This window comes from Streptomyces sp. NPDC044064, assembly GCF_056434245.1.
Genome location: NZ_JBWKFN010000007.1, coordinates 284,403 through 339,588, shown reverse-complemented (window position 1 = coordinate 339,588; position 55,186 = coordinate 284,403). Strand labels below are relative to the sequence as shown.

The 55,186-nt window shown below is 72.7% G+C and carries 54 protein-coding genes (2 of these 54 only partly in view); 28 read left to right on the top strand and 26 right to left on the bottom strand.

Annotation, left to right across the window (positions count from 1 at the left end; all coding sequences use genetic code 11):
- Positions 1-1,236, top strand: partial view of an NPCBM/NEW2 domain-containing protein gene (locus tag AC07DS_RS14670; RefSeq protein WP_479145259.1) — the 3' portion only. 789 nt of this gene lie to the left of the window's left edge; only the last 1,236 of its 2,025 coding nucleotides appear in the window; its start codon lies beyond the left edge, outside the window; the stop codon is at positions 1,234-1,236.
- A 324-nt stretch (positions 1,237-1,560) separates the two neighbouring features.
- On the opposite strand, the gene AC07DS_RS14665 is transcribed toward AC07DS_RS14670, so the two are convergent.
- Positions 1,561-2,514, bottom strand: coding sequence for an ROK family protein (locus AC07DS_RS14665; RefSeq protein WP_479145257.1), 954 nt, complete (start codon positions 2,512-2,514; stop codon positions 1,561-1,563).
- A 289-nt stretch (positions 2,515-2,803) separates the two neighbouring features.
- Here AC07DS_RS14665 and AC07DS_RS14660 point away from each other — a divergent pair, with 289 nt between their 5' ends.
- The gene (locus AC07DS_RS14660) at positions 2,804-3,790 is read left to right on the top strand and encodes a LacI family DNA-binding transcriptional regulator (protein WP_479145255.1); all 987 of its coding nucleotides are present in this window, start codon (positions 2,804-2,806) and stop codon (positions 3,788-3,790) included.
- Between the two features lie 6 nt (positions 3,791-3,796).
- On the top strand, positions 3,797-4,537 hold the full coding sequence (locus AC07DS_RS14655; protein ID WP_479145253.1) for a hypothetical protein: 741 nt from the start codon (positions 3,797-3,799) through the stop codon (positions 4,535-4,537).
- A 152-nt stretch (positions 4,538-4,689) separates the two neighbouring features.
- Here the strand turns inward: AC07DS_RS14655 and AC07DS_RS14650 are convergent, their stop codons facing one another.
- Positions 4,690-6,219 (bottom strand): InlB B-repeat-containing protein, encoded by a 1,530-nt coding sequence (locus AC07DS_RS14650; protein ID WP_479145251.1) that lies wholly within the window; start codon positions 6,217-6,219, stop codon positions 4,690-4,692.
- Positions 6,220-6,449: 230 nt separating this feature from the next.
- On the bottom strand, positions 6,450-7,748 hold the full coding sequence (locus AC07DS_RS14645; protein ID WP_479145250.1) for a DUF6986 family protein: 1,299 nt from the start codon (positions 7,746-7,748) through the stop codon (positions 6,450-6,452).
- Positions 7,749-7,942: 194 nt separating this feature from the next.
- Here AC07DS_RS14645 and AC07DS_RS14640 point away from each other — a divergent pair, with 194 nt between their 5' ends.
- Positions 7,943-8,848 carry an endonuclease/exonuclease/phosphatase family protein gene (locus tag AC07DS_RS14640; protein WP_479145248.1) on the top strand — a complete coding sequence of 302 codons (906 nt, stop codon included), beginning with the start codon at positions 7,943-7,945 and terminating at the stop codon, positions 8,846-8,848.
- Positions 8,849-8,905: 57 nt separating this feature from the next.
- On the opposite strand, the gene AC07DS_RS14635 is transcribed toward AC07DS_RS14640, so the two are convergent.
- The 4 genes from AC07DS_RS14635 to AC07DS_RS14620 all read right to left on the bottom strand — a co-directional run bounded on the left by AC07DS_RS14635 (position 8,906) and on the right by AC07DS_RS14620 (position 12,072).
- On the bottom strand, positions 8,906-9,868 hold the full coding sequence (locus AC07DS_RS14635; RefSeq protein WP_145880178.1) for an electron transfer flavoprotein subunit alpha/FixB family protein: 963 nt from the start codon (positions 9,866-9,868) through the stop codon (positions 8,906-8,908).
- A 56-nt stretch (positions 9,869-9,924) separates the two neighbouring features.
- Positions 9,925-10,713, bottom strand: a complete 789-nt coding sequence (locus AC07DS_RS14630; RefSeq protein WP_403961120.1) for an electron transfer flavoprotein subunit beta/FixA family protein — start codon at positions 10,711-10,713, stop codon at positions 9,925-9,927.
- A gap of 218 nt (positions 10,714-10,931) precedes the next feature.
- A complete protein-coding gene (locus AC07DS_RS14625; RefSeq protein WP_479145245.1) occupies positions 10,932-11,441 on the bottom strand; it encodes a flavin reductase family protein in 510 nt (169 codons plus the stop codon).
- Positions 11,442-11,637: 196 nt separating this feature from the next.
- The gene (locus AC07DS_RS14620; RefSeq protein ID WP_479145307.1) at positions 11,638-12,072 is read right to left on the bottom strand and encodes a TlpA family protein disulfide reductase; all 435 of its coding nucleotides are present in this window, start codon (positions 12,070-12,072) and stop codon (positions 11,638-11,640) included.
- 75 nt (positions 12,073-12,147) lie between these two features.
- Here AC07DS_RS14620 and AC07DS_RS14615 point away from each other — a divergent pair, with 75 nt between their 5' ends.
- Entirely contained in the window at positions 12,148-12,564 is a 417-nt protein-coding gene (locus AC07DS_RS14615; protein WP_479145242.1) for a DUF4395 domain-containing protein, read from the top strand.
- A gap of 189 nt (positions 12,565-12,753) precedes the next feature.
- The gene (locus AC07DS_RS14610; protein WP_479145240.1) at positions 12,754-13,482 is read left to right on the top strand and encodes a lysophospholipid acyltransferase family protein; all 729 of its coding nucleotides are present in this window, start codon (positions 12,754-12,756) and stop codon (positions 13,480-13,482) included.
- A 57-nt stretch (positions 13,483-13,539) separates the two neighbouring features.
- Here the strand turns inward: AC07DS_RS14610 and AC07DS_RS14605 are convergent, their stop codons facing one another.
- From AC07DS_RS14605 to AC07DS_RS14585, 5 genes are all read right to left on the bottom strand, one after another.
- Complete coding sequence (locus tag AC07DS_RS14605; RefSeq protein ID WP_145880167.1) at positions 13,540-14,250, bottom strand: B3/B4 domain-containing protein; 711 nt, start codon at positions 14,248-14,250, stop codon at positions 13,540-13,542.
- A gap of 10 nt (positions 14,251-14,260) precedes the next feature.
- Entirely contained in the window at positions 14,261-14,854 is a 594-nt protein-coding gene (locus tag AC07DS_RS14600; RefSeq protein WP_479145237.1) for a transglutaminase domain-containing protein, read from the bottom strand.
- A 78-nt stretch (positions 14,855-14,932) separates the two neighbouring features.
- Positions 14,933-16,003: a threonine aldolase family protein gene (locus tag AC07DS_RS14595; protein ID WP_479145235.1), complete on the bottom strand. Its 1,071-nt coding sequence runs from the start codon at positions 16,001-16,003 to the stop codon at positions 14,933-14,935.
- Entirely contained in the window at positions 16,000-16,791 is a 792-nt protein-coding gene (locus tag AC07DS_RS14590) for an SDR family NAD(P)-dependent oxidoreductase (protein ID WP_479145233.1), read from the bottom strand. Before AC07DS_RS14590 ends, AC07DS_RS14595 begins: the two co-directional genes overlap by 4 nt.
- A complete protein-coding gene (locus AC07DS_RS14585) occupies positions 16,788-18,185 on the bottom strand; it encodes a DUF6421 family protein (RefSeq protein ID WP_479145231.1) in 1,398 nt (465 codons plus the stop codon). The genes AC07DS_RS14590 and AC07DS_RS14585 overlap by 4 nt, the downstream gene beginning before the upstream one ends.
- Positions 18,186-18,590: 405 nt before the next feature.
- Here AC07DS_RS14585 and AC07DS_RS14580 point away from each other — a divergent pair, with 405 nt between their 5' ends.
- Positions 18,591-19,274 carry a glycerophosphodiester phosphodiesterase gene (locus tag AC07DS_RS14580; protein ID WP_479145229.1) on the top strand — a complete coding sequence of 228 codons (684 nt, stop codon included), beginning with the start codon at positions 18,591-18,593 and terminating at the stop codon, positions 19,272-19,274.
- A gap of 27 nt (positions 19,275-19,301) precedes the next feature.
- On the opposite strand, the gene AC07DS_RS14575 is transcribed toward AC07DS_RS14580, so the two are convergent.
- On the bottom strand, positions 19,302-19,841 hold the full coding sequence (locus AC07DS_RS14575; protein ID WP_479145305.1) for a GNAT family N-acetyltransferase: 540 nt from the start codon (positions 19,839-19,841) through the stop codon (positions 19,302-19,304).
- 89 nt (positions 19,842-19,930) lie between these two features.
- Between AC07DS_RS14575 and AC07DS_RS14570 the strand changes: the two genes are divergently transcribed.
- Both AC07DS_RS14570 and AC07DS_RS14565 read left to right on the top strand, forming a co-directional pair.
- Positions 19,931-20,323 (top strand): VOC family protein, encoded by a 393-nt coding sequence (locus AC07DS_RS14570; RefSeq protein WP_479145227.1) that lies wholly within the window; start codon positions 19,931-19,933, stop codon positions 20,321-20,323.
- Between the two features lie 198 nt (positions 20,324-20,521).
- Positions 20,522-20,665, top strand: a complete 144-nt coding sequence (locus AC07DS_RS14565; RefSeq protein WP_479145225.1) for a hypothetical protein — start codon at positions 20,522-20,524, stop codon at positions 20,663-20,665.
- Positions 20,666-20,690: 25 nt separating this feature from the next.
- Here AC07DS_RS14565 and AC07DS_RS14560 read toward each other — a convergent pair whose 3' ends face one another.
- Complete coding sequence (locus tag AC07DS_RS14560; protein ID WP_479145223.1) at positions 20,691-21,521, bottom strand: class I SAM-dependent methyltransferase; 831 nt, start codon at positions 21,519-21,521, stop codon at positions 20,691-20,693.
- Between the two features lie 187 nt (positions 21,522-21,708).
- Here AC07DS_RS14560 and AC07DS_RS14555 point away from each other — a divergent pair, with 187 nt between their 5' ends.
- Positions 21,709-22,473: a VOC family protein gene (locus AC07DS_RS14555; RefSeq protein WP_479145221.1), complete on the top strand. Its 765-nt coding sequence runs from the start codon at positions 21,709-21,711 to the stop codon at positions 22,471-22,473.
- A gap of 79 nt (positions 22,474-22,552) precedes the next feature.
- Here the strand turns inward: AC07DS_RS14555 and AC07DS_RS14550 are convergent, their stop codons facing one another.
- On the bottom strand, positions 22,553-23,212 hold the full coding sequence (locus AC07DS_RS14550; RefSeq protein ID WP_479145219.1) for a MarR family winged helix-turn-helix transcriptional regulator: 660 nt from the start codon (positions 23,210-23,212) through the stop codon (positions 22,553-22,555).
- Positions 23,209-24,873, bottom strand: a complete 1,665-nt coding sequence (locus tag AC07DS_RS14545) for an FUSC family protein (protein ID WP_479145217.1) — start codon at positions 24,871-24,873, stop codon at positions 23,209-23,211. The genes AC07DS_RS14550 and AC07DS_RS14545 overlap by 4 nt, the downstream gene beginning before the upstream one ends.
- 178 nt (positions 24,874-25,051) lie before the next feature.
- Between AC07DS_RS14545 and AC07DS_RS14540 the strand changes: the two genes are divergently transcribed.
- From AC07DS_RS14540 to AC07DS_RS14520, 5 genes are all read left to right on the top strand, one after another.
- Positions 25,052-25,612: a DUF5134 domain-containing protein gene (locus tag AC07DS_RS14540; RefSeq protein ID WP_479145216.1), complete on the top strand. Its 561-nt coding sequence runs from the start codon at positions 25,052-25,054 to the stop codon at positions 25,610-25,612.
- 100 nt (positions 25,613-25,712) lie between these two features.
- Positions 25,713-26,648, top strand: a complete 936-nt coding sequence (locus AC07DS_RS14535) for a M56 family metallopeptidase (protein ID WP_479145214.1) — start codon at positions 25,713-25,715, stop codon at positions 26,646-26,648.
- Between the two features lie 67 nt (positions 26,649-26,715).
- Positions 26,716-27,420 carry a phosphatase PAP2 family protein gene (locus AC07DS_RS14530; RefSeq protein ID WP_479145211.1) on the top strand — a complete coding sequence of 235 codons (705 nt, stop codon included), beginning with the start codon at positions 26,716-26,718 and terminating at the stop codon, positions 27,418-27,420.
- A 10-nt stretch (positions 27,421-27,430) separates the two neighbouring features.
- The gene (locus tag AC07DS_RS14525) at positions 27,431-28,165 is read left to right on the top strand and encodes an HAD family hydrolase (RefSeq protein WP_479145209.1); all 735 of its coding nucleotides are present in this window, start codon (positions 27,431-27,433) and stop codon (positions 28,163-28,165) included.
- A 114-nt stretch (positions 28,166-28,279) separates the two neighbouring features.
- Positions 28,280-28,945 (top strand): TetR/AcrR family transcriptional regulator, encoded by a 666-nt coding sequence (locus AC07DS_RS14520; RefSeq protein WP_479145208.1) that lies wholly within the window; start codon positions 28,280-28,282, stop codon positions 28,943-28,945.
- 36 nt (positions 28,946-28,981) lie between these two features.
- Here AC07DS_RS14520 and AC07DS_RS14515 read toward each other — a convergent pair whose 3' ends face one another.
- Positions 28,982-29,482: a DUF6214 family protein gene (locus tag AC07DS_RS14515; RefSeq protein ID WP_479145206.1), complete on the bottom strand. Its 501-nt coding sequence runs from the start codon at positions 29,480-29,482 to the stop codon at positions 28,982-28,984.
- A 195-nt stretch (positions 29,483-29,677) separates the two neighbouring features.
- On the opposite strand from AC07DS_RS14515, the gene AC07DS_RS14510 reads away from it, so the two are divergent.
- The 3 genes from AC07DS_RS14510 to AC07DS_RS14500 all read left to right on the top strand — a co-directional run bounded on the left by AC07DS_RS14510 (position 29,678) and on the right by AC07DS_RS14500 (position 33,014).
- The gene (locus AC07DS_RS14510; protein WP_479145204.1) at positions 29,678-31,018 is read left to right on the top strand and encodes an FAD-dependent oxidoreductase; all 1,341 of its coding nucleotides are present in this window, start codon (positions 29,678-29,680) and stop codon (positions 31,016-31,018) included.
- 135 nt (positions 31,019-31,153) lie between these two features.
- Positions 31,154-32,515: a nucleobase:cation symporter-2 family protein gene (locus AC07DS_RS14505; protein WP_479145202.1), complete on the top strand. Its 1,362-nt coding sequence runs from the start codon at positions 31,154-31,156 to the stop codon at positions 32,513-32,515.
- A 280-nt stretch (positions 32,516-32,795) separates the two neighbouring features.
- Positions 32,796-33,014, top strand: coding sequence for a hypothetical protein (locus AC07DS_RS14500; RefSeq protein WP_479145200.1), 219 nt, complete (start codon positions 32,796-32,798; stop codon positions 33,012-33,014).
- Between the two features lie 26 nt (positions 33,015-33,040).
- Here the strand turns inward: AC07DS_RS14500 and AC07DS_RS14495 are convergent, their stop codons facing one another.
- Positions 33,041-33,799, bottom strand: a complete 759-nt coding sequence (locus tag AC07DS_RS14495; protein ID WP_479145198.1) for a PaaX family transcriptional regulator C-terminal domain-containing protein — start codon at positions 33,797-33,799, stop codon at positions 33,041-33,043.
- A gap of 71 nt (positions 33,800-33,870) precedes the next feature.
- Here AC07DS_RS14495 and AC07DS_RS14490 point away from each other — a divergent pair, with 71 nt between their 5' ends.
- Together AC07DS_RS14490 and AC07DS_RS14485 are read left to right on the top strand one after the other, a co-directional pair.
- Entirely contained in the window at positions 33,871-35,535 is a 1,665-nt protein-coding gene (locus AC07DS_RS14490; protein ID WP_479145196.1) for an acyl-CoA dehydrogenase family protein, read from the top strand.
- 145 nt (positions 35,536-35,680) lie between these two features.
- On the top strand, positions 35,681-37,657 hold the full coding sequence (locus AC07DS_RS14485; RefSeq protein ID WP_479145194.1) for a HEAT repeat domain-containing protein: 1,977 nt from the start codon (positions 35,681-35,683) through the stop codon (positions 37,655-37,657).
- Positions 37,658-37,756: 99 nt separating this feature from the next.
- Here AC07DS_RS14485 and AC07DS_RS14480 read toward each other — a convergent pair whose 3' ends face one another.
- Positions 37,757-38,344: an Rv1733c family protein gene (locus AC07DS_RS14480; protein WP_479145192.1), complete on the bottom strand. Its 588-nt coding sequence runs from the start codon at positions 38,342-38,344 to the stop codon at positions 37,757-37,759.
- Positions 38,345-38,616: 272 nt separating this feature from the next.
- On the opposite strand from AC07DS_RS14480, the gene AC07DS_RS14475 reads away from it, so the two are divergent.
- The 4 genes from AC07DS_RS14475 (at position 38,617) to AC07DS_RS14460 (ending at position 42,556) form a co-directional block, all read left to right on the top strand.
- Positions 38,617-39,702, top strand: coding sequence for a WD40/YVTN/BNR-like repeat-containing protein (locus tag AC07DS_RS14475; RefSeq protein ID WP_479145190.1), 1,086 nt, complete (start codon positions 38,617-38,619; stop codon positions 39,700-39,702).
- Between the two features lie 139 nt (positions 39,703-39,841).
- Positions 39,842-40,519, top strand: a complete 678-nt coding sequence (locus AC07DS_RS14470) for a uracil-DNA glycosylase (protein ID WP_145880130.1) — start codon at positions 39,842-39,844, stop codon at positions 40,517-40,519.
- The gene (locus tag AC07DS_RS14465) at positions 40,516-41,490 is read left to right on the top strand and encodes an N-acetylglucosamine kinase (RefSeq protein ID WP_479145188.1); all 975 of its coding nucleotides are present in this window, start codon (positions 40,516-40,518) and stop codon (positions 41,488-41,490) included. Before AC07DS_RS14470 ends, AC07DS_RS14465 begins: the two co-directional genes overlap by 4 nt.
- A 142-nt stretch (positions 41,491-41,632) precedes the next feature.
- Complete coding sequence (locus AC07DS_RS14460; RefSeq protein ID WP_479145186.1) at positions 41,633-42,556, top strand: sirohydrochlorin chelatase; 924 nt, start codon at positions 41,633-41,635, stop codon at positions 42,554-42,556.
- 98 nt (positions 42,557-42,654) lie between these two features.
- Here the strand turns inward: AC07DS_RS14460 and AC07DS_RS14455 are convergent, their stop codons facing one another.
- Positions 42,655-43,686, bottom strand: a complete 1,032-nt coding sequence (locus AC07DS_RS14455) for a lactonase family protein (RefSeq protein WP_479145184.1) — start codon at positions 43,684-43,686, stop codon at positions 42,655-42,657.
- 463 nt (positions 43,687-44,149) lie between these two features.
- Positions 44,150-45,640 carry an FUSC family protein gene (locus AC07DS_RS14450; RefSeq protein WP_479145182.1) on the bottom strand — a complete coding sequence of 497 codons (1,491 nt, stop codon included), beginning with the start codon at positions 45,638-45,640 and terminating at the stop codon, positions 44,150-44,152.
- A 249-nt stretch (positions 45,641-45,889) separates the two neighbouring features.
- Between AC07DS_RS14450 and AC07DS_RS14445 the strand changes: the two genes are divergently transcribed.
- The 3 genes from AC07DS_RS14445 to AC07DS_RS14435 all read left to right on the top strand — a co-directional run bounded on the left by AC07DS_RS14445 (position 45,890) and on the right by AC07DS_RS14435 (position 48,825).
- Positions 45,890-46,366 (top strand): Lrp/AsnC family transcriptional regulator, encoded by a 477-nt coding sequence (locus AC07DS_RS14445; RefSeq protein WP_179851790.1) that lies wholly within the window; start codon positions 45,890-45,892, stop codon positions 46,364-46,366.
- A 20-nt stretch (positions 46,367-46,386) separates the two neighbouring features.
- Positions 46,387-47,082: an HAD family hydrolase gene (locus tag AC07DS_RS14440; protein WP_479145180.1), complete on the top strand. Its 696-nt coding sequence runs from the start codon at positions 46,387-46,389 to the stop codon at positions 47,080-47,082.
- A 240-nt stretch (positions 47,083-47,322) separates the two neighbouring features.
- Complete coding sequence (locus tag AC07DS_RS14435) at positions 47,323-48,825, top strand: MFS transporter (RefSeq protein WP_479145178.1); 1,503 nt, start codon at positions 47,323-47,325, stop codon at positions 48,823-48,825.
- Between the two features lie 62 nt (positions 48,826-48,887).
- Here AC07DS_RS14435 and AC07DS_RS14430 read toward each other — a convergent pair whose 3' ends face one another.
- On the bottom strand, positions 48,888-49,676 hold the full coding sequence (locus tag AC07DS_RS14430) for a LysR family substrate-binding domain-containing protein (RefSeq protein ID WP_479145176.1): 789 nt from the start codon (positions 49,674-49,676) through the stop codon (positions 48,888-48,890).
- 58 nt (positions 49,677-49,734) lie between these two features.
- Between AC07DS_RS14430 and AC07DS_RS14425 the strand changes: the two genes are divergently transcribed.
- Positions 49,735-50,136, top strand: coding sequence for a DUF5997 family protein (locus tag AC07DS_RS14425; RefSeq protein ID WP_479145174.1), 402 nt, complete (start codon positions 49,735-49,737; stop codon positions 50,134-50,136).
- A 15-nt stretch (positions 50,137-50,151) separates the two neighbouring features.
- Here the strand turns inward: AC07DS_RS14425 and AC07DS_RS14420 are convergent, their stop codons facing one another.
- The 4 genes in view from AC07DS_RS14420 to AC07DS_RS14405 are tightly spaced (at most 54 nt apart) and all read right to left on the bottom strand, a layout consistent with a single transcriptional unit that may run on beyond the window.
- Positions 50,152-51,039, bottom strand: coding sequence for a peptidoglycan-binding protein (locus AC07DS_RS14420; RefSeq protein WP_479145172.1), 888 nt, complete (start codon positions 51,037-51,039; stop codon positions 50,152-50,154).
- Positions 51,039-52,598 carry a DUF6519 domain-containing protein gene (locus tag AC07DS_RS14415; RefSeq protein WP_479145170.1) on the bottom strand — a complete coding sequence of 520 codons (1,560 nt, stop codon included), beginning with the start codon at positions 52,596-52,598 and terminating at the stop codon, positions 51,039-51,041. Before AC07DS_RS14415 ends, AC07DS_RS14420 begins: the two co-directional genes overlap by 1 nt.
- Before the next feature lie 54 nt (positions 52,599-52,652).
- Positions 52,653-54,830 carry a hypothetical protein gene (locus tag AC07DS_RS14410; protein ID WP_479145168.1) on the bottom strand — a complete coding sequence of 726 codons (2,178 nt, stop codon included), beginning with the start codon at positions 54,828-54,830 and terminating at the stop codon, positions 52,653-52,655.
- A protein-coding gene (locus AC07DS_RS14405; RefSeq protein ID WP_479145166.1) for a putative baseplate assembly protein crosses the window boundary here: on the bottom strand, positions 54,830-55,186 show its 3' end. 3,459 nt of this gene lie beyond the right edge of the window; only the last 357 of its 3,816 coding nucleotides appear in the window; its start codon lies beyond the right edge, outside the window; its stop codon occupies positions 54,830-54,832. Before AC07DS_RS14405 ends, AC07DS_RS14410 begins: the two co-directional genes overlap by 1 nt.

Genomic DNA, 55,186 nt, shown 5'->3' with positions numbered 1-55,186 from the left:
ATGCTGGAGGTCGGCAACGGCGGGATGACGGACACCGAGTACCGCTCGCACTTCTCCCTCTGGTCCGTCATGGCGGCGCCCCTGCTCATCGGCACCGACCTGCGCAAGGCCTCCCCGGCGACCTTCGACATCCTGGACAACAAGGAGGTCATCGCCGTCGACCAGGACCCGCTCGGCAAGCAGGGCACGGTCGTCTCCTCCGCGGGCGGACGCTGGGTGATCGCCAAGGAGATGAAGGACGGCAGCCGGGCGGTCGCCCTGTTCAACGAGTCCGGCTCCGCCCAGCGGATCGCCACCACCGCGGCAGCCGTCGGCCTGCCCGACGCCCCCGCCTACACCCTGCGCGACCTGTGGCAGCACCGCGGCTACAACACCGCGGGCACCCTCGCGGCAACCGTCCCGGCCCACGGCACGGTCCTGCTGCGGGTCGCGGCCGACCCGGACTGGGCCGCCAGCCCGCCCGCGGTGGAACTCGGCCTGGACGGAAGCCCGATCGTGGAGGCGGGCACCCCGGCCACGCTGACCACCGCCGTCACCGACCTCGGCCGGACATCCGCGCGCCGGGTGTCCGTGTCGCTCATCGGCCCGGACGGCTGGACCGTACGCGCCACCTCGGCGACCACGGCCGCCGCCCTCGCCACCGGCAAGTCACTGCGCACGGGATGGCGGGTCACCGCCCCCGCGGGGACGTCGACCGGCTCCTACGGCCTCACCCTCAGGGCGAGTTACCGCTCACCCGCCGGAGAGAACGTCACCAGCGCCCTCCCGCTGACCGCGACCGTCGCGCTGCCGCCGCCCACCGGGACGTCGTACCTCAGCGATCTGCCCTGGCTGTCCGCGACCAGCGGCTGGGGGCCGGTCGAGCGCGACACGAGCAACGGGGAGAGCGCCGCGGGCGACGGTCACCCCATCACCATGGGCGGCGTCGGGTACGCCAAGGGGCTCGGTGTCCACGCGGACAGTGAGGTCTCCTTCTACACCGGCAAGGCCTGCGAGAAGGTCACCGCGGACGTGGGCGTGGACGACGAGAAGGGCACGAAGGGCACCGTCGCCTTCGAGATCTGGGCGGACGGCGCCAAGGCCGCCTCGACCGGCGTACTGACCAACACGCAGCCGGCCCAGCCGCTCACCGCCGACGTCACCGGCGCCCAGGTGGTCCGCCTCGTCGTCACGGACGGCGGAGACGGCATCGACTCGGACCACGCCGACTGGGCGAACGCCCGGCTGAGCTGCTGATCGCGGACATCCGGCCGCGCTGATCGCGGTTCCCGACGCGGGCGTCGACTCACTCGCCGACGGCGGTTTCGGACACCGACGCCGGGCTCGGGCCCGGACCGTCGCTCCGCAGGCGCACGCCGAGCCCGGGCGGTGGAGCACCCTCACCCCCTGCCGTGGTCGCGTCCGGCCTACCGGCCGCCGCGGCCGCGGCGGTACCGCACCACCCTCGGACCCCCGCCGCTCTCGCATCCGGCCCGGGATCCCATGCTGCCGCCGCGGCGCCAGCCGAACCCCGGTCCACATCCATCCGCGGAGGCGTCACCGCCGGCCGCCCGACCGCCGTCAGACTCCCGCCGCAGTCGTGTCCGGCCGCAGAGCCAACGCGGCCGCGGCAGCGCCGACCAGACCCGCATCCGTACCCATCTGCGCAGGCGTCACCGTGAGCCGCTGGACGAAGGAGAGGGTCGCGTAGTCGGCGAGGGCCCTGCGCAGGGGGGTGAGGAGGATGTCGCCGGCCTTGCCGACACCGCCGCCGATCACCGCGATGTCGATCTCCACCAGGGTCGCGGTGGCCGCGATGCCGGCGGCCAGGGCCTGGGCGGCCCGCTCGAAGGAGGCCACGGCGACCGGGTCGCCCTCCCGGGCGGCGGCGGCCACCGCCGCGGCGGAGGCGTCGCCGTCCGGGCCGGGCAGCCAGCCCTCTTCCAGGGCGCGGCGGGCGATGTTGGGGCCGCTGGCGATGCGCTCGACGCAGCCGCGCGAGCCGCACGGGCACGGGTCGCCGTCGAGGTCGACGCTGATGTGCCCGATGTGCCCGGCGTTGCCGGTCGGGCCGGGATGCAGCTGTCCGCCGAGGACCAGGCCGCCGCCGACGCCGGTGGAGACCACCATGCACAGCGCGTTGTCGTGGCCGCGTGCGGCGCCCTGCCAGTGCTCGGCCGCGGTGATGGCCACCCCGTCGCCGATCAGCTCGACCGGCAGCCCGCCGGTGGCCGAGCGCACCCGCTCGACCAGCGGGAAGTCCCGCCAGCCCGGCACGTTCACGGGACTGACGGTGCCCGCGGAGGCGTCCACCGGGCCCGCACTGCCGATGCCTATCGAACCGGCGCGTCCCCACAGAGGTGATTCGGCGAGGTCGCCGAGCACCCCCTCGACGGCCTGCATGACCGTTTCGCCGTCCTTTTGCGCTGGCGTCGCACGCTGTGCGCGTGCCTGGATCCGTCCGTGACCGTCCACCAGAGCGCCGGCGATCTTGGTGCCGCCGATGTCCAGGGCCGCCACGAGGTCGGTGTACATCAGTGTCAGATCTCCCCGTTGAACCTTGAATAATCAGAAAGAGGCAGGCCGGTCGAGCGGTGGGGGCGCAGGCCGGAGACAGCGGTGGACAGTCTCTCGCGCATCTGACAACGTTGTCCAGGCTCTATGCTCGACGCCACATCCTCATACAAACCACGGATCTTCGCACCACCCCCGTGGGACAGCCCGGACGACAGGACAAGGACGCCGCATCGTGCCCGAGAGCAGCCGCCGTGCAGACCGCCCCGCAGACCGTCACTCCGGGTCGCGTTACGGCAACCGTCCCACGATGAAGGACGTGGCCGCGCGCGCCGGGGTCGGCCTGAAGACGGTGTCCCGTGTGGTCAACAGCGAGCCGGGTGTCACCCCGGACACCGAGCGCCGCGTCCAGGAGGCGATCGAGGCACTCGGCTTCCGCCGCAACGACAGCGCACGCGTCCTGCGCAAGGGCCGCACGGCCAGCATCGGCCTGGTCCTGGAGGACCTCGCCGACCCGTTCTACGGCCCACTGAGCCGCGCGGTCGAGGAGGTGGCCCGGGCCCACGGCGCCCTGCTGATCAACGGCTCCAGCGCCGAGGACCCGGACCGGGAGCAGGAGCTGGCGCTCGCGCTGTGCGCCCGGCGGGTGGACGGTCTCGTGGTGATCCCGGCCGGGGACGACCACCGCTACCTGGAGCCGGAGATCAGGGCGGGCGTGGCCACCGTGTTCGTGGACCGCCCCGCCGGAAAGATCGACGCGGACGTGGTGCTGTCGGACAACTTCGGCGGCGCCCGCGACGGCGTCGCCCATCTGATCGCGCACGGTCACCGCCGGATCGGGTTCATCGGCGACATGCCCCGCATCCACACCGCGGCCGAGCGCCTTCGCGGCTACCGGGCAGCCATGGGGGACGCCGGGATACCGGTCGAGGAGCGGTGGATGTCGCTCGGGGCGACGGATCCGGTGCGGGTGCGCCGGGCGGCCGAGGAGATGCTCTCGGCCCCCTCCCCCGTCACCGCGATCTTCACGGGCAACAACCGGGTGACGGTCACCGTGATCCGGGTCCTCGCCGAGCAGTCCCGCCCGGTCGCTCTCGTCGGCTTCGACGACATCGAGCTGGCCGATCTGCTCCAGCCGGGCGTCACGGTCGTCGCCCAGGACGCGGCCGCCCTCGGCCGGACCGCCGCCGAGCGTCTCTTCCGCCAGCTGGACGGCACGCTCGTCGCGCCCGAGCGGATCGAGCTGCCGACCCGGCTCATCACCCGCGGCTCGGGCGAGCTGTCGCCCGCGGAGTGAGCCGCCGTGACCGGTGACGTCGGACGCACCCTGGCGGAACTCGGCCTCGCCGAGGCACCCCGCGACCATCCCCTGACCTATCCGGGCGCCTGGCCCGCCGACTCCGGGCTGCTGCACGGCGACCGGATGCTGCCGCTGGACCGGTTGGTGCACGAGGACCGGACGCCGGTCCTCGCCGTCGGCTCCAACGCCTGCCCGGGTCAACTGCGCCGCAAGATGGATGAGTCCGGGATCGACGCGGCCATCCCGATGGTGCGGGCGCGGGTGACCGGCATCGACGTGGGCGTCTCCGCCCATGTGAGCCTGCTGGGCTATGTCTCCGCCTCTCCCGTCAGGTCACCTGGCTGCTCACGGGAGTTGTTCGTCATCTGGCTGGATCCGCGGCAACTGGCGGTGATCGACGCCAGCGAGCCGAACTTCTGGCGGGCCCGGCTGCCCGTGTCCGACGTGCGGATCGAGCTGCCGGACGGCTCGGCGCTGACCGGCGCGTACGCCTACGTCAACCGGCACGGGGTGCTGCACGACGGCACGGGCACACCCCGCCGGCATCCCGGGCAGCGCCCGCTGCTCACCGAACTCCTCGTGGCGTCGGCCCTGTTGCGCGAGCTGTTCGGGATCACACCGGAGGAGTTCTGCGCGCGGGCCCGCGCCGACGCGGCGCTGTGCGCGCGGGGCACGCGGCTGTTCGCGGAGCACGCCTGGGTGACGGAGGCGGGGCTGGAGCCGTACGCGCACGGCCGGCCGTAGCCCGCGCCCGGTCGCCGGCTCCCCGGTCCGGGGCATGACGGGCGGCTCCCGCGGACGGCCGTGGGGCCCGAGCAGCCGTCGGCCGTGTTCGCACGGCCGACGGCTGCTCGGGGTGCTGCCCGGCGGTCAGGGACGACGCGGCGGGCGCGGGCTCACGGGGCCCGGTTGAAGAGCGCGACGACGCTGTGGTTCTTGTCCATGGTGATCTGGTAGTTGACCGTGGTGTCGCTCTGCCTCACGCCGTCGACCTCCCAGCCCGCGAACACGTTGCCGGCCGCCGGGTGGGCGGTGAGCGTCACCTGCGTGCCGGGGTCGTAGGGGCCGAACTCGCTGACCGTGATGCTGCCGCCGCCAGCCGGGGAGACGGACATCGTGAGGTCGTGCCGGTTGGTCGCCTTCGAGGCGCGGTAGTCGGACACCAGCGGCGTGGCGAGCTGGGCGATGCCCGCGTTGTTGTTCTTCGCGTCGCCGAGGATCTTGCCCTCGGCGGTGTGGTTGACGGTGTTGGAGTACTGGTTGATGACCTTGCAGTCGGGCCGGCAGGGCGTGTTGTAGGCCATGAGCGTGTGGTACTTGTTGTCGGACGTGATCCAGCCGAAGTTGGTGTCGTTCGGCCCGGGCGGCGTCTCCCCGTTGTTCGCCACGGTCTTCCGGTCGTGCCGCATGCCCAGGTTGTGGCCGATCTCGTGGCCCAGGTTGTCCCACTCCTTCACGGACAGGACGCTCGTGACCGAGTAGGCGCTCTCGCTGGTCCTCGAGCTCACGGGGATCGGCAGATCGGCCGAGCCGGAGCTGTTCTGGATGGGGATGGAGGCGAGCAGGGCCACCAGGTCGGCGCCGTAGAGATCCCGGTTCGCGTGGGCCACGGAACCGAGCGTCAGGTCGTTGCGGTTGTTAATCTTGGCGAGCAAGGTACTGGCGGACGGGTCGTCCCCGCCGAACGGCGTGGTCTGGTACGAGTGGACGACGTGCACGCTGGCCGGCACGTGGCTGGTGGCGAGAGCCTTGTTGATCTGGCTCACTCCGTAGCGCATCCGGGCCTCCACCTCCGGCACCCCGCCGAGCTCGGTGACAGCCGCGGGGGTGTAGGCGACGAGGAGGTCGATCGCGACCGGGTTGTTGTTGTCGGCCCTGGGCTTCTTCTCGGCGTGCCCGGGACGCTCGGCTCGCTTGGGCAGGGTCACGGTGTCGCCGGGCTGTCCGCTCGGCGGCAGCTTCAGCGTGTCGATCTCCTGCAGGCGGTACTTGCCCGGATGCTTGGGCAGCGGGGTGAACACGTAGTCCTTGGTGCCGACCTCGATGACGCCGTCGAGGGTGACGTGGCCGCCGCCGCGCGTGCAGGCTCCGATGATGGACAGCGACACCGTGTTCTCGGGCTTCTTCGGGTCGTGCCCGTCCCAGTAGACGGTGCCGTTCGCGTCCTTGTGGTAGTAGTCCCGCATCGCGGTGATGCCCCGGCCGCCGGGGAAGAGCCGGAACGTGCGGAGCTCCGGCACGCCGTCCTTCTGCTTGAGGCACAGGGGTGCGAACTCCTTGGCGTCGGCGCGCAGCACGGCGGTGCGCACCACCCAGGGCTCGTCGTTGTCGGACCCGCCGTTCGCGTGCGGCGTGGCCATGGCCAGCGGAAGAGGAGCGAGAAGAGCGGTCGCCGCGGTACAGGCGACCAGCAGGGAACGACGCATGGGGGACGTCTGCCTCTCTGTGGGGGAATGTGCCCCATGATCAGCGTCTGTTCGCGTCCCGCCGTCGAGCACAGGGGCGCGGGAGCCATGTCGCCCGGAGGTTCATCCAGTCAGCCGTCTGCGGATCCGGCCGGAGGTCGTGCGCCGGCGGTCACCGCCCGGACGCGCAGCCGCCCCCGGCGCCCTTGTCGGCGGGCACCGGGGGCGGCTCGTCCTGTCGCGGGACGCCGCTACTTCGCCGAGGCCGTCAGGTCGCCGCGCCGGGGCGCCGCGAAGCCCTCCAGGTCGGCCCGGGTCAGGCCGGTGAGGCGGGCGACCTCGGCGATGTCGAGGGCGCCGCAGTCCAGGCCGCGCAGCAGGTAGCCGCTGAGGGCCTTGGCGGTGGCGGGCTCGTCCATGACGTCGCCGCCGGCACGGTTGGCGTAGCGGGTGAGCCGGGCGGCCGCCTGCTCGAAGCCCTCGCGGTAGAAGGCGAAGACGGCGGCGTAGCGGGTCGGGATGTGGCCGGGGTGCATGTCCCAGCCCTGGTAGTAGGCGCGGGCCAGGGCGCGCCGTGTCAGGCCGTAGTGCAGGCGCCAGGCGTCGTGGACCTTCGCGGTCGGGCCGACCGGCAGGACGTTGGTGGAACCGTCCGAGACGCGTACGCCGGTGCCCGCGGCGGCGACCTGCATGATCGCCTTGGCGTGGTCGGCGGCGGGGTGGTCGCTGGCCTGGTACGCGGCGGAGACACCGAGGCAGGCGCTGTAGTCGAAGGTGCCGTAGTGCAGGCCGGTGGCGCGGCCCTCGGCGGCCTGGATCATGCGGGCGACGGTCGCGGTGCCGTCGGTGGCCAGGATGGACTGGCTGGTCTCGATCTGGATCTCGAAGCCGAGCCGCCCGGCCTCCAGGCCGTGCACCTTCTCGAAGGCCTCCAGGAGCCGCACGAACGCGCTGACCTGCTCGGCGTACGTCACCTTGGGCAGGGTCAGCACCAGCCCCTCGGGCAGGCCGCCGGTCTCGATCAGGGCGGTGAGGAAGACGTCGAGGGTGCGGATGCCCCGGTCGCGTACCGCGGCCTCCATGCACTTCGTGCGGATGCCCATGTACGGGGCCGCCGTGCCGTTCTTGCAGGCCTCGGCGATCAGACGGGCGGCGCGGGCGGCCGTCTCGTCCTCCTCGGCGTCCGGGCGGGGGCCGTAGCCGTCCTCGAAGTCGACGCGCAGGTCCTCGATCGGCTCGCGCTCCAGCTTGGCGCGGACGCGGGAGTGAACGGGCTCGGCGAGGTCGTCGGACAGGCCGAGGACAGCCGCGAACGAGGCCGCGTCCGGAGCGTGCTCGTCGAGGGCGGCGAGCGCCTGGTCGCCCCAGGAACGGATGGTGTCGGCGGCGAAGACGTCACCGGGGACGTACACGGTGTGGACGGGCTGCCGGGTGCCGGGGTCTCCGGGGTAGCGGCGCTCCAGTTCCGCGTCGACCGGCGCGAGGGAGGCACTGATCTCCTCGCTGACGGCGCCCGCGAGGCTCGTCGCCACCTTCTCCTGCTGACCCATCCCACACCCTCCATGTTTCCGCTCTACGGAATCAACAATCCGTAGAATGAAGTTATCCGGGGACCTTCGAGATGGTCAACACCATGTCCACCGGACGCCACTGCGACACCTCGCCCTGTTCACGTCCCTCTCGGGGCGCGGTGTCACACTTTCCCTCGCACGACTCGCCCGGCCGTTCCACCGAAGGAGCCTCCGTGCCGAACCGCAGCCGAGTCACGCGCCGCCTGGGCCTCAAGGCCGCACTGCTCTCAGCCGTCACCACTCCCCTGTCCAGTACAGCACTGCCCGCCCCGTCCGCCTCGGCGCGGGAGCACCGGGCCCGCCCGTTGGGGATCATGTCCTTCAACCTGCGCTTCGCGAGCACCGCGGAGCCCAACAGCTGGACCGTCCGCAGACCGGTGATGAGCACACTGCTGCGCCGCGAGCAGCCCCATGTCATCGGCACCCAGGAAGGGCTCTACCAGCAGCTGCGCGACATCGACGCCGACCTCGGACCGCACTACGACTGGATCGGCACCGGCCGCGAGGGCGGCAGCCGCGACGAGTTCGCGGCGGTCTTCTACGACAGCCGGCGCCTGTCCCCGGTCGAGCACTACACCTTCTGGCTCTCCGACACCCCGGAAGTGATCGGCTCCAACACCTGGAGAGCCGCGTTTCCGCGCATCGTCACCTGGGTCCGTTTCCACGACCTGCACGACGACGGACGGGAGTTCTACGTGCTGAACACCCACTTCGACCACGCGAGGCGGTCGGCGCGCGAACGCAGCGCCGCCCTCATGGCCCAGCGGATCGCCGGCCTCGACCGCGCCCTGCCGGTCGTGGTGACCGGCGACTTCAACGTCGCCGCGCACCGGAACCCGGTCTACGACACGATGCTCGGCGCCGGCCTCGTCGACACCTGGGAGACCGCCGCCGAGCGCAGCGCGCTGTACGGCACGTTCCACGGCTACAAGCCGCTCGTCCCGAACGGCGACCGCATCGACTGGATCCTGTCCACACCAGGCGTCACGACCCGGCGGGCGTCGATCAACACCTTCTCCAGGAGCGGCCGGTTCCCGAGCGATCACCTGCCGGTGCAGGCCTGGGTCACCCTGGGATGAGCAGAGGCCCCCGTGACCGGCGCGCGGTCACGGGGGCCTCGTACAGCCTGGCGGCGATCAGCCCTTGCGGGTCTTGATCTCCTCGGTGAGCTGCGGGACGACGTCGAAGAGGTCGCCGACGACGCCGTAGTCGACCAGGTCGAAGATCGGGGCCTCGGCGTCCTTGTTGACCGCCACGATCGTCTTCGAGGTCTGCATACCGGCACGGTGCTGGATCGCTCCGGAGATGCCGTTGGCGATGTACAGCTGCGGCGAGACCGACTTACCGGTCTGGCCGACCTGGTTGGTGTGCGGGTACCAGCCGGCGTCCACCGCGGCACGCGAGGCGCCGACGGCCGCGCCGAGCTGGTCGGCGAGCGCCTCGATGATCGAGAAGTTCTCGGCACCGTTGACGCCACGGCCACCGGAGACCACGATCGCGGCCTCGGTCAGCTCCGGACGACCCGTCGACTCACGGGCGGTGCGACCGGTGACCTTGGTGCCGGTGGCCTTGTCGGAGAAGGACACGGCAAGGGCCTCGACGGCGCCGGCGGCCGGGGCGGCCTCGACGGCGGCCGAGTTCGGCTTGACCGTGATGACCGGGGTGCCCTTGATGACGCGGGACTTGGTGGTGAAGGACGCGGCGAACACCGACTGGGTGGCCACCGGACCCTCGTCGCCGGCCTCCAGGTCGACGGCGTCCGTGATGATGCCGGAGCCGATGCGCAGCGCCAGACGGGCGGCGATCTCCTTGCCCTCCGCGGAGGACGGGACCAGCACGGCGGCCGGGGAGACGGCCTCGTAGGCGGCCTGCAGGGCGTCCACCTTCGGGACGACCAGGTAGTCGGCGTACTCGGACGCCTCGTGCGTCAGGACGCGGGTCGCGCCGTGCTCGGCGAGCGCGGCGGCGGTGTCCGCGGCGCCGTTGCCCAGCGCGACGGCGACGGGCTCGCCGATGCGGCGGGCCAGGGTCAGCAGCTCCAGGGTGGGCTTGCGGACGGCACCGTCCACGTGGTCGACGTAGACGAGAACTTCAGCCATGGGAACGGATCTCCTTGCGGATTACGAAGTCTGAGGGGCGGTCAGGCTGTCGAGCCTTAGATGAACTTCTGGCTCGCGAGGAACTCAGCGAGCTGCTTGCCGCCCTCGCCCTCGTCCTTGACGATCGTGCCGGCCGTGCGGGCCGGACGCTCGGTCGCGGTCTCGACCTTGGTCCAGGCGCCGTCGAGGCCGACCTCCTCGGCGTCGATGTCCAGGTCGGACAGGTCCCAGGACTCCACCGGCTTCTTCTTGGCGGCCATGATGCCCTTGAAGGACGGGTAACGCGCCTCGCCCGACTGGTCCGTGACGGAGACGACGGCCGGCAGGGAGGCCTCCAGCTGCTCGCTCGCGGCGTCGCCGTCGCGACGGCCCTTGACCGTGCCGTCCTCGACGGAGACCTCGGAGAGCAGGGTGACCTGCGGGACGCCCAGACGCTCGGCCACCAGGGCCGGGACGATACCGGCGGTGCCGTCGGTGGAGGCCATGCCGGAGATCACCAGGTCGTAGCCGGCCTTCTCGATCGCCTTGGCCAGCACCAGCGAGGTGCCGATGGCGTCGGTGCCGTGCAGGTCGTCGTCCTCGACGTGGACGGCCTTGTCGGCACCCATGGACAGCGCCTTGCGCAGCGCGTCCTTGGCGTCCTCCGGGCCCACCGTCAGGACGGTGACCTCGACGTCGTCGTCCGAGTTCTCGGAGATCTGCAGCGCCTGCTCGACCGCGTACTCGTCGAGCTCGGAGAGCAGACCGTCCACGTCGTCGCGGTCGACGGTCAGGTCATCGGCGAAGTGCCGGTCGCCAGTGGCGTCGGGCACGTACTTCACAGTGACAACGATCCTCAAGCTCACGCCGGCTCTCCTACTGCATCGTCATTTCCGGGCTGCCTCTTGCAGGCAGCATAGGCGCCTCAAGCGGCCGATCCCGATCGGGGCGTCCGCGCGCTCCGACCGAAATATTACTCGTCAGTACACCCAGTTCATGCCCGCTAAGCAAGCGCTTTGAACTGTGACCTTCGCAACGCAGCGTAACCGGAACTCGACGGCTCCGCAGGGCGGCAGAGGCGTGATCAATCCCGCAGGCCGTTGAAGCGGCCCTGGTGGTAGAGGAGGGGACGCCCGGCGCCCGTGGAGTCACCGAGGACCACCTCGGCGAGCACGATGCGGTGATCACCGGCCGGTACGCGGCCGACGATCCGGCAGACCAGCCACGCCAGCACGTCGTCCAGGACGGGTACGCCGTTCGGGCCCTCCCGCCACGCCGTGGGCGCGCCGAAGCGGTCGGCGCCGCTGCGGGCGAAGGTGGCGGCCAGGTCGCTCTGGTGCTCACCGAGTATATGGATGCCGACATGCTCGGTCTCGGCGACGGCGGGCCAGCTGGAGGCGCCCGTGCCGATACCGAAGGAGACGAGCGGGGGCTCGGCGGACACGGAGGTGAGGGAGGTGGCGGTGAAGCCGACCGGGCCCGAGGCACCGCGCGCGGTGATCACCGCGACACCGGCGGCGTGCCGGCGGAAGGTGGAGCGCAGCAGGTCGGGCGAGGCGAGCTGAAAGGTGCCGAGGTCGGACGGGGCCGTCATGGAGTTGTCCTTCTGCGAGGGGTGACGAGCGGGGTCGGTGCTGTTCAACAGCGCGGACAGCGCGCGCTCGACGTGCGGACCAGGGCGCCTTCATGAAGGTGTCCCCGCCCGAAGAGAAGGAGTTCGGTCGGCATAGGGTCAGGCTGACGATAGGTGGCATGCACAGTCAAGTTCGTTCCGGGATCTGGGAGATGCCTCACCGTGCGCCCGAGGGGCCGCGCACCGCCTCCCCGAGGGCCGCGATCACGTCGGCCTTGCGGGGCTGTCCGGTGGCGCGTCGCACGACCCGGCCGTCCGCGTCGAGGACCAGCACGGTGGGCGTCTTCAGGATCTCCAACTCGCGTACGAGGTCCAGACGGGCCTCGGCGTCGATCTCGACGTGGGTGACGCCGGGGACCATACCGGCGACCTCACCGAGGACCCGCCGGGTGGCCCGGCACGGTGCGCAGAAGGCACTGGAGAACTGCAGGAGCGTGGCCCGCTCGCCCAGTTCACCGCCCAGCTCGGCCGCTCCCACCCGCCTGCCGCCGTCTCGCCCGCGCACCCGCACTCTCCCGCTCCGCCGCTTGTGCAGCACTCCGTAGGCGCTCGCCACGACGAGCACCGCCACGCACACCACCAGTCCGGTCATCATCCGCACCAGCATTCATGAGACTGCAAAGATTCCCGCCTCCCGGTGGAGTTTGCCTTGCGGAATGCTTGATTCATGGAGATCGATGCGAGGGGGCCCCGCTTCACGGCGGCCGTGACGACCGTCGTACTGGCGGCAGCACTCATCACACAGAGCGCCTGGGTGCTGGGCTGGCAGACCCTGGCGTTCGCGTTCGGCGCGGCGGGCGGGGTGAGCCGGTCGCCGTACGGTCGGCTGTTCCGGACGGTGGTGCGGCCGCGGCTCGGGCCGCCGACGGAGTTCGAGACGCCGGAGCCGCCGCGATTCGCGCAGGCGATCGGGCTGTTGTTCGCCGGGTTCGGACTCGTCGGGTTCACGTTGGGTCCGGCCTGGCTGGGGCTCGCGGCGACCGGGGCCGCGCTCGCTGCCGCCTTCCTCAATGCCACGGTCGGGTACTGCCTGGGGTGCGAGTTGTTCCTCGTCCTGAAGAGAATCACGGTACGCGCGGAGTGAAGGGGATCCGACGACCGAGGCGGGGCACTAGGCCGACGTGACGAGGATCTCGCCGCCGCGAGGCACCAGGACTGGCTACCTGTCCGTTCTTCGGGCACGATCTGCGAGACGCCGTAAACCTACGGCTGCGTAACTTTCCCGCCGGGATCCCCCCTTTCCCGAGCAGAGCAGAAAGGGCCCACCCCGCCCATGGCAGAGCTGGTCTACCGTCCCGTCGTCGGTCTCGCCAAGACGCTGTTCAAGGCCTGGGACCTGAAGATCGACTGCCAGGGGTCGGAGAACATCCCGCACTCGGGCGGTGCGGTCCTGGTGAGCAATCACATCAGCTACCTGGACTTCATCTTCAACGGGCTGGCGGCCCTGCCGCAGAAGCGTCTGGTGCGCTTCATGGCGAAGGAGTCCGTCTTCCGGCACAAGGTGTCCGGGCCGCTGATGCGCGGGATGAAGCACATCCCGGTGGACCGCAAGCAGGGCGAGGCCGCCTTCGCGCACGCGCTGGACTCGCTGCGCTCCGGCGAGGTCATCGGGGTGTTCCCGGAGGCCACGATCTCGCAGTCCTTCACCCTGAAGAGCTTCAAGTCGGGCGCGGCCCGCCTCGCCCAGGAGGCGGGCGTCCCGCTCGTCCCGATGGCGGTGTGGGGCACGCAGCGGCTGTGGACCAAGGGGCACCCGCGCAACTTCAGGCGCAGCCACACCCCGATCACCATCCGGGTCGGCGAGCCGGTCGAGGCCCCGCGCGACCAGTACGCGGGCGCCATCACCCGCCGCCTGCGCGAGGGCGTCCAGGAGCTGCTGGACGCCGCCCAGCGCGCCTACCCGGCACGCCCGAAGGGCGCGGACGACTCCTGGTGGCTCCCGGCCCACCTCGGGGGTACGGCACCCACGGCCGAGCAGCTGCGGGCGGCCGAGGCGCGCTGACGCGCCTGATTCCCCGTCACTGACGGCCGGGGAATCGACGAGTGCGCGAGGTGCCGGTCAGGCGGGAGCGCCGGCCGACGCCGGAGCATGCACCTCGATGCGGGCGCCCGGGCTGAACTTCTCCAGCAGCTCGGCGAGTTCGGCGGCCGCCGCCTCCGCCTCCGGAACCGGCATCGGGGCGAGGGTCTCCAGCAGGAAGAGGCCGGAGACCGTCTCCTCGGTGAGGCGGGTGCGCGGGCCCTGGCGCCAGTTCCAGCGACGGCAGGTCACACCGGCCTCGTCGCGCCACACGACCTCGCCCGCGTCGGGGTGTTCGACGGTCTCCTCGCCGCCCGCGACCGTCACGAAGTCCTCTTCACCCGTGGCGCGCACAAGCCGCATCTCACCCTGGATGCGGTCGATGTCCTCGCCGCCGACGGGGACCAGGTGGGCGACGCTGATGGCGTTGTAGAGGTCCACGAGCAGGTTGATGCGGGGCAGGCCGCCGTCGGCGAGAGCCCGCTTCGCCAGCGCCTCGGCCGAGTTGCGGGTGCGCGACGGCTTCGAGCCGAAGGCGGTGTACGTCTCCCGCCAGGCCACCATGTGCGGGTCCTCGTGCGGCGCTCGTCCGTCCAGGCGGGCGGCCAGCCGACGGGCCGCGTCGTCCAGCAGCGCCGAACTCGCTTCGGTGCTGGGCCCGTTGACCAGGTCGTACGCCTCGATCACGACATGGGTGAAGCCGGGCGCGAGTGCGCGGACCTCGTCGGACACGGTGAGAGTGAGCGTCATCTGCCTCGCCTCAGAGAGTGCTGGGGAGCGTCTTCCACAGGGCCGACCGGTCCGGGGCCGCTTTCAACGCGCTGAGGACGGCCGGGTGCGGTTCAGCATACAAGGCCGGGTAGTCCACCTCATTGGACGCCGGGTCGGGGATCCAGGCCAACCGCTCGCCCTCCAGGGAGAACCGGGCGTCCACGCCGGGCTTGTTGCCTCGCGGGTCCTGCCGGTGCCACGCCCCGCGAAAGCGTACGGCGACCAGGCCGTGCAGGGCGTGACCGCTGCCGTCGTCGTGCCTGAGCCGCTGGTAGCACAGGGCGGTGGGGATGTCCTCGGCCCTCAGCAGGGCCGCCAGGGCGTGCGCCTTGGCGTAGCAGATACCCGTCCGCTGCTCCAGCACGTCCGAGGCACGCCAGGTGACGCGCGGGTCGTCGGCGTCGGCGGAGTGCGGGACGGTGTCGCGGACGAACTCGTAGGCGGCGCGCGCATAGGCATACGAGTCCGTGACCGTCTCGGCCAGCCGGGCGGCCGTCTCCCCCACAACGGGGTGGTGATGGTCAATGACCTCGTCGGCAGCCAGGTAGGCGGACAGGTCGGCGGTGTTCTGGATCAGCTCCATGGCCGCAGAGCATAGGAATGCGATCACCCGACAGTCAATGACTTTTCAGGTGACCGCATACCTATGCATATTCGGGGGCTAGCGCGCCATCTCCTCCTTGAGCGCCGCCACGAACGTGTCGACGTCCTCCTCCGTGGTGTCGAAGGAGCACATCCAGCGCACGACGCCCGCCGTCTCGTCCCAGAAGTAGAACCGGAACCGCTTCTGCAGCCGCTCGCTCACGTCGTGCGGGAGCTTGGCGAAGACGCCGTTCGCCTGCACCGGGTGGAGGATCTCCACCCCGTGCACCGCGCGCACGCCCTCGGCCAGCCGCTGGGCCATCTCGTTCGCGTGCCGGGCGTTGCGCAGCCACAGGTCCTTGGCGAGCAGCGCCTCCAGCTGCACCGACACGAAGCGCATCTTGGAGGCGAGCTGCATGGACATCTTGCGCAGATGCTTCATGCGGCCGACCGCGTCCTGGTTGAGGACGACGACCGCCTCGCCGAACAGGGCGCCGTTCTTCGTCCCGCCGAGCGAGAGGATGTCGACGCCGACCGCGTTGGTGAACGTCCGCATGGGCACGTTCAGGGACGCGGCCGCGTTGGCTATCCGCGAGCCGTCCAGGTGCACCTTCATGCCGTGCGCGTGGGCGCGCTCGCAGATCGCCCGGATCTCCTCGGGCGTGTAGAGCGTGCCCAGCTCCGTGCTCTGGGTGATCGAGACGACCTGCGGCATCGCGCGGTGCTCGTCCTCCCAGCCCCAGGCCTGCCGGTCGATCAGCTCGGGCGTGAGCTTGCCGTCGGGCGTGGGCACGGTGAGCAGCTTCAGACCGCCCATGCGCTCGGGGGCGCCGCCCTCGTCGACGTTGATGTGCGCGCTCTCGGCGCAGATCACCGCACCCCAGCGGTCGGTGACCGCCTGGAGCGCGACGACGTTGGCGCCGGTGCCGTTGAAGACCGGGAAGGCCTCCGCGCCGGCCCCGAAGTGGCTGCGGATGATCCGCTGGAGGTTCTCGGTGTAGTCGTCCTCGCCGTACGCCACCTGGTGGCCGCCGTTGGCCAGGGCCAGGGCGGCCATCACCTCCGGATGCGCCCCGGCGTAGTTGTCACTGGCGAAACCGCGGACCTGCGGGTCGTGGTGGCGACGCGCGTCGGTCTTGGGAGGGTTCACGGCTTCTCGGTCAGCCACAGACGGTTTCCGTTCACTTCGGCGGCGGACTTGCTCCAGACGCCCTCGACGGCCTCGGCCAGGTCCTTGACGTCCGTGAAGCCCGCGAACTTCGCGCTGGGGCGCTCGGCGCGCATCGCGTCGTGCACCAGCGCCTTCACCACCAGGATGGCAGCCGCCGAGCGCGGACCCGCCTCGCCCCCGGCCTTGCGGAAGCCGTCGGCCATGGCGAGCGTCCAGGCCTCGGCGGCGGCCTTGGCCGCGGAGTACGCGGCGTTGCCCGCGGTGGGCTTCGACGCGCCGGCGGCGCTGATCAGCACGTACCGGCCGCGGTCGCTGCGCTGCAGGCCGTCGAAGAAGGCCAGGGAGGTGTGCTGGACGGTGCGGACGAGCAGCTTCTCCAGCAGGTCCCAGTCGGCCAGGTCGGACTCGGCGAAGCTCGCGCTGCCGCGCCAGCCGCCGACCAGGTGGACCAGGCCGTCGATACGGCCGTGGTCCTTCTCGATGCGCGCCGCCCACTCACGGGTCGACTGCAGGCTGAGCAGGTCGACCGTCTCGCCGGTGACCGTGGCACCGCCGCCCGCGTAGCGGGCCGCGTCCACGGCCTCCGCCAGGCGCTCGGGGTTGTTGTCGGCACCGACGACCACCGCGCCGGCCTCGGCGAGCCGGACCAGCGCCGCGTGCCCGGCGGGTCCACCCGCGCCGGCCACCGCGATCACCGCACCGCTGAGAGACCCGTTGTTCCCCACGTTCTTCCCCTCTTGAACAGTGTTCTGGACGCGGCCGCTCACGCGGCGAGCCGCTCGGCGCTGTCCGCCGTGATGCCCTTGGTGGAGGCGATCACATTCTTCAGCTTCTTGGACAGAGCCTCAAAGAACATGCTCAGCGGAAACTCGTCCGGAAGCACGTCGTCCACGAGCTTGCGCGGCGGCTGCGTCAGGTCCAGGGCGTCGGGACCCTTGGCCCACTTGGAGCCGGGGTGCGGGGCGAGGTAGGTGGAGACCAGCTCGTAGCCCGCGAACCAGTGCACGAGCTTGGGGCGGTCGATGCCGTCCCGGTACAGCTTCTCGATCTCGGCGCACAGCTGGTTGGTGACCTGCGGGGCGCGCTCCCAGTCGATGGTGAGCTTGTTGTCGGTCCAGCGGATGACGTCGTGCTTGTGCAGGTAGGCGAAGAGCAGCTGGCCGCCGACGCCGTCGTAGTTGCGCACGCGGTCACCGGTGAGCGGGAAGCGGAACATGCGGTCGAAGAGCACCGCGTACTGCACGTCACGGGCCTGCGGGACGCCGTCCGCCTGCAGCTTCACGGCCTCCTTGAAGGCGGTGAGGTCGCAGCGCAGCTCCTCCAGGCCGTACATCCAGAACGGCTGGCGCTGCTTGATCATGAACGGGTCGAACGGCAGGTCGCCGTGGCTGTGGGTGCGGTCGTGGACCATGTCCCACAGCACGAAGGCCTCCTCGCAGCGCTTCTGGTCGTGGACCATCGCGGCGATGTCCTCGGGCAGCTCAAGGCCGAGGATGTCGACGGCCGCGTCGGTGACCCGGCGGAAGCGGGCGGCCTCACGGTCGCAGAAGATGCCACCCCAGGAGAATCGTTCCGGCGCCTCGCGCACGGCGATGGTCTCCGGGAAGAGCACGGCCGAGTTGGTGTCGTAGCCGGCCGTGAAGTCCTCGAACTTGATGCCGCAGAAGAGCGGGTTGTCGTAGCGGGTGCGCTCCAGCTCGGCCAGCCAGTCCGGCCACACCATGCGCAGCACGACCGCCTCGAAGTTGCGGTCCAGGTTGCCGTTCTGCGTGTACATCGGGAAGACGACGAGGTGCTGCAGACCGTCCGCACGGCCCGCCGCGGGCTGGAACTCCAGCAGGGAGTCGAGGAAGTCCGGCACCTGGAAGCCGCCCTCGGCCCAGCGGAGCAGGTCCTTGACCAGGGCCTCGTGGTAGGCGACGTCGTGCGGAACCAGCGGGGAGAGCTGCTGGACCCCCGCGACGACACGCTCCACGGCCGCCTCGGCCTCGGCGCGCTGCGGGGCACCCTCGGCCTCGAAGTCGATCGATCCGTCCTTCGACTGCCATGGCCGGATCTGCTCCACGGCATCCTTGAGCTCGGGCCAGGCCGGGTGCTCAACAACCCTGGTCAGCGAAGGAACCTGTCCCTCGGTACCCGCCTGCACAAGAATTTCCGTCATGTCCCATCCTCCACGGGAGAACCTCGCGTCAGGACACCGTATGCATACCCAGTTTCTCCCAGCAAGAGGCAGCTCGGGAAATTTTTCTGCATGGGCGCATGGTCACCGACATTTTTCCTGTCTATAACCGTGACGACGGTCACTTTCGCCGTGAGCAGGGGAGATGGGTGACCTCTGAGTGACCGATCAGATCCAGCCGGTCAATACCGCCGGGGACTCGCCCACCCCCGGGTGACCACACAGGCGCATCCGAGCCAGCTGCCACATGCGCCGCGCCCCGATCCGCCGCGCAGGTGCGGGTTCATCGCGGGAGCAGGCCATTAGGCTGCGACCTTGCCGCGCGGACACCGACGTCCCGTCGGGTTCGCGGGCGCCGAGCCGCCGTCGACGGAAGCGAGTTGAACCTTGAACTTCCTTACCATCGGTCACCGCGGGGTCATGGGTGTCGAGCCCGAGAACACCCTCCGTTCCTTCGTCGCCGCGCAGCAGGCCGGCCTCGACCTGATCGAACTCGATCTCCATCTGAGCAAGGACGGCGCCCTGGTCGTCATGCACGACGCGGAGGTGGACCGCACGACCGACGGCTCCGGCCCGATCGCCGAGAAGACCCTCGCGGAACTGCGGGCCCTGGACGCGGGCCGCGGGGAGCGGGTACCGGTCTTCGAGGAGGTCCTGGACGCGGTGAAGACACCCCTGCAGGCAGAGATCAAGGATGTGGCGGCCGCCAGGGCGCTCGCCGAGATCATGCACCGGCGGGACCTGGTCTCCCGGGTGGAGGTGTCCTCGTTCCACGACGAGGCGGTCGCCGAGATCGCCCGGCTGGTGCCGGGCGTGCGCACCGCACTGATCGCGAGCCGCTACGGCACCGACGTCGTGGAGCGCGCCACCGAGGTGGGTGCCGGGGCGCTGTGTCTCAACATCCGCCGGCTGACGCTGGAGGTCGTCGAACACGCGCGCGCGGCCGACCTGAGGATCATCGGCTGGGTGGTCAACACACAGGACCACCTGCGCGTCGCCCGCGCCCTCCAGCTGGACGGAGTGACGACGGACTACCCGGAGATCAAGCGCACGGGCCGGTTCACCGCCTGACCCGGCCCGCGATCTCCCGGACGAACGTCACACCAGCGGCTTCACCAGCAGCTCGAACTGCAGGTCGTCGCGCTGCGGGATGCCGAAGCGCTCGTCGCCGTACGGGAAGGGCGTCATCTCTCCCGTACGGCGGTAGCCGCGGCGCTCGTACCAGGCGATCAGGTCGTCACGGACCGAGATCACGGTCATGTGCATCTCGGTCACGCCCCAGGTCTGCCGGGCCAGCCGCTCCGCCTCCGTGATGACGACCTTGCCGAGGCCCGCGCCCTGCAGCGTGGGGCTGACCGCGAACATGCCGAAGTAGGCGTGCCGGCCGCGGTGTTCGAGCTGGCAGCAGGCGACGATCCGGCCGTCCTGCTCGACGGTCAGCAGCCGGCTGTCCGGCGACTTGATGACCCCGAGCACACCCTCCGGGTCGGTCCGCCGGCCCTCCAGGATGTCCGCCTCGGTGGTCCACCCGGCCCGGCTGGAGTCGCCCCGGTACGCCGACTCGATCAGCGCGACCAGCGCGTCGACGTCGACGTCGGTGGCGTCTCGGAACGTCGGTCCGGTGGCGGTGGTGTCCATGGGGGCGGTGGTGTCCACGGGGGCGGTCTCCGATCTCGGGCGCGGCTGAGCCAGAGACGAGGGTATCTCTGCCACTAGAGTCCGGATGCATGGTGCATGTACTGAGCAGCCGGACCCTGCTGCGCCCCAGCGACCCCGAGCGGTCCCGCGCCTTCTACGGCGAGCAGCTGGGCCTGGCCGTCTACCGCGAGTTCGGCACGGGTCCGGAGCGCGGGACCGTCTACTTCCTCGGCGGCGGCTTCCTGGAGGTCTCCGGTCGCTCGCCGGCCCCGCCGTCGCCGGCGGTCCAGCTGTGGCTGCAGGTCGAGGACGTGACCGGCGCGCACGAGGAGCTGCTGGGCAAGGGCGTCGAGATCGTCCGGCCGCCGGTGCGGGAGCCCTGGGGTCTGGTCGAGATGTGGATCGCCGACCCGGACGGGACAAGGATCGTCGTCGTCGAGGTACCCGAAGATCACCCCATGCGCTACCGCCCCGGTGTCTGACGGCCTGCGGACGGGCGAAGCTCTTCACGACGTGACGTTTCCTCGAAGGCGCAGGCGTACACCGCGATTTCACCGGTCACCGGAAATCTCCCCCGCGGCGGGGCTGTGTCGCACACCGGGTAACGGGCCCATCAGGGCGCAGAATCGGAGAATGCAGGGCTTCTGCATCACCAGCCCCTCAGGCGGGGAGGTACACAGATGCCACAGACGACGCGTATCAAGCCCTACTTCGAACTGCGCATCGGCGGCTTCCGCGTCACTTCCGACCGGATTCCCGTGCGGGTCGTAACGCTCCTGTCCAGCGTGGTGACCGGCGCTGCCGCGTTCCTCTGGAGACGCTGACCGGTCGGGGCGGATTCCGACTTGTTCAGGCCCTGTTGCCCGCAGTGAGCAGGTGGCCGCTGATGCCGAGCAGCGACGGCTCCGACTCGGTCTGCCGCAGTGCGCGCAGGATCAGGTCGCGGCGGGCGGGGTCGTCCAGCCAGTCGGAGACGTCGTCCATCAGCCAGGCGGCGCCCTCCAGGCCGTACTGACCGTGCGGTGTCAGGCCGGCGTCCGCGAACTCGGCCGGGACGTCGGCGGGCTCGTGGAAGTAGGCCGTCGTGAACAGGGACTTCGGTCCGCCGGTCGGTCGCATCCGGCCGTCGCCGACCGCCGCCTCGATCTGCGGCCGGTGCTCGGGGTCGAAGTACAGCCCCGTGCTCAGGTTGCCGTGCAGGGCCGCGTACCGGTTGATCGTGGCGGCCACCACGAGGCCGCCGGGCCGCACCACCCGGCGGGCCTCGGCGAGTACCCGGACCCGGTCCTCCCGCTCGGGCAGGTGGTAGAGGGGGCCGAGGAGCAGTGCCACGTCCACGGACGCGTCCGGCACCGCCAGGGCCCGGGCGTCGCCGACGCGCGCGCTCACGCCGGGCAGGCGGGCCGCGTGTGCGACGTGCAGGGGCACCGGGTCCACGAGTTCCACCGCGTGGCCGTCGGCGGCGAGCCACTGCGCGTGGACACCGCTGCCGCCTCCCACGTCCAGGACCCTGACCGGAGCGGGCGGCAGGAGGCGGCGCAGGACGTCCTGGGTGCGCCAGAGCTCCAGACGTCCGGCGCCCGAGCGCAGCCGGCCGTCCTCCTGGTCCCGCTCGTAGTACTCCGCGATCTCCTCGGCGAGCGCGGGAGCCGCGGCTCCCGCTGCGTGTTCCGTCTCCATCTCCGCAGCCTCGCGTCCCGTGCCGGGACCGGACAACCGATTTCCGCGTCGGCGCACTCGGCGGCCACCGCCCGGGAGAGGGGAAGCGGTCTCCGGATGGCCGGTGCCCGTGGCCGCGACTAGCGTGCGAAAGGGAGCCCTCCTCGGTCTCTCGCACAGCGGGCCGGGGCGACCGGAAGGAGCTGTGATGAAGTTCGACAAGCCGGTGATCGGCGGCCCCTGCTGGACCGAGTTGGGGACCAGTGACCTGGAAAGGGCCAAGGGTTTCTACACGGAGCTGTTCGGCTGGCGGCCGGAGACGGATCCGCGGCAGGAGGCGGGCGGATACACGGTGGCTCACCTGGGAGACGCCGCGATCGCCGCACTCACCCCGCTTTACCAGGAGTCCCAACCGGTCGCCTGGAACGTGTCGTTCGCGGTCACGGACGCCGACGACGCGGCACGGCGGGTGGAGGAGGCCGGCGGGACGGTGATCCTCGGCCCGATGGACGTCTTCGACGTGGGCCGGTTCGCGGTGGCCCTCGACCCGACGGGCGCGGCGTTCCAGCTGTGGCAGGCGCGGGCCTTCGCCGGCGCCGGTCTGTTCAACTCGCCCGGCACGCTCGGCTGGGTGGAACTGGCGACCCGGGACACCGACCGGGCCCGGGACTTCTACACCACGGTGTTCGGCTGGAGCGTCAACGCCTCGGAGTGGTACACGCAGTGGGGCATCGACGGGGAGGACTTCGGCGGGATGGCCGACATGGGCGACCGGTTCCCGCCCGGGGTACCGCCGCACTGGCTGCCGTACTTCGCGGTGGACGACGTGGACGCGACGGCCCAGGTCGCCGAGCAGGCGAACGGCACCGTCGTCATGCCTGCCACGTCGGTCCCCGACGGCCCCCGGATCGCGGTGCTGCGGGACCCGCAGGGAGCGGCGTTCGGCGTGTACAAGGCAGGCGAGGAGGGCTGAGCGGCGGTCTGCCTCGGCGCGCGCGTCGCCGGCCAGGGGCCCTACGGGTCGAACCGCGGCACCGCGTGGAACAAAGCGCTCAGGCCCGCGAAGGACCCAGCCGCCCCTCCAGGCCGCTGAGCAGGCCGGCGAGGAGTGTGGCCAGGTCGCCCTGGCCCTCGGGGGCGAGGACGGACAGTACGGCGGTCTCGTACGAGAGTTGTTCGGGGAGGATGCCGTCGACCAGGTCGCGGCCGGCGTCGGTGAGGCGGAGGTGGGCGACTCGGCGGTCGCGGGTGTCGCCGCGCCGCTCGACCAGGCCGCGTTCGGTCAGGTGCTTGAGCCGCTTGGTGACGGCGGCCCCGGAGGAGAAGGTCTCCCGGGCCAGATCCCCCGGGGTCAGCTCGTGACCGGTGCGGCGCAGCGCGCCGAGCAGGTCGAACTCCGGGCGGCTGAGCCCGGCCCGGCGCAACGGGGCGTCCTCGGCCTGCTGGAGGAGAGCGGCACAGCGGTTGATCCGGCCGATGACCTCCATGGGCCCGGTGTCCAGCCCGGGGTGCACGGTCCGCCACTGCCGGACGACCGCGGCGACGGTGTCCCGCCGCGCCGGGCCGCGTCCGGGCTCGCTCTCGTTCCCCGGCTGCCCCTCGGCCCGGGAATCCGCGTCCGTCCGCCTCCCCCCGGCCGTGCCGCCCCCGGCCCCCGCCTGTCCCCCGCCCGCTGCGTCCCCGGCCGGCGGTCGTCCGTTCGTCGGCGTCATGGCCGTACGTCCTCCGTTGTCCTGCCCGTGTCGTGGTCCAGGGGTGCGAGCCCCCGGTGTCGTGCCGTCGCGGCGAGCGTACGGTGTCCGGACTGTTCGGCGAGCACGACCCGCTCCGCGCGCAGGGCGCGCTGCCACCACTCGCCGGAGGCCGCGTCGGCCGTGGCGCGCAGGTCGACCAGTGCGGCGGTAAGGGTGCGGCCGGCGCTCGTCAGGGCGCGGGGTTGCGCGTGCGGCTCGGCGAGCAGGCGGTCGGCACGCTCGCGGGCGCGTTCGACCGCGGTCAGCGCGTGCTCGATGCGGTCACCGGCACGCCGGTTGGTGACGGCGACGGCCGCGACGAAGCCGACCAGCGCGCCGACGAGGGTGTCCGCGATCCGCTCGGTGATGAGGCGTCCGGGGTCCTGGCTGCGGGCGAACTCGGTGATGAGCAGGGCCATCGGCGTGACACACACGCTGCCGAGCCAGTAGTTGCGGCTGATCAGCGCCTCGGCGCCGAAGTTGAAGGCGAGGCAGAGCAGCACCAGGGCCGCGGGGTGCAGCTGGGCGAGCGGGGTGACCGCGGCGAAGACGAGGACGCCGACGAGGTTGCCGACGACGCGCTGGATGCCCCGGCTCCAGGTGAGGGTGACGTTGGCCTGGTAGAGGGAGGCCGCGGTGACCAGCGCCCAGTAGGGGCGCCCGACGCCGAGGGCGAGGGAGGCGTATCCGGCGAGGGCGCAGCCGATCGCGGTGCGAACGGCGATGGGCGCGAGCGGGGCGATCCGGTGCCGCAACGGGCGGCGCGGGAAGGCGAGTTCGGTGTCCACGCCGAGCAGTTCGCCGGTCGGGTCGTGGGGGAACTCGATCCCGGAGACCGGGGCCGTTCCCCGCAGGGCCCGGGCCCAGGCGCGCAGCCGTTCGGGGGCGGTGTCGGCGGGGGCGGCCAGGGCGACCTCGGCGCGGATCAGGAGCCGTTCGAGGGTGCGCCGGGTGCGGTCGGGGCGGGCGCCCGCGGCGAGCAGGGACTGCCAGGCAGCGTGGATGGCGGTGGCACTCGCCGCGCGGGCCCGGGCGTGGCCCTCGGCCGTACCGCCCGTGGCGGCGTAGGCGGCGGCCGCGTCCAGGGCCTGGGCCGTGGCGCGCCGCTCGGGGCCATGCGGGCGCAGCAGCCCGGGTGCCATGCCGACCAGCCAGGCCCAGGCGCCGGCGGCGAGGGCCAGCCCGACATGGGCGGGGACCTGGCCGAGGCTCTGCGGTGCGAACAGGGAGGCGGAGCTGATGAAGGTGAGGACCACGTTGCCGGGCGGACCGATGCGGGTGGCGTCGCACATCGCCTTCTGCACGGCTGCCATGAGGGCCCCGACGGTGACCAGCACGACGGTGTCGGTGGTGAGCGACGCCGCGAGCAGGGCGACGGCGAGGCCGCCGACCATGCCGAGCACCACCCGGGCGAGGGCCCGGGCCCGGGCGGCGTAGGGCCGGTTGTGGCCGTAGAGCGCGCACAGGGAGCCCGCCATGGTGTACATGGCGAGGTCGAGCCGTCCGAGCGCCAGCAGGGCCAGGTTGGGCGGGGCGACCGCGGCGACCGCGCTCAGCGCGGGCTTGAACCAGATGTCGGAGGGCCGCCCGAGGCGAAGCACGCCGGCAAGGGAGAGGCGGTGGCGGGTCGTACTGCTCATACAATCAATTTAGCATGTGTTTTACTAGTAAAGGATATGCCCCACGGAATCGGTGGCCCCCTCCATCACCTGCTGTGCTCCGGCGAATGCTCCCCGTGTACATCCTTGCGCTCGTATGCGCCCCGCGTGCCGTGGGCATCGCATTCCTCGACCGACCGTCGAGCGTGGAGGTGGGCGCGTGCACGGACCGGTGTCGGCCGCCTGGCTGCTGGTCGCGCTGTGCGCGGCGACCGGGGCGTACTGCCTGCTGCGGATGCGCAGCGGTGTCGAGGAACAGCGCCGCTCGGCGGGCGGCGAGGCGCTCATGGGGTTCGGCATGGCCGCGATGGCCGTGCCCGCCGCGGCGTTCACCCCGCCGGGCTGGGCGTGGCCGCTGTACGCGGCCGTGTTCGGCGCGGCGGCGCTGCGCGCCCTGTGGGCCGCGCGCAGCGGCCCGCACCATCTGCACCATCTGGTGGGTACGGCGGCGATGGTCTACATGTCCCTCGTCATGGCGGCCTCCCCCGCCTCGCCGGCCTCCCACCACCACCCGCACCTCGGCGCCGGAGTTCCTCTGGTGACGGGTGCGCTCCTGCTCTACTTCACCGGCTACGTGCTGCTGTCCGGCGCCCGCCTGGTGCCCGCCGCCGCCACGGCGGGCGGGACGAGGGCCGTGCGCTGGGGCGACCGGCCGGAGCTGGCCCGTGCGTGCCGGCTGTCGATGGGGATCGGGATGGTCGCGATGCTGCTGACCATGTGAACCGCCGGTCCTCCAGGGGCGGAAACGCAAACGTTGCCTGCGTCACTTCGGCACCAGGGACCGTACCCGTGAGCGGCTCCGCGCTCATAGGGTGCTGTCCATGATGGTCCCCGTGGCACTGCTGCTGCTCGGCGCCGTGACCGCCGTCGTCGCCCCGCGCCTGCTCGCCCGGGCCGACTGGCGGGACCGTGAGCCGGTGGTCGCCCTGTGGGTGTGGCAGTGCGTGGTGGCGGCCGTACTGCTGTGCTGTGCGCTGTCGATGACGCTCAGTGCGGCTGCGGCCTGGAAGGCGGTGCGCGGGCATGTCTTCGGTACGGCCCCGCGCGCGGTGGTGGACGCGTACGCACTCGGTACCGCCGGGCCGTGGGCGGCGACCGTCGCGGTGACGCTCGCCTGCGGCGGACTGTGGAGCCTCGCGATGCTGGTGCGCGAGGTCGTACGGGCCCGGGCGCGACGGCACCTGCGGCAGACCGAACTCCGCGTGCGGGCACCGCTGTTGCCGGGCGAGGAGCCGGCGAGCGAGCGGTTGGTGGTGCTGGAGGGCGAGCGTCCCGACGCGTGGTGGCTGCCGGGTACGGCACCCCGGCTCGTGGTCACGACGGCTGCCCTGCGCCGGTTGAAAGGGCGTCAGCTCGACGCTCTGCTCGCCCATGAGCAGGGCCACGACCGGGCCCGGCACGACTGGCTGCTGCATTCCTCGGCCGCGCTGGCGGGCGGCTTCCCGCAGGTGCCGGTGTTCGCCGCCTTCCGCGACGAGATGCACCGGCTGGTCGAGTTGGCCGCCGACGACACCGCCTCGCGGCGCTTCGGCCGGCTGACGACCGCGCTGGCCCTGGTCGAACTCAACGAGGACCGGGGCGTGTTCGGCCCCTACCCCGCCCCGCACGCACACGTCCCGCAGCGCGTGCACCGTCTCCTGACTCCCCCGGACCGCCTCCCGGCCCTGCACCGCCTGCGACTGACGGCGGTGGCCACGCTGGTACCTGCGGTCCCGGTCCTGGTGGCGCTGGTGCCGGGGCTTCGGGCCCTGGGGTAGACGGGCGGGCGCGGACCTACGCCGGAGCCGCCGGCCCTCGGCCCGTCCCGTCGACGAAGATCGCCGCATGCCTCACCGGCCCGCAGGCTCTTCGCTCCGTCCGTCGGCCCACCGCACCGCGGCCGTCGTGGCCGCCGTGCTCGCCGGATGCTGCGCGCTGCTGCTGACGCTCGTCACGACCCGGTGGCATCCGCTGCTCGGCCTGGACGTCGACGTCTCCCGCGCCACGCACCGCTGGGCGGTGCGCGAACACGGTCTCACGCAGGTGTTCCGCGTCCTGACGGACCGGGTCTGGGACCCGCGGACCATGCGCCTGGTGTGCGCGGGCGCCGCCGTCCTGCTGGTGTGGCGCCGCGCGGCCTGGTGGACGGCGCTGTGGCTGACGGTCACCGTCGTCCTGGCCACCGTCGTGCAGCAGTCGGTGAAGGCCGCCGTCGACCGGCCCCGTCCGGTCTGGCCGGATCCCGTCGACAGCGCGCACTACGCGGCGTTCCCGTCCGGGCACGCCATGACGGCCACCGTGGTCTGCGGGCTCCTGCTGTGGCTGCTGCACCGCCACGGCGCGGGGCGTGTCCTGTGGCGCACTGCGGTGTCCGTGGCCGTCGTCTCGGTGGCCGGCGTCGGTCCGACCCGGGTGTGGCCGGGCGTCCACTGGCCTTCCGGCGTCGTGGGCGGCCGGCTGTTCGGGGGGCTGGTGGTGGCGGTGGCCGTGGTGGCGGTGGCCGTGGTGGTGCACGAGTGGCCGCGGGTCGCGCGACCGTCGCGCGGGTAGAGTCCGGCGCATGGCTGCCGTGCTCTTCGATTTCTCGGGAACCCTGTTCCGCGTCGAGTCCACCGAGTCCTGGCTGCGGGCCGTGCTGGCGGAGACCGGCCTGACACTGTCCGAGCCCGAACTCGCCGACACCGCCAAGGCCTTGGAGGCGGCCGGTGCGCTGCCGGGCGGGGCGGACCCCGTCGAGGTGCCGGCGGACCTCGCCGGTCTGTGGGCGGTGCGGGACGAGAGCGCCGAGCTGCACCGGGCCGCCTACACCGGACTGTCGCGGCGGGTGCCGCTGCCCGCCCCGGGCCTGCACGACGCGTTGTACGAGCGGCACATGTCCCCCGCCGCCTGGGCGCCGTACCCCGACACCGCCGAGGTGCTGCGCACGCTGCGCGAGCGCGGGATCGGCGTGGGCGTGGTCAGCAACATCGGCTGGGACCTGCGCCCGGTCTTCCGTGCGTACGGGCTCGACGCGTACGTGGACGCGTACGCGCTGTCGTACGAGCACGGTGTGCAGAAGCCGGACCCGCGGCTCTTCTCGGCCGCCTGCGCGGCGCTGGACGTCGATCCGCGGCAGGTGCTGATGGTCGGCGACAGCAGGGTGGCGGACGGCGGCGCCGCCGCGCTGGGCTGCCGTGTGCACTTCGTGGACCATCTGCCGGTGACAGGGCGGCCCGACGCGCTGCTTGCGGTCCTGGATCTGGTGGACCGACCCGAACCCGCTCGGCGTCCCGGCGGACACACGCCGTCCGTCTGAGACGATCCCCCGTGTCGCCCCAGACGGACGGCAGCACTGAACAGGCATCGCACACGGCGGTGCCACCGCGTTGAGTATAGTTGGCTGGCAGCCAGTCAACGCAGGAGTTACAGGATGTCCCCGCGCAGCGCCTCGGTCAATGAAGAGTTGCGCCGCCGTTCCAGAGAGCGGCTGCTCCAGGCCGCCGTCGAGCTGGTCGACGAGCACGGCTTCGAGGCCACCACGCTGGCCGACATCGCGGACCGGGCGGGTTCGGCGCGCGGACTGGTGTCGTACTACTTCCCCGGCAAGCGCCAGTTGGTGCAGTCCGCCGTGCACCGGCTCATGCACCGCACGCTGGAGGAGGCGCTGGAGCGGGAGCCGCACACCGACGACGGCCGGGAGCGGCTGGCCCGGGCCATCGACGCGATCCTGGGCCTCGCCCGCGACCGGCCGGTGCTCATGCGGCAGCACATGGCGGGGCTGCTCCAGGCCGAGGGCTTCGTGCAGTGCCCCGAGCAGCGGCGCCTGTCGGAGCTGCTGGGCGACACGGTCGCCCGGTACGGCTCCCAGGACGTCACGGCCGACTATCCCCTGCTGCGCGCCCTGCTGATGGGGGCGGTGTACGCGGCGCTGGTGCCAGGGGTGCCCATGCCCGTGCCTGCACTGCGGGCCGAGCTGTTCCAGCGGTACGGGCTCGACTGGGAGCTGGGCGTGCCGCCGGGGAGCGAGCCGGAAGCCGGGGCGGGCCGGGCGCAGGACCTCTCGCGGTTCTTCGCGACCGAGGAACGGGCCGAGTAGCGGCTGCCCGGCCGCGCTGTCGGCCGGCCTCCCCGGTCAGCGCCTTGCGTGACGAGGCGTCAGAAAGCCGGCGTCCCGCGCCTGGGCGATCAGCCTGAGGGAACTCCGGCGGCTGTGCCCGGTCGCGCCCATCACCGCGAGGACCGGATCGAGGCCGCCCTCCTGGGCCGCCCGGTACTCCCGGGCGATCAGCCGGCACCCCTCGACACCCCGCGGCCACGCGGGGCGGGCGCGCCGCGGCCCCGCGTACGGAACGGCCTCCCGGCCCCGGCCGCCTCCCCGCTCCCCGACCCCTTCGTACGGCTTCCCCGGCTCCCCGCACACCTCGGACAGCGGCCCCTCGATCCAGTCGGCGAGCACGGCCAGATCGGCCAGGGACAGCGCGGGCTGCGCCCTGACGTCCTCGACGCAGACGCACCCCTCGTTCACCACGGCCACGGCGTCCACCCGCGCGCCGTCCGGGAAGGCCAGCCGGACATGGAACCAGGACGTGACGCTCCCGTGCTCCCGCACCTCCCACGCGGGCCGCACGGACACCGCGCCGTCCTCGGCGGGACGATCAGAAAGATTAAGAAAGGATGCTTCTAGCACACACGCAACGTAACCGCATCATCACATTCCCCGAGAAGGGACACGCGTCGGGTCACTCTGCCGGCCTCTGCCGTTGCGGCCCCGGCGGTGCCATGCTGGAGCCGTCCGCACACCCTTCTCCTTCGGGCAAGGAGTTCCTCCGTGCTGCGTGTCGCCGTCGTCGGATCCGGGCCGAGCGGGTGCTACACCGCCCAGACCCTGGTCCAGCTGGATCCCGGGGTGCGCGTGGACGTACTGGACCGGCTGCCGTGCCCCTACGGGCTGGTGCGCTACGGCGTCGCCCCGGACCACGAGAAGATCAAGTCCCTGCAGGGCAACCTGCGCACCGTGCTGGAGCACGACCGGGTGCGCTTCCTCGGCGGGGTGCGGGTGGGCGGACCCGGCGGGCTGTCCGTGGCCCGGCTGCGGACGCTGTACCACGCGGTGGTGTACTGCGTGGGCGCCGCCGCGGACCGCCACCTCGGGATCCCCGGCGAGGAGTTGCCGGGCAGCTGGTCGGCGACCGAGTTCGTGTCCTGGTACAGCGCGCACCCGGACGCGGCCGACGCGGGGTTCGTGCGCGGGGTACGGTCCGCGGTGGTCATCGGCGTGGGCAACGTGGCCGTGGACGTCACACGGATGCTGGTGCGGGGCGCCGGTGAGCTGCGTCCGACGGACATGCCGCAGGCGGCACTGGACGCGCTGACGGCGAGCGGGGTCGACGAGGTCCACATGGTCGGCCGGCGCGGTCCCTCACAGGCCCGCTTCACCACCAAGGAGCTGCGTGAGCTGGGCGCACTGCCGGACACCGAAGTGAGCCTGGATCCCGCCGAGTTGGAGATGGACGCCGGATACGTCGACTCCGCCGCGCTGCCCGCCGTGCAGCGCCGCAACGTGGAGGCGCTGCGCGGCTGGGCGGCGGCACCGGCCCGGCAGGCGGCCCGCCGGATAAGGATGCGGTTCTTCCTGCGGCCCGTGGAACTGCTCGCGGACGGCGGCCGGGTGGGCGCCGTGCGCTTCGAGCGGACGGCACCGGACGGGCGCGGCGGCGTCACGGGCACCGGACGGTACGAGGACGTGGCGGCGCAGTTGGTGCTGCGCTCGGTCGGCTATCGCGGAGTGCCGCTGGAGGGACTGCCGTTCGATGCGGCGAACGGCACCGTGCCGCACGCGGAGGGCCGCGTTCTGCGCGACGGCGCCGTTTCCCCCGGCGAGTACGTAGCCGGCTGGATCAAGCGCGGCCCCACCGGTGTCATCGGCACCAACCGGCCGTGCGCCAAGGAGACCGCGACCTCCCTGCTCGCGGACGCACCCGCGCTCCTGAGCCGGGAAGTGGCGCAGGACCCGCTCGATGCGCTGCGGGCCACGGGTGTCGAACCGGTGCCGTGGGCGGGTTGGCAGGCGATCGAGCGCGCGGAGGCCGCACTGGGCGCGCGGCTCGGCCGGGGTGTGGTCAAGCTTTCCGACTGGGACGCGCTGCTCGGGGCCGCGCGGTCGGCCTAGGCGCGGTCGGGGTCGGCGGCTCCCGGACTGGCACGACACACACCGGCAACGCGATCGAAATCAACAAACTGTTCAAGGACCTTACGGTCTCGTGCTGTTCGGATGTCACTGCCCGCCCGCCGCTCCGGAGTCCCCATGGCCACGACCGCAGATGTGCACCCCGTCGACGAGATACCGCCGGTACGCCGGCTCGCGGCCTTCGGACTGCAGCACGTGCTCGCGATGTACGCGGGCGCCGTCGCGGTGCCGCTGATCGTGGGCGGCGCGATGAAACTGTCGGCCGCCGACCTGGCGTATCTGATCACCGCCGATCTGCTGGTGTCCGGCGTCGCGACGCTGATCCAGTGCGTCGGGTTCTGGCGGTTCGGGGTCCGGCTGCCGATCATGCAGGGCTGCACGTTCGCGGCCGTGTCGCCGATGGTGCTCATCGGGACCACGGGTGGCGGACTGCCCGCGATCTACGGCTCGGTGATCGTCGCGGGGCTCGCGATGGTGCTGCTGGCCCCGGTCTTCGGCCGGTTGCTGCGCTTCTTCCCGCCGCTGGTCACCGGCACGGTGATCCTGATCATCGGGGTCTCACTGCTGCCGGTCGCCGGCAACTGGGCCGCCGGCGGTGTCGGGGCGAAGGACTTCGGGGAACCGAGGAACCTGGCACTGGCGGCCTTCGTGCTGGCCGTCGTGCTCGGCGTGCAGCGCTTCGCGCCGGAGTCCTTCGGTCGGATCGCCGTGCTGATCGGCATCGCGGTCGGCCTGGCGGTCGCTGTGCCGTTCGGGTTCACCGACTTCGGCGCGGTCCGGGATGCGGACTGGGTGGGGATCAGCACGCCGTTCCACTTCGGGACGCCGACGTTCAGGGCGTCCGCGATCGTGTCCATGCTGGTGGTGGCACTGGTGACCATGACGGAGACGACCGGTGACCTGATCGCGGTCGGCGAGATGACCGGCCGCCGGGTCGAGCCGCGCCCGCTGGCCGACGGCCTGCGCGCGGACGGCCTGTCGACCGTACTCGGCGGGGTGTTCAACACCTTCCCGTACACGGCGTACGCCCAGAACGTGGGCCTCGTCGGGATGACCCGGGTGCGCAGCCGCTGGGTGGTCGCAGCGGCCGGCGGCATCCTCGTCCTGCTCGGCCTGCTGCCCAAGCTGGGCGCGGTGGTCGCGGCGATCCCCGCGCCGGTGCTCGGCGGCGCCGGTCTGGTGATGTTCGGGACGGTCGCGGCGAGCGGGCTCAGGACACTGGCCCGCGTCGACTTCCAGGGCAACAACAACCTGACGGTGGTCGCCGTTTCGGTGGCGGTCGGCATGCTGCCGGTGGGCGTTCCCACGGTGTACGCGAAGTTCCCCGACTGGTTCCAGACGGTGATGAACAGCGGTATCAGCGCGGGCTGCCTGACGGCGATCGCCCTGAACCTGCTGTTCAACCACCTTCCCGCGAAGGCGGGTTCCACCGGAGCGGAGGAGGTCGGTGCCGGGGTCGGCGACGAGAACGCCGTCTGAAAAAAGCCGACTTGACGCCTCCGCAGTGGGCCCAGGCGCTAGACTCCCCGTGCACGGTCGGCCTCGCCGACCGCGACGGGAATGGGTCCGGCGTCCCTGTCGGGCGTGGCCGCCGAGGTGTTCGGCGGTCCGTCAATCACGACAACTTCACACGCGGCCTGCACGCCGGCAGGGCCTCAGTTGATCACCGCCATTCGGGGTGGTCGACCTGAGACACCTGCCATCCTGCAAACGGCTCGCGCTCGGTTCGGCCATCCGCCATTCTCCGGAGGGGCCGAGCATGGAGTCACAGATCGTCCTGGGGATCCTCGGTACGGCGAGCGTCGCGTCGGTACTGGTCTACGTCCTGAAGGGACTCCTCGACCAGATCCCGGATCTCATCCGCTCCTGGCGCCGGGTCGTGCGTGAGGCCAGGACCCTTCGTCGCGGCGATGCGGCCGGACCGGACGAGACCGGCGCGTCCGGCGCCGGTCCCGGGAACCGGCGCACCCCGTCCTGACCGGCCCCGGGGAACAGCGAACGTACTCAGTGGTCCCCGCGCAGCCCCACCGAGGCGGCCAGTTCCTCCTCGTATGCCGCGTAGGCCGAGCGCAGGGCCTCTCCCGGCCAGTCCGGCGGCAGGAGTGCGGGCGGCAGGACGGGGTCGGTGAGCAGGTGGCGTACGGCCGCGGCGAAGGCGGTGAGGCGGTCGGCCGGGTGGCGGGCGCCGGCCGCGTGGGCGAGCAGGATGCGCGCGGCGGTGGCCCACGCGGCCAGCGGCCACAGACGGGCGACCAGGTCGTGCGGGGAGCCCTCGGGGTGCGCGGTGTAGGACTCGGCCACGCGGGCGAGCTCGTCGGGCAGGGACCGGGCGAGGTTGGCCGGGCGCAGCCACACGCCCTCACGGAGTTCGGCCAGGCGCAGGGCGGCCAGCCGGGCACGCAGGTCGGCCCGCTCGGCGGGGCCGCGGCCGGTGGCCGTGATCACCACCATCTGCCAGTCGCCGTTCCACGCGCGCGTGCGGGGATGGAGCGCCTCGTCCTGGCGGCGCTGGCGGGCCAGCAGCCTGTCACTGAGCCCGTACACGCCGTCCGTGCGGCGCAGGTCCCCGGCGGCCACCATCCGGCTCAGCGCGGCCCGCAGCGTCGAGCCGCCGACGCCGAAGGGCTCCACCAGCCGGACCAGGTCCCTGACCGGCAGCTCGGGGGGATGTGCGCCCAGCAGCAGGCTCAGCACCACCGACCGCGCGGACAGCGGCCGCAGACCGGCGGCCTCACCCGCCTCCGCCGACACGTTCATGCGCATGGGCACGTACTGTACGTGCGCCTCCTTGTTGCATCATTGCTACAGTCGCACGAAGAGTGCAACATGGCCGTATGGACTCGACACCTGTGCAGTCGCCGCCGCGGCACCACGCCACCCACGACGTCACCAACCAGGCCCCGCCCCTGACCCCCTACGACGCCTCCGCCGACCGGGCCCTGCTGGAGGGGCTGCGCCGGGAGGGTGCCGAGTGGGCCGAGGACGGCATCCGGCGGCTGGGACTGCGGGCCGGCAGCGAGGAGGCCCAGGAATGGGGCGAGCAGGCGAACCGGCACGAGCCGGAGCTGCGCACCCACGACCGCTACGGCCACCGCATCGACGAGGTCGAGTTCCACCCCAGCTGGCATCACCTGATGCGGACCGCGGTCGCCGAGGGCCTGGCCGGTGCGCCGTGGGCGGACGACCGGCTCGGCGCCCACGTGGCCCGTACGGCGGGCGGACTGGTGTGGGGGCACACGGAGGCCGGGCACGGCTGTCCGACGTCGATGACGTACGCGGCCGTCCCCGCGCTGCGCGCACAGCCGGAGCTGGCCAAGGTGTACGAACCGCTGCTCACCAGCCGCGCGTACGACCCGGAGCTGCGCGTCCCCACCGAAAAGCCCGGGCTGCTCGCCGGGATGGGCATGACCGAGAAGCAGGGCGGCTCGGACGTCCGCACGAACACCACCACGGCCACGCCCACGGGTGAGCCGGGCGTGTACACGCTGCGCGGCCACAAGTGGTTCACGTCGGCGCCGATGTGCGACGTGTTCCTGGTGCTGGCGCAGGCACCGGGCGGCCTGTCCTGCTTCCTGGTGCCCCGGATCCTGCCGGACGGCAGCCGCAACACCTTCCGCATCCAGCGGCTCAAGGACAAGCTCGGCAACCGGTCCAACGCCTCCTCCGAGCCGGAGTTCGAACGGACGGTGGCCTGGCTGGTCGGACCCGAGGGGCGGGGGGTGAAGACCATCATCGAGATGGTCAACTGCACCCGCCTGGACTGCGTGATGTCCTCGGCGGCCCTGATGCGCAAGACGCTCGTCGAGGCGGGTCACCACGCGCGCCACCGCAGCGCGTTCGGCGCCCGGCTGTTCGACCAGCCGCTGATGCGCAACGTGCTGGCCGACCTGGCACTGGAGTCGGAGGCGGCGACGACGCTCACCCTGCGGCTCGCCGGCGCGGCGGACCGGGCGGTGCGCGGGGACGCCGGCGAGCGCTCCTTCCGCCGGATCGCCACCGCCGTCGGCAAGTACTGGGTGACCAAGCGGGGCCCGGCGTTCACCGCGGAGGCCCTGGAGTGCCTGGGCGGCAACGGGTACGTCGAGGAGTCGGGCATGCCCCGCCACTACCGGGAGGCTCCCCTGCTGTCGATCTGGGAGGGCTCGGGGAACGTCAACGCGCTGGACGTGCTGCGCGCCCTGGGTCGGGAACAGGACACGACCGAGGCCCTGTTCACCGAACTCGCCCTCGCGCGCGGGGCGGACGCTCGGCTGGATGCGGCCGTGGTCGGGCTCAAGGAGCAGTTGGCCGAAACCGACCAGGCGGGCGCACGCCGGCTGGTCGAGCGGATGGCGCTGGCCCTTCAGGCATCGCTGCTGGTCCGGCACGCCCCGCACGCCGTCGCGGACGCCTTCTGCGCGACCCGGCTGGGCGGCGACTGGGGGCACGCGTTCGGCACGCTGCCCGCCGGGACCGACCTGGACACGATCCTGGAGCGGGCCTTTCCCGGCCATGACTGATCCGGTCCCCGGGCGACCGGGGCGGATCCCGCCCCGTGGCCGGTGACAGCCGACGGATCGCACACAGTCAGCGCGCGACTTCGCATCGTTGTCAGTGCCGTGGTGCAGACTCGCGATCAGGTGGTACCGGCCTGGGGAGGACAACGTGTTCACGGGGATCGACGAGGTCGACTGGGCCTCGCTGCACCACGCGTACGGCAGCGCGGAGGACGTGCCCGGATGGTTACGGGGACTGGCCTCCGCGGACGCCGCCGAGCGACAGACCGCGCTCGACGGCATGTACGGCACGGTGCACCACCAGGGGAACGTGTACGACTCGACGCTGGCCTGCGTTCCCTTCCTGTGCTCGCTCGCGGCCCGCGAGGCGGTGCCGGACCGGGGCTGCATCGTCGAACTGCTGGTCAGTATCGGGGCGGAGAGCGGGGACGCGCACGCGTGTGAGGCCGTGCGCGCGGGCTCCGAGGTGTTCGCGTCCCTCCTCGGCGACCCGGACCCTGGAGTGCGCCGGGCGGCGGCCGGAGCCGTCGTACGGTTCCCGGACGGCCCGGAGCGCGTCCTGGACCTGATACGGCAGCGGATTCCGGTCGAGCGGGACGGCAGGGTACTGCTCGCGCTCATCGAGGCCCTCGGCCTGTTCGTACGGCGGCATCCGGCGCACTCCACCGCCGCGGTGGACCTGTTGGCCACGCAGAGCGCCTCGCCCTACGAGCCCGGACTGCGGCTCGCCGCGCTGGGCCAGCTCGCCCTGGGGGCCCCGGAGGTGGTCCCGGCCGACCTGGTGCCGACGGCGGTCGAGCTGCTGCGGGACAGGTCCGCGCGCCGCGCCCGGGTACCGGAGCCGTCCGGGAACGACACCCTCGTGGGCCGGATACGGCGGCTGCGGCCCTCGGACGAGGAGGGCGCTCAGCTGCTGCGCACCCTGCACACCGCGCTCGGCGACCGGACGGCCGACCGGATCGCCCTGCTCACCGGGCAGTTGACCAGCCCGGACCCGATGGACCGGTGCAATGCCGTGAGCATGTCGGCTGCGCTGTTCCGCGGCTGGCGGGCGGACTGTGCCGGGCCCGTGGCCCTGATCGGTGCGCAACTGGGCACGGAGCAGGACCGGTTGCGGGACGCGGCGGTCTCGGTCCTGGTGGAGCTGTACGGCCTGGCCACGCCCGCCGCGGACGACCTGCACGCCCTGGTGGCCGCCCGGCCCGACCTGTGGACACACCGCTGGGAGCGCGGCTCGCCCGCCCTCGGCGGACCGCTCAAGGCCCTGGTCCGGACCGGCGATCCACGGGCGGTCCCGGTTCTGGCCCAGGTGCTGGCCGGCCCGTTCGTGCCCGGCGGCCTGGGGCACGAGATCGCACATCTGGGCCCGGCCGCGACTCCCCTCGCCCCCGCGCTGCGACACCATCTGGCCCGTGTCCCCCTGGACTCCCCCGTCGCCGGCACACTGGCCACTTCTCTCCTGGCCGCGCTCAGAGCCGTGGGCGACCGGCATGCGGTGCCCGAGGTGCTGCGGCTCCTGTCCGGGGCGCCGGACGGGCTCGGGGCACGGGAGAGACTCGTCGGACCGGCCATCGAGACGCTGGACGCCCTCGGGGCGGCCGCGCAGGCGGCACCCGTCCTGCGGGACCTGCTGCACACCCGGCACGCGGCCGCCGCCGCGGGCGCCCTGTGGTCGGCGGGGGATCCCGCCTCCGCCGTACTGCCCGTCCTGCTGCGGGAGTTGACGCAGGGCGAGCCGGGGAGCCGCCGGCTCGCCGCCCGGCAGCTGGGCAGGATGGGTCCGGCCGCCCGCACGGCTCTGCCGGAACTGCGCCGGACGGCCCGTTCGGGCCAGGTGTGGCAACGGATGTCGGCCGCCTGCGCGTTGTGGCACATCGGCCGGGACCCGGAACCCGTGCTGCCGGTGTTCCGGGCCGCGTGGTCGCAGAACCCCTACACGCGCGGCCCGATCGCCCAGTGCCTCGCGGCCATGGGCCCGGCGGCCGCACCGCTGCGGGACCTGGTGACCGCCGAACTGACCGACCCCCGGCGCCACACGGCCGGCGAGGGCGGCCACGGCAGCCAGGACATCGCCAAGGACGAGGCGTTGCTCAGGACCTGCGGGGAGGTGCTGGCCGGGCTGTAGCCGCGCGGCGGAACGCGCGGCACGTCATGGCGCGAAGGCCGTCTGGGCGCAGGGGGTCTGTCACGGGCGCAGGGGTCCGTCACGGGCGCAGCGGGGCCGTCACCACTTCATCCGGCTCCACTGCGGCCCCAGTCGGGCCCACTCCGCGTCCCAGCGGTCCATGCGGCGGCGCTCCAGGCGACCGCGCAGGACGCGGCCGCCGACGAAGGGGAGGGCGGCGGCACACGCGCCGACCAGGCCGCCCATCAAGGTGGCCCGGAAGGCGGCCTCGGACGCGGTGGTGGGGCGGGTGACCAGGTGGCCCTGCGGGTCGGTCCACACGGTGACCGGGGACCCGGCCTTGCTGCCCGGCGCGACCCGGGCCTGGCCGGTGTGGGCCGAGCCGTCGCCGACGGTCCAGCGGACCTCGGCCCAGACCCGCTCTCCGCCGGTGCCCGCGGCGGTGGCCCTGCCGGGTGCCTGGGCGACGACGCGGGCGACGGCGGGCTGCCAGGCGGCGCGCTCCCGTGCCAGTCCGTGCTCCACCGACCGGGCCGCCGCGAGCCCGGCCAGTACCCCGGCCAGGACGGTCAGCAGCCAGACGGCGAGCACCATCCAGGCCTCCACCACGTCGGCCCGGCGCCGGAGCGGATTGCGCCGCCAGCGCCACAGCCACACCTCGGGACCACGCAACGCCTTCAAAGGCATCCTCCTCACGAGCGCACCGACAGGCCGGACCGACCTCCCATACGGGCAGGGCCGCCCCGTTGCTCACGACGAGCCGTCACGTCGACGGTCGCACGAGACACCCCCTTCGCGCAGGCGCATGCGGCAACGCACCTTGCCGATCTCTACGACAGGCCGACAGCACCGCCGTGACCTGCGTGGACGCCCCGCCCGGGGCCGACTGTCAGTGGCGGGGTGCAGACTGGCCGGTATCTGACGACTACCTGGACAAAGACGTCCCGGAGGTGATCGGCATGACCGAGGTCCTGCTCGCCGTGGGCACCCGCAAAGGCCTCTTCATCGGGCGGCGGCGCGGCGGCACCTGGGAGTTCGACGACAGCCCCTACTTCAACGCCCAGGCCGTCTACTCGGTCGCCATCGACGTCCGAGGCGGCACCCCGCGGCTGCTGGCGGGCGGCGACAGCGCGCACTGGGGCCCGTCGGTGTTCCACTCCGACGATCTGGGCCGCTCCTGGACCGAACCGGCGCGGCCGGCCGTCAAGTTCCCCAAGGACACCGGGGCTTCGCTGGAGCGGGTGTGGCAGCTGCACCCGGCCGCCGCCGAACCGGACGTGGTGTACGCGGGCACGGAACCGGCCGCGCTGTACCGCTCCGAGGACCGTGGAGAGAGCTTCGAGCTGGTGCGTCCCCTGTGGGAGCACCCGACCCGCTCCCGGTGGGTGCCGGGCGGCGGGGGTGAGGGCCTGCACACGGTGCTCACCGACGCGCGCGACCCACGGGCGGTGACCGTCGCCGTGTCCACCGCCGGGGTGTTCCGCACCACGGACGGCGGGGCGAGCTGGGCGCCCGCCAACTCCGGTGTCTCCGCGGTGTTCCTGCCGGATCCGAACCCGGAGTTCGGCCAGTGCGTGCACAAGATCGCCAAGGACGCGCACGACCCGGACCGGCTGTACCTGCAGAACCACTGGGGGGTGTACCGCAGCGACGACGCGGGCGCGCGGTGGACCGACATCGGCGCGGGCCTGCCGTCGACGTTCGGGTTCGCGGTGGCCGCCCACCCGCACCGCGGCGACACCGCGTACGTCTTCCCGATCAACGCGGACGCCGACCGGGTGCCCGCCGGCCACCGCTGCCGGGTCTTCCGCACGGCCGACGCGGGCAAGAGCTGGGAGCCGCTGTCGCACGGGCTGCCGGCGGAGGACCACTACGGCACCGTGCTGCGCGACGCACTGTGGACGGACGACGCGGACCCGGCAGGGGTCTACTTCGGCAACCGCAACGGCGAGGTGTACGCCTCGGCCGACGACGGCGACAGCTGGCGGCAGCTCGCCTCCCATCTGCCGGACGTGCTGTGCGTGCGCGCGGCGGTGATCGACTGACGCGGCGTGCCGTGCCCGAGGGCCGCAGAAAGGGAGGCAGGGGCGGAAACGGTCATTCGAGCCGGCGGTCCGATCATCCTCGGTCGGCCTCCGGTCGCAGCTTGATCGCCGACCGGTGTACGGCAGTAGGGTGACGCCCGTGGCACCACGACCCTTGCATGAAATCGTCGAACCGGGCTGGGCGAAGGCCCTCGAACCCGTCGCCGGACAGATCGCCGCGATGGGCGACTTCCTGCGTGCGGAGATCGCCGCGGGACGCACCTACCTCCCGGCCGGACCGAACGTCCTGCGCGCCTTCCAGCAGCCCTTCGACGACGTACGCGTCCTGATCGTCGGTCAGGACCCGTACCCGACACCGGGGCACGCGGTCGGCCTGTCGTTCTCGGTCGCGCCCGAGGTGCGTCCGCTGCCGCCGAGTCTGATCAACATCTTCCGCGAGCTGAACGCCGACCTGGGGCTGCCGCAGCCGTCGAACGGCGACCTCACCCCGTGGACGCAGCAGGGCGTGCTGCTGCTCAACAGGGCGCTCACCACGGCACCGCGCAGCCCGGCCGCCCACCGCGGCAAGGGCTGGGAGGAGGTCACCGAGCAGGCGATCCGCGCCCTGGCAGCGCGCGGCAAGCCGCTGGTGTCCGTGCTGTGGGGACGTGACGCCCGGAACCTGCGTCCGCTGCTGGGCAGTCTGCCGGCCGTGGAGTCCGCGCATCCCTCGCCCATGTCGGCCGACCGCGGCTTCTTCGGATCGCGTCCGTTCAGCCGGGCCAACGACCTGCTGATCCAGCAGGGCGGACAGCCGGTGGACTGGCGTCTGCCGTGACCGTCCCCGGATATCTGGCGGTGGACTCCGGGGGCTCCGGTCTCCGGGTCGCCGTCGGCGTTCCGGGGCAGACACCGTCGGCCCGGCGAGCGTCGGGCGAGCCCGTCCGTACCGGGGCGCGGGGCATCGACCCCGCCCACCTGATGGGGCAACTCGTGCCCCTCGCCCGCGCGTCGGCGGCGGAGGCCGGGGTGGACGAACTGGCCACGGCCGTCGTCGGCTGCGCCGGGTTCTCCTCCCTGGGCGACGCCCTGCGCGCCGAGCTGCCGGGCGCGCTCGCCCGGGAGCTGGGCGTACGGAACGTGGCGCTGGCCGCCGATGCCGTGACGGCCTACGTGGGCGCCCTCGGGCCGCGGCCGGGTGCCGTGGTCGCCGCGGGCACCGGCCTGATCGCGGTGGGCACCGATCTGACCCGCTGGCGGCGGGCGGACGGCTGGGGTCATCTGCTGGGCGACTGCGGCGGCGGGGCGTGGATCGGGCGGGCCGGGCTGGAGGCGGCGCTGCGCGCCCACGACGGCCGGGACGGCGGCTCCGCCCCGCTGCTGGCGTGCGCCGAGGAACAGTTCGGCCCGGTGCGGGGGCTGCCCGGAAGGCTCTACCCCCGTACCGACCGGCCCGCGCTGCTGGCCTCCTTCGCGCCCCAGGTGGCCGCCTGCGCCCCGCGCGACCCGGTGGCCGCCGGCATCCTGCGGGCCGCGGCCCGGAACATCGCCGAGTCCGCCGCCGCGGTGTGCCCGGCCTCCGGTACGCCCGAAATGGCGTTCACCGGCGGACTGCTCAAGATGGGCGACCCGCTCCTCGTACCCCTGCGGGAGGAGTTGGCCGCGAGACTGCCGCACGCCCGGCAGGCGCCGGCCGAGGGTGACCCGCTGCACGGCTGCGTACGGATCGCGAACGAGCTGGCGGCCGGGGGGCTCACACTGCCGGGTGAACCGTCCATGCTGTACGTGGTCCTCACAAAAGGGGATTGACCCTCTTCGCTGCACATCTGTCCGGCAAGTGCCCGGAACACGTGCCAAGGGTACGTAACTCATCAGACAAAACCGGACGGATACCGCTCACCTGCACCCTCCCCGAACAAGGGAGCCCAAGAAGTTAGTAACATGCGGCGCCATGAGCTCCCCCACTGGGCCCGCGTCCGGCCTGCCAGTACGAATGCCGCGACCCCGCCAGCCCGGACGGCACCGCCGACCGGAACCGCTGGTGGCTCCCGAGGGCGCGCCCGCGCTCGTCCTCGCGGTTCCCGGCGCGCCCAGCGCCGCCGCGCGCAGCCTCGCCGAGGAGGTCGTGAGCATCGCCCGCTCCGAGCTGCCCGGCCTGGACGCCCGGATCGGATACCTGGACGGGGACGACACCGAGTTCCCGAGCCTGCGGGCCATGCTCGCGCACGCCGCCGAGCAGCGCGCCGCACGCTACGAGCAGGCCGTCGCCGCAGGTCTCGAGGTCAAGGAGCCGGACGGCCCGGTCGCGGTCGTCGTGCCGCTGCTGGCCGGTCCGGACAGCGCGCTGCTGCGCCAGGTCCGCCAGGCCGTGATGGACAGCCGGGTCGCCGCCGACCTGACCGATGCCCTCGGTCCGCACCCGCTGCTCGCCGAGGCGCTGCACGTGCGTCTGTCCGAGGCGGGCCTGGCCCGCGCCGACCGCGCCCGCCTGTTCACCGTGGCCACCGCCGCCGACGGCATCATCCTGGCCTCCGTGGGCGGCGAGGAGGCCGTGCAGGCGGCCGGGATCACCGGCATGCTGCTCGCCGCGCGCCTGGCCGTGCCGGTGATGGCCGCGGCCCTGGACCAGGAGGGTTCGATCACCTCCGTCGCCGAGCAGCTGCGTTCCTCGGGCTCGCAGCAGCTGGCCCTGGCGCCGTACCTGATCGGCCCGGAGATCGACCCGGCGCTGCTGACGGCGGCCGCCGAGGAGGCGGGCTGCGCCACGGCCGAGCCGCTCGGCGCCTACCCGGCGATCGGCAAGCTCGCCCTCGCGAAGTACACGACCGCGCTGGGCATCGCCCCGCCGCAGCCGCAGGGCGCGCCGGTCCGCTGACGCCGGACCCGGCACCCGTACGACACAGGGCCCGCTCCAGATCACTGGAGCGGGCCCTGCCCGTTGCCGGCGGCCGCCCGGCCGACCGACTCGGCCGCTCAGGCGAAGACGATGCAGGAGGCCGCGGCGACCGCGACGGAGCCGTCGTAGCAGGGCAGCCCGGTCCGCTCGTCGACGCCGAACCAGGTCACGTCTCCGGATCGCTCGTTGGCCGCGTAGAGGAAGCCGCCACGCTCGGCCAGCGCGCGCGGCCAGTGTCCGCCGCAGGGCACCGTGCCGATCAGGCGGAGCCCGTCCCCCTGGACGGCCAGCACGGACAGGACGTCCTCGCCCCGGGTCGCGGTCCACACGAAGCGGCCGTCGGGCGAGACCACGATGCCCGAGGCGTAGGCGTCGCCCGCCGGGGCGCCCGGCAGAACCGGGACCTCGGTCAGCGGCTTCAGGGAGCCGGCGTCGGCGTCCCAGAGGCAGACCGTGACGGTGGGGGTCAGTTCGTTGACCACGTAGGCATGCTCGCCGTCCGGATGGAAGGCCAGGTGGCGAGGGCCCGATCCGGGGCGCAGCGCGATCTCGCGGTGCAGCGTCGGGATGCCGTCCTCCAGGGTGCACACCCGGACCGAGTCCGTGCCGAGGTCGACGCTGACCGCCCACCTGCCACTGGGGTCCGGCTGCACCTGGTGGGCGTGCGGGCCGCGCTGCCGCCGATCGTGCGGGCCGGAGCCGGTGTGCTGCAGCACCCCCGAGGTCGCGGGCGCCAGGCTGCCGTCCGAGCGCACGGGTACGGCCGTGACGCTGCCGGAGCCGTAGTTGGCGGTCAGGACGTGCCCGGCGTACAGGCTGAGATGGGTCGGTCCGCTGCCGTCCACCGGCACGGGCGGCCCCGCGGGCTCCGGCTTGTCACGGCCGACGCGGAACGCGGCGACGGCGCCGTCGGCGGTCTCGCTGACCGCGTAGAGCATGGTCCCGTCCGGCGACAGGGCCAGGTAGGAGGGATCGGGCACGGCGCCGAGACGGCCGGTGACGGTCAGCGCCCCGCTGCCCGGGCGTACGTCAGCGGTGACCAGCCCGGGCCCGCCCGCCGCCGTGAACGACCCGATGAACGCCCTGTACCGCCTGCCGCCCTCTGCCACCGCTGTCCCCTCTCGGTCCGAGCCATTGCCGACGGTAGCAGTCGATCAGTGAAGGTCTAGACCAAATGGGTGACGCGCGAGTGTTCCACCGCCGCGACTCGGGTCCCGACCGGCAGTGATCCCGACAGAGCCCACGGAGGCGGTTCCAGTCCCTGCGGGTGGGCCGGGGCCGACCCGATCGGACTCCTGGCGGGCCAGGCACGAGCCGGGGCGGGCTCGACCGGGGCTCCCAGGGCCCCGTGGACGCCCTCGGGGCCACCGGCCGTGAAATTCCCCCCGACCGGGCCTCCGGACCAGCCGTAGGCCCCCACAGAGGCGCTTCGACGAGCCCGCCCCCAGCCCCTCACCAGAGCCGCGCCCAGCCCCTCGCCGGCGGTGATCCCGACGGAGCCCACAGGAGCGCGCCCCGGACCGCACAGGAGGGCCAAGGCCACCCCGGAGGCGCTTCGCCGGTGTCCCGCCCTCAGGCCCCCACCAGCGGTGATCCGGATGGGGTCCGCAGAGGCTCGGCCAGGTCGGCCAGGGCGCGCTCCAGGCCGTGCAGGTGGGCCAGGGCCGGCTCGGCCGGGGTATCGGCGGGGCGGTGGACGCGGTCGGAGCCGCCGGTGGTGAGTGCCTCGACCGCGGACTCCACGCGCCAGCAGGCGGTGGCCAGGCGGGCGTCGTGGGAGGCCTCGGGGTCGGCGGCGACGGCGACCAGGCCGCGGATCTCCCGGGCGCAGTCGTCGAGGAGGGCGAGGACCCGGCGGGCGCGCCGCTTGCGACCGAGCATCGGGTTCAGCGGGTGCACCAGCGGCGCGACCGAGAGCCGTACCCGGCCGAGCAGCTGCTCCAGCTCGGCCACGCGCGGCGCCGGGTCGGCCGTGGCCGAGCCCGCGAGGCGCGCGGCGGCCTGCGCGGTGCAGGCGTGGACGCAGCGCAGGGCGCGCTGGATCCAGGCGTCGGTGGTGGCGTGGGTGGTGACGGGCAGCACGAACAGCACGGCCAGCACCGCACCGAGGGCACCGACGCCGGTCTCGGCGAGACGCAGTGCCAGCAGACCCGGGCCGAGGACGCCCAGCAGACCGTAGAGCAGCTCGGCGAGCAGGGTCACCCAGAGCATCATCCAGGTGTACGAGACGGCGGCCGTGTAGAAGATGCCGAAGACGGCGACCGCGACGAGGACGGCCGTCGGGACCGGCGCACCGTCCACGGGTACGGCGACGAGGAAGCCCAGACCGATGCCGATGACCGTGCCGAGGACCCGCCGGAAGCCGCGTACCAGCGTCTCGCCGCGCGAGGCGGTGTTGACGAAGACCCACCAGGTGGCGCCCACGGCCCAGTACCAGCGCTGCCCGGACACCAGCTGCCCCACGACCAGCGCGAACCCGGCGCCGGCGACCGCCTGGAACGCCTGCCGCGTGGTGACGCGGGCCAGCCCGGACCCGGCCGGCGGCGCGGGTGCGACCACCGGGGGCAGCCGGCGCTCGTAGCACCACAGGCCGAAGCGCACGGCGGCCGCGCTGAACACCGACAGCAGGACGGCCGCGTACAGCTCGGGCAGCCGGGCGGGCGTGGCGTGCAGGAACTGGGCCACGAAGAAGGTCATGAAGGCGAACACGCCGAGGCTGTGCCCGCGCGGGCCCCACCGGCGGGCGTACACGCCCGTGCCGACGACGGCGAGGAAGGTCAGGTCCCGCGCCACGGGGTGGTCGTGCAGTTCGGCCGCGGCGGCGAGCACGGGAACGCCGACGACGGGCAGCAGCGCGGTGGTGACGGCCTGCCCGCGCACGGTGGTGTCGGTGACGGTGAACAGGGCGAGCAGCGCGGCGAGACCGCCGGTGACCGCGCCGACGAGCGAGTGGCCGGCCAGCCCGCACACGACGACGGCCAGCCCGATGCCGAGGACGGCCCGCGCGGCGAAACGCAACCGCGCCCGCCCCGGGTCCGGAGCCACGAACACCCTCTTCAGCACTGACGCCCTCCCTCGGGAAACACCTGGAACGCCGGGAACACCGGCATACAAAAGGCGCCGCGGGGATCCGCAGCGCCATCGACGTGTCCATGAGAGCATCGCGGAGGTCGATGGCTCAAGTGTCGACTGAATCACTGGGCCATTGGTCCAGCATCATGTGCGCACGATCGTCCGGCTGGATACCAACGGACCAGGTCGGGCGGCACACTGGGGCGCCGACCGGCTGAGCCATTGGTACAGTCGTAGATCATGACCGTGGACGCACTCGACACCCGCATCCTGCGGCTGCTCCTGGAGCAGCCGCGCACCAGCGTGCGCGAGTACGCCCGCATCCTCGGTGTCGCCCGTGGCACCCTCCAGGCCCGCCTCGACCGTATGGAACGGGACGGCGTGATCACCGGTACGGGCCCTTCGCTCTCCCCCGCCGCCCTCGGCCACCCGGTGCTGGCTTTCGTGCACATCGAGGTCACCCAGGGGCATCTGGACGACGTCGGGGACGCGCTGGCCGCCGTGCCGGAGATCGTCGAGGCGTTCTCGATCACGGGCGGCGGGGATCTGCTGGCCCGGGTGGTGGGTCGGGACAACGCCCATCTGGAGGACGTGATCCAGAAGCTGATCAGCCTGCCTGGCGTGGTCCGCACCCGCACCGAGGTGGCCCTGCGCGAGCGGGTGCCGTACCGGCTGCTGCCCCTGGTGGAGTCGGTCGGGCGGGCGGCCCGCGCCTGACGCTTGGCATGCTGGACCGCATGGGCAAGCTCGGCACACTTTCGGTCATCTTCGATCTCGACGGAACGCTGGTGGACAGCGAGCCGAACTACTACGAGGCGACCCGGCAGACCCTGGCCGAGCACGGCGCCCCCGGCTTCACCTGGGCGGAGCACGAGAACTACGTCGGGATCAGCACCCTGGAGACGGTCGTGGTCCTGCGGGAGCGCTACGGCCTGCACGCCACGGTGGACGAGCTGTTCCACGCGACGAACCGGCGTTATCTGGAGCTGGCCCGGGCCGGCACGCACGCCTACCCCGAGATGCGGAAGTTCGTGGAGCTGCTGGCGGCCGAGGCCGTTCCGACGGCGGTGGCCTCCGGCTCCTCCCCCGAGGCCATCGAGGCCATCCTCGCGGGGACCGGTCTGGACGCCTTCCTGCGCATCGCGGTCTCGGCCGACGAGGTGGCCCACGGCAAACCCGCTCCCGACGTCTTCCTTGAAGCGGCCCGGCGGCTCGGGGCGGACCCTGCCGACTGCGTGGTCCTGGAGGACGCGGCACCGGGCGCGGCCGCCGCGCACGCGGCCGGGATGCGCTGCATCGCCGTCCCGTACGTGGCCGCACAGGCCGGCGCTCCCGAGTTCGCCACGGCCGCGCTGCTGCTGCGGGGCGGCCAGACGGAGTTCACGGCACAGTCGGCGTACACCTGGCTGGCCGATTCGGTCACCTCCGGCTGACCAACTCCCCTGGTAAGGCCGTTCGGGCGAGCACGGGCGAGGAGGCGTTCACGCAGAAGATCCGCACCGTGATCGGCGCACTCACCGAGGTGCGGGACGCGCTGTGCCACGATCCCGCCGTGCTGACCGTCCAGGGCCGCTTCGGCTCGGCAACCGGGCAGCGTGGCGGCGCGACCGCTCCGACGCGCGCGGAAGTGCTCCTTCCGTGCGTTGGGCGGGGTGGCTGCTTAGCGTGACCCCATGACCACAGAACAGGCCCGGCCCGCCCCCGACGACCGGCGGTGGAAGGCGCTCGGGGTCTGTCTGACGGCGGGCTTCATCTCGCTGCTCGACACCTCGATCGTGAACGTGGCGCTGCCCTCGATGGAGCACGGGCTCGGCGCTTCCGAGGCCGCCCAGTCCTGGGTGGTGTCCGGGTACGCCCTCACCTTCGGGCTCGCGCTCGTCCCGGCGGGCCGGCTGGGCGACATGCGCGGGCGGCGTCAGGCCTTCCTGTTCGGGCTCGCCGTGTTCACTCTCGCCTCGGCGGCGTGCGGGCTCGCGCCCGGCGCCTCCTGGCTGGTGCTGTTCCGGCTGGTCCAGGGCACGGCGGCGGGCTTGGTCGCACCACAGACCTCGGGGCTGATCCAGCAGATGTTCCAGGGCGCCGAGCGGGCCAAGGCCTTCGGTCTGCTCGGCAGCGTCATCGGGATCTCGACGGCGGTGGGCCCGCTGGCGGGCGGTCTGCTGATCAACGCCGTCGGCACGGACGACGGCTGGCGCTGGGTGTTCTTCGTCAACCTGCCCATCGGGATCGCCGCGTTCGCCGCTGGGCTGCGGCTGCTGCCCCGGTTCCCCGCTCTGTCGGACAAGCGGGAGGAGTTCGACCTGTTCGGGGTGCTGCTCCTCGGCTCGGGCGTGCTCGCGCTCATGCTGCCCCTGGTGCAGGAGCAGCAGTGGACCGGACGGCTGAAGTGGGCGCTGATGCCGGTGGCCGCGCTGCTGCTGGCCGCGTTCTGGGCGTGGGAGCGGCGCGAGGGACGGCACGGGCGGGCGCCCCTGGTCGACCTGAACCTGTTCTCCCTGCGGTCCTTCACGCTCGGCGCGCTGATCAGCCTGATCTACTTCGCGGGCTTCACCACGGTCTTCTTCGTCTACACGCTGTTCCTTCAGAACACGGTCGGATACAGCGCGCTGACGGCGGGGCTCACGGTGCTGCCCTTCGCCGTCGCCTCCGCGATCGGGGCCGCCCTCGGTGGCCGGCTGGTGGTGCGCCACGGCCGCAAGCTCGTCGTCATCGGTCTGAGCGGGGTCGCGGCGGGGCTGCTCGGGGTGGTCGTGGCGGTGCAGCTGGTGCCCGGGCAGGCCGTGGGATGGGCCTCGGCTCTGCCGCTGTTCATCGGGGGGATCGGCTCGGGCCTGGCGGTCTCCCCGAACACCACACTCACCCTGACCCGCGTCCCCGTGCACCGTGCCGGTGCGGCCGGCGGGGTGCTGCAGACGGGACAGCGCGTGGGCTCGGCCGCGGGGATCGCCGTGGTCGGCGCGGTGTACTTCGCGCACCTGGCCAACCACGAGCGCTCCGTCACGGCGATTCAGCTCGGGCTGCTCACCGCCGTGGGGATCATCGTGATCGCGCTGGTACTGGCGGTGGCGGACCTGCGGGAGCGGCATGTGCATCCCGAGTCGGAGACCGCTGCCGGGACGGTGCGGCGGGGCTCCGAGGAGGGCGGGGCGGAGGAACCGGTCCGGAGCGGGTCCTGAGGAGTCACGGCCTCCGGCGGCGATCGTGAAGAGTCACGGCCTCCGGAGCGGATCCTGAGAGCTCACGACTTCCGGCGCGGCTTGCCCCGCTTGGCCGGCTTGGCGCCCCCGGAGCCCGTGCGGCCCCGTGCGGTACGGCTCGCGGGCTTGCCGCCCGTCGGCTTCGCGGCCGCCTGCTTCTGCCGGGTGCCGGTCTGCTCCGGGCGCTTCCGCTTCTGATCCGCCTCGTCCTTCGCCGAAGTACGACCGCGCGTGCTGTTGACGGTCCGGCCGCGGACGATGCCGATGAAGTCCTCCACCAGGTCGGTGGTCGCCTCCTCCGGCCAGGACAGGGCGACGCTCGACTGGGGTGCGTCGACGACCGGGCGGTAGGTGAGGTCCCTGCGGTGGTGGAGGCGGGCGAGGGACTGCGGGACGATCAGGAGGCCCACTCCCGCCGCCACCAGCTCGATGGCGTCCTCCGTCGTCGCGGGGCGTTCGAAGGCGGGCTCGCCGGGCGGCCTTTCCCAGTCGAAGACGTCGTCCAGGGGGTGGAAGAGCACCTCGTCGGCGAGGTCGGCCAGACTCACCTCGTCCGCCGCCGTGATCAGGTGGTCCTTGGGGACCACGATCACCGTGGTCTCGGTGTAGAGGGGGATCGCGCTGAAGAACGTACGGTCGACCGGCAGCCGTACGAGTCCCGCGTCGGCCTCGCCCGCCCGCAGCACGTCCGCCGCCTCGGTGCTGGGCACCGCGACCAGGGTGAGCGGGACGCCGGGCAGGCGCTCGTTCCAGATCCGCACCCACTTGGCGGGCGTCGCTCCGGGGACGTACGCGAGCCGGAACGACGGTGTTTCCTCCGAGCCTGTCACCAGGCCAGGTTACCGGCCGTGGTCGGCCGTCCGGCACGCGGCCGATACCCTTGGCCTCATGAGTTCGCAGCAGAGCACCCAGACGATGAAGCCCGCGACCGCGGCGAAGAAGCTGGGTGTGTACCTCCCCGCCACCCCCGCCGAGTTCCAGGAGGGTGTGGTCTCGCGCGCCGAGCTGAACGAGCTGCAGGCCGATCCGCCGGAGTGGCTGCGCGTACTGCGGGAGGACGGCCCGCACCCGCGCCCGGTGGTCGCCGCGAAGCTCGGCGTGTCCATCGCGGGCCTCGCCCGCGGCGGGGTCACAGAGGCGCTGACCACCGAGCAGATCGAGGCGCTCAAGGAAGAGCGGCCCGAGTGGCTGGAGAAGGAACGCGCCACCCAGGCCGAGGTCCGCAAGGAAACCGTGCGGATCAAGAAGCTGCACAAGGAGCAGCAGGAGAAGGACGCCGAGCGGCGCTGACGCCCTTGCACCGGCTCAGCCGTCCGACGGCACCTTCAGCCGGTCCCAGCTGGCCTTGCCGGGGATGCCGTCCGCGTCCTTGCCCTTGAAGCCGAGCTTGTGCTGCCAGGCGGCGTAGGACCTGCGGTCGGCCTCGGTCCACTCGGGGCTCGGCCCCTCCTCGTAGTGCCCGCAGCCCTCGGCGACCAGCCGGCGGCCCATGGCCGTGACGACGGGCGACTTCTGCCCGATGTGGAAGAAGCCGCTGCCCGGGAAGGGCGCGTACTTCGGCTTGGGCGCGGGCTTGGGGTCCGGGTCCTTGCCGCCGCCCTTTCCGGCCAGCCGGTCGGCGATCCGCTTGCGCATCCCGTCCATGGTGAAGCCGCGCGGGTCCTGCTTGCCCGGCTGCCACTCCTTGTGCCCGATGACGGAGCGCTCGGACCAGCCGTGGTGCCGGCAGATGGCGGCGGCGACCTTCTCGATGGCCTCCTTCTGCGCCTGTGGCCAGGGGTCCTTGCCGTCACCGAGGTTGATGCACTCGAAGCCGTAGAAGTGCCGGTTGCCGTCGACGTCGGCCTGGTTGTCGTGCGGCAGCCTGGTCTCGTTGATCACCGCGCGCAGCACGTCGCTGTCGCCGAGGCCGGCGTGGTTGGCACGGCCGTTGCCGACGAGGTGGACATGGCCCTGCTTGTCGATCACGCCGTGGCACAGCGGGCCGGGCAGACCGGAGTAGCCGTTGTAGCAGATGTTCACGGAGTTCTCGGTGCCCGAGGTGACGGTGTGGTGGATCATCACGCCGTTCACCGGGCCCCAGGGGCCCTTGGTGTTGCGGTTGTGGTGGCGCCAGTCGCGCACCTCGTGGACGGTCAGGCCCTCGGCGCGCAGCACCTCCAGCAGCTTCGACCCGGTCATCGGCTCAGCCATCAGTCGTCTCCTTCCACGGCGGCCTCGGCCGCCGCTGTGGTCTGCGAGCGGCCGCCGGAGGGGTCGGCCTCGGCGGCCTGCTCCTCGCGCGCGGCCAGGGCCTCGGCGTCCAGGGCGGCCCGGTCGGCCGCGGGCATGTCGGTGCCGAGCGGGCCGAAGGTGAACCGCAGGTCGACGGTGCTGCCCTCGCCCTGCACCAGGGCCAGCGGCGCGAAGTGCCGGTCGATCCCGGCCGGGGCCTGGAGCAGGGGGCGGCGCGCCGTGTCGGCCGGCCACTCGACGCCGCCGGTGGCGGTGCGGGCGGGGATCAGCCAGTGGTCGCCGGTGCGGTAGCCGCCGCCCTTGGCGAAGTACACCTCGACGCCGTCCTCCAGGGGCAGCCACCGCCCCTCGGTGACGGGGACGGCACCGTCCTTCAGCGCCGTAGTCCGGCCCTTCTGCCTCGGACCTCCGTGCTGGTCCCAGCGGCGCAGGAACGGGTGCAGGTGCGGGAGGCGTCCGACGCGCGGGGCCGGCTCGGCCGACAGGCGGACGCGCCGGCCGGGCAGGTCCAGTTCCTCGACCCGCAGCAGGGGCAGAGGTTCGAGACGGGAGGCGTAGGCCGTGTCGGTGAACTCGACGTGGTCGCCGACGTCCAGGTCGAGCTTGTCGTCGAGGCCGAGGGTCGCCAGCTGCACCCAGGTGCCGTCCAGTTCGTCGACCGGGAAGACCACGGAGCCGTTCTCCCTGGACCACTTGAAGGTGGCGTCCTTCGCGTCGCCGCCCGCGTGGACCTCGACCCGGTACAGCTGGTTCTCCGGGCCCCGGTAGCGGGCGTCGGGCCGGACCAGGCAAGGGTCCTCGTCGGCGTGCTCGGGCCGCTCGCTGCGGGCGGCGAGCCTGGCGGAGGGCTCCGCCTGGGCCTTCGCCCACTTCTCGAACGCGTCACGCACGGCCTGGGCGGACGGTTCGCCGCCCTCGATGTCGAGCGCGGACAGGGACAGCGGCAGCACCTGCCAGACCACCTTGGCGCGGACGGCGGTGTCGGGCAGCGCGGCGCCGAGGGCGACCTCGCGCAGCGCCGGGTCCTCGGCCGCGGAGACCGCCCGCTCCCACACCTTCAGGTAGACGACGAAGGGCGACTGGGCGGGCGAGGGCAGCCGGTCGGCGGGGTTCTCCGGGTCGCGGAAGCCGTCGGGCTGGTTCCAGTAGTCCCAGTGGGCGTCGGTCCCGGGAGCCGGCTGCTCCTTGTCGTCCTCGTCCGGTACGGGGATGCCGGGCGCCGGGCGGTCGGCGTCGCACAGGATGCCGTCGACGTAGTAGCGGCCGCCGTGGATGGACAGGGTGTCGATGTCGAGCCTGCCGCCCACGTACTCGATGCGGAAGCCGGTGACCCGGCCGGGACCGCCGGGACCCCCGTGCCGGCCGATCAGGTCGGCGGCGAGCGTGCGGGCCTGGTGGAGCTGGATGGCGGCCTGCTCGTTGAGGTCCGCGTCCAGCTGGACGCGGCCCTGCTGGGCGACGACCGCGGAGTAGTGCCGCTCCGGGCGGAAGGTGGAGCGGGAGAGATCAGCGTGCATGAAGGGGGTCCCCCTGGTTCGGAAATCTGCGGGTGGGTCGTACGGCGGCACTGCTCACGTCACGAAGAAGATCCCGGCGTCCGCGCCCGTGGGCGTGTACTCCGCGAGCCGTGCCCTGAGGCCGTCCTCCCGCTGGGGCCGGTACAGGTCGTGGAAGGCGCCGAGTTCGGCGCCGTCGTCCGCGCCGCGCCGGATCTCCTCGGCGCAGCGGTCCGCCAACTGGCCGTACCAGGGCGTCCCGTAACGCTCGGCGGCGAACAACGGCCGTACCCGACCCGCCTGTTCGCGGCCGACGAGGTCGGGCTGGCAGCGGTGGCGGCGCGGGGTGCGCGAACCGGGCGGGACATGGCAGTACCTCAGGCAGCCGATGCCGCGCCGGGCCACGTGGAGCCTGCCGGTGAAGACCGAGTTCTCGGCGATCTCCACCGCGTGCGTGTGCACCTCGCCGATGACGGTCGTGCGGTGCAGGTGCAGGACGGCGTGGGCGTGGCGGCAGTCCGGGGCGGAGAGGGCCACGCGGTCGGGGCCGGTGGCGTCCAGGACGCTGTCGCGCAGATGGATGTCGAGGGGGTCCTCGGAGACCTCGTCGCCGATGACCTCGATGGTGCCGACGATGCTGTGCTCGATCTGCAGGCAGGCGGTGGTGCGTTCCAGGACGATGCTGGGCTCGTCGGGCGAGTGCGGCTCGCACTCGGGCTCCAGCGACCAGCCGGGTACGAGGGTCGAGTGCCGGAGGACGACGGCGCCCATCGCGCCGGTGACGTTGATGCCGCGGCCGGCGACGAGGAGGCCGTCGAGGACGATCCGCGGCCGCTCGTGCGGGGCGCAGTCCCCCTGCACCGCGCGGATGTTGAGGGCGTCGGGGCGGTTGCTGTACCAGTCCAGCAACCGGATCACCGGCCGGGTGCCCTCGGCGGCCCGCAGTTCGAGACGGTCGCCGGGGTCGAGGTCGAGGTCGAGCTGCTCCTGGTAGGCGCCGCTGTGGGTGATCTCGATGACGCCGGTGCGCTCCGGGGTGCCCTCGTCCTGCCAGGCCCGGTAGGCATCCATGATCCGCTGGTAGGGCTGGCCGGGGCCCACCCGGTAGAACTCGGCCTCCGGGAGGGACTCGCGGTCGGGGCGCTCGTACTCGCCGCCGCCCATGTCGGCGCCGAACGCGTAGTGGTAGTCGACCCACACGCCCTGCCGCGGCGCGGAGCGGGAGCCGAAGGCGATCCGGCCCAGCTCCGGGTCGACGGCGACCTGTCCGCGCCCCGGCCGGTAGCGCCAGTCGGAAAGGTCGGCGACGACGATGTCGGCGGGCGGTACGGGCCGGTCCTCGCCGTCGCGCCGGATGACCAGGCTCTTGCCGGGGCCGTAGTAGTCGGCGAGCCGGTCGTGCAGCAGACGGCGGGTGACGAACGCCGGGACGTTGTCGACGGCGGCGATGTGCGCGGGCGAGGGCTCCGGGACCGGCTTGGTGACCAGGGGTGTGTCGTTGCCCAGGATGGAGAAGGTGTAGAGGTTGCGGGCGCGGTCGATGCAGTAGGCCGGGGACGAGGTCAGGGAGTACGGCTTCAGCCGCCAGACGAAGAGCCCGACTCCGGCGGGAGTCCGGCCTCCCTGCCTCTTGGGAGAGTCGGCGCGCCGTACGTCGGCCATCCGGGCCGTCTGCTCGAAGGGACCGCCGGCCAGGGCGAGCGCGCTGCCGTCCCGCAGGTCGAGCAGGCGTCCGCGGTCCCCGCGCCGGCCGGTGCCGTACAGCTTGACCGGCTGGGTGTGGGCCACCAGCCGGGACAGCTCGACGGCGCGCGCGGGCCAGTCGGCGACCTGCGCGGACAGCTCCTCCAGGAGGTGGAGCGTGCCCTTGCGGCGCCGGTTGGCGACCGTGGCCGCCACGTCGCGGCGCGGGGCGACGGCCTCGGCGAGCGCGTCCCGGCCGCCGGTGTGCAGGCCGGTGGTGAGGACCCGCTCGTAGCCCGGCAGCGTGCGGTAGCCGACGAGGTCGCCGAGGTACGGCAGCACCCAGGGCGCCGCGGTCTCCACGAACAGGTCCTCGTACCCCTGCTGGACGCCGTCGCGGACCCGGTCGAGCTGCTCGGCGATCACCGCGAGCAGGGCCCGCAGCGGCTCGCCCTCCTCGGCGTCGCGCAGCCGGTGCCAGCGGGGCAGCAGCTCGGCGAGCCCGTCGGGTTCCCGGGGCGGCACCGGGGCCGGCGCCTGCGTCTCGGCATCCGTCGGCTTCGCGGACATCACTTGACCTCCGTCAGAATCAGGGTGTCCGCGGCCCGTGCCGACAGCATGGTGAGCTGGGCCGGCCGGATGCCGCGGAAGACGAACACCGTCCGGCCCTGGTGCAGGCGCCGGGTGTCGGTGATGTCGGGGTTGAGGCGCAGGAGTTCGGCGAGCGCGATGCCGTGGCGGGCGCAGACGGACGACAGGGTCTCGCCGTGCGGGTCGCGGACCGTGTGGGTCCGTTCCTCGTACGACGCCGGGTGCGCGGGGACGGACGCCCTCGGTGTGCCGGGGCCCGCGAGCAGCGCGGTGAGCTGTTCCGGGGTGGCGGAGGCGGGCACGCCGGTGAAGACGTCCACGTCCACGTAGTCGAC

Excerpts from the sequence above, each read along its gene's own strand:
- AC07DS_RS14600 (WP_479145237.1), bottom strand. The coding sequence starts at position 14,854 with ATGGAGCTGATCCAGAACACCGCCGACCTGTCCGCCTACCTGGCTGCC.
- AC07DS_RS14585 (WP_479145231.1), bottom strand. The coding sequence starts at position 18,185 with ATGACGGAAATTCTTGTGCAGGCGGGTACCGAGGGACAGGTTCCTTCG.
- AC07DS_RS14525 (WP_479145209.1), top strand. The coding sequence starts at position 27,431 with ATGGCTGCCGTGCTCTTCGATTTCTCGGGAACCCTGTTCCGCGTCGAG.
- AC07DS_RS14440 (WP_479145180.1), top strand. The coding sequence starts at position 46,387 with ATGGGCAAGCTCGGCACACTTTCGGTCATCTTCGATCTCGACGGAACG.
- AC07DS_RS14625 (WP_479145245.1), bottom strand. The coding sequence starts at position 11,441 with ATGACGGCCCCGTCCGACCTCGGCACCTTTCAGCTCGCCTCGCCCGAC.
- AC07DS_RS14520 (WP_479145208.1), top strand. The coding sequence starts at position 28,280 with ATGTCCCCGCGCAGCGCCTCGGTCAATGAAGAGTTGCGCCGCCGTTCC.
- AC07DS_RS14660 (WP_479145255.1), top strand. The coding sequence starts at position 2,804 with ATGAAGGACGTGGCCGCGCGCGCCGGGGTCGGCCTGAAGACGGTGTCC.
- AC07DS_RS14610 (WP_479145240.1), top strand. The coding sequence starts at position 12,754 with ATGGCAGAGCTGGTCTACCGTCCCGTCGTCGGTCTCGCCAAGACGCTG.
- AC07DS_RS14410 (WP_479145168.1), bottom strand. The coding sequence starts at position 54,830 with ATGTCCGCGAAGCCGACGGATGCCGAGACGCAGGCGCCGGCCCCGGTG.
- AC07DS_RS14460 (WP_479145186.1), top strand. The coding sequence starts at position 41,633 with ATGAGCTCCCCCACTGGGCCCGCGTCCGGCCTGCCAGTACGAATGCCG.
- AC07DS_RS14500 (WP_479145200.1), top strand. The coding sequence starts at position 32,796 with ATGGAGTCACAGATCGTCCTGGGGATCCTCGGTACGGCGAGCGTCGCG.
- AC07DS_RS14425 (WP_479145174.1), top strand. The coding sequence starts at position 49,735 with ATGAGTTCGCAGCAGAGCACCCAGACGATGAAGCCCGCGACCGCGGCG.
- AC07DS_RS14550 (WP_479145219.1), bottom strand. The coding sequence starts at position 23,212 with ATGACGCCGACGAACGGACGACCGCCGGCCGGGGACGCAGCGGGCGGG.
- AC07DS_RS14665 (WP_479145257.1), bottom strand. The coding sequence starts at position 2,514 with ATGTACACCGACCTCGTGGCGGCCCTGGACATCGGCGGCACCAAGATC.
- AC07DS_RS14560 (WP_479145223.1), bottom strand. The coding sequence starts at position 21,521 with ATGGAGACGGAACACGCAGCGGGAGCCGCGGCTCCCGCGCTCGCCGAG.
- AC07DS_RS14615 (WP_479145242.1), top strand. The coding sequence starts at position 12,148 with ATGGAGATCGATGCGAGGGGGCCCCGCTTCACGGCGGCCGTGACGACC.
- AC07DS_RS14435 (WP_479145178.1), top strand. The coding sequence starts at position 47,323 with ATGACCACAGAACAGGCCCGGCCCGCCCCCGACGACCGGCGGTGGAAG.
- AC07DS_RS14505 (WP_479145202.1), top strand. The coding sequence starts at position 31,154 with ATGGCCACGACCGCAGATGTGCACCCCGTCGACGAGATACCGCCGGTA.
- AC07DS_RS14565 (WP_479145225.1), top strand. The coding sequence starts at position 20,522 with ATGCCACAGACGACGCGTATCAAGCCCTACTTCGAACTGCGCATCGGC.
- AC07DS_RS14605 (WP_145880167.1), bottom strand. The coding sequence starts at position 14,250 with ATGACGCTCACTCTCACCGTGTCCGACGAGGTCCGCGCACTCGCGCCC.
- AC07DS_RS14475 (WP_479145190.1), top strand. The coding sequence starts at position 38,617 with ATGACCGAGGTCCTGCTCGCCGTGGGCACCCGCAAAGGCCTCTTCATC.
- AC07DS_RS14635 (WP_145880178.1), bottom strand. The coding sequence starts at position 9,868 with ATGGCTGAAGTTCTCGTCTACGTCGACCACGTGGACGGTGCCGTCCGC.
- AC07DS_RS14575 (WP_479145305.1), bottom strand. The coding sequence starts at position 19,841 with ATGGACACCACCGCCACCGGACCGACGTTCCGAGACGCCACCGACGTC.
- AC07DS_RS14620 (WP_479145307.1), bottom strand. The coding sequence starts at position 12,072 with ATGACCGGACTGGTGGTGTGCGTGGCGGTGCTCGTCGTGGCGAGCGCC.
- AC07DS_RS14445 (WP_179851790.1), top strand. The coding sequence starts at position 45,890 with ATGACCGTGGACGCACTCGACACCCGCATCCTGCGGCTGCTCCTGGAG.
- AC07DS_RS14650 (WP_479145251.1), bottom strand. The coding sequence starts at position 6,219 with ATGCGTCGTTCCCTGCTGGTCGCCTGTACCGCGGCGACCGCTCTTCTC.
- AC07DS_RS14495 (WP_479145198.1), bottom strand. The coding sequence starts at position 33,799 with ATGCGCATGAACGTGTCGGCGGAGGCGGGTGAGGCCGCCGGTCTGCGG.
- AC07DS_RS14645 (WP_479145250.1), bottom strand. The coding sequence starts at position 7,748 with ATGGGTCAGCAGGAGAAGGTGGCGACGAGCCTCGCGGGCGCCGTCAGC.
- AC07DS_RS14570 (WP_479145227.1), top strand. The coding sequence starts at position 19,931 with ATGGTGCATGTACTGAGCAGCCGGACCCTGCTGCGCCCCAGCGACCCC.
- AC07DS_RS14490 (WP_479145196.1), top strand. The coding sequence starts at position 33,871 with ATGGACTCGACACCTGTGCAGTCGCCGCCGCGGCACCACGCCACCCAC.
- AC07DS_RS14420 (WP_479145172.1), bottom strand. The coding sequence starts at position 51,039 with ATGGCTGAGCCGATGACCGGGTCGAAGCTGCTGGAGGTGCTGCGCGCC.
- AC07DS_RS14555 (WP_479145221.1), top strand. The coding sequence starts at position 21,709 with ATGAAGTTCGACAAGCCGGTGATCGGCGGCCCCTGCTGGACCGAGTTG.
- AC07DS_RS14545 (WP_479145217.1), bottom strand. The coding sequence starts at position 24,873 with ATGAGCAGTACGACCCGCCACCGCCTCTCCCTTGCCGGCGTGCTTCGC.
- AC07DS_RS14415 (WP_479145170.1), bottom strand. The coding sequence starts at position 52,598 with ATGCACGCTGATCTCTCCCGCTCCACCTTCCGCCCGGAGCGGCACTAC.
- AC07DS_RS14535 (WP_479145214.1), top strand. The coding sequence starts at position 25,713 with ATGATGGTCCCCGTGGCACTGCTGCTGCTCGGCGCCGTGACCGCCGTC.
- AC07DS_RS14480 (WP_479145192.1), bottom strand. The coding sequence starts at position 38,344 with ATGCCTTTGAAGGCGTTGCGTGGTCCCGAGGTGTGGCTGTGGCGCTGG.
- AC07DS_RS14530 (WP_479145211.1), top strand. The coding sequence starts at position 26,716 with ATGCCTCACCGGCCCGCAGGCTCTTCGCTCCGTCCGTCGGCCCACCGC.